The sequence below is a fragment of the Streptomyces sp. NPDC007205 genome, from assembly GCF_040634095.1.
GTDB lineage: Bacteria > Actinomycetota > Actinomycetes > Streptomycetales > Streptomycetaceae > Streptomyces.
Window position 1 is genome coordinate 1 of sequence record NZ_JBEYEW010000002.1, and the last position, 56,568, is coordinate 56,568.

Here is a 56,568-nt window from a genome sequence, read left to right on the forward strand (position 1 = left end):
TGCCCGCGGTGCGCAGCTCGAACAGCTCGCCGGGGCGGGCGCCCGTGATCAGGGCCGGGACGACCCGGGAATCGGAGCAGGTGATGAACAGCACCTGCGGGGACTGGCCTTCGGCGAGTTTGGCGAACTCCTCAGGGCGCTGTCCGAACGTACGGGCGTTGTCGATGAGGGGCTGCATAGGTGTGAGTTCCTCCTGGCGCGCCTGCACGGGCGCGTCGGACTTGAACGACTTTGTGTGTGGGGGGAGTTGCAGAGAGTGAACGCCGGTCAGCAGCGGAAGACCTGAAGCGCTGCCGGGGTGAGGACTCCGGGGATTCTCGCGGCGCGGTGGTACGGCGCGCCGGGTGCGTCCTGCGCTTCGGCGCCGGACGCACGGCCGGCTATCAGCGGAGGCTGCTGGGCCCCGCCGGAGGCGGAGCCGCGGTGCCGGTCGCGCAGGTGCGGGGTGCTCATGGGGGCGCCCGGGCGGTCCGGGGCGCGGACCGAGTCCTTCTCCTCGTGCACCAGCGGTACGGAGGACTGGATTCCGGACTCGGCCTTGGCCAGTGCCTGACCGGCCGTATGCGCGGATGTGAAGATTCCCGCCGGAGCGAAGAGCTGGAGCGCGAGCAGGAGCACGGCGAGGAGGGCGAAGCGGGTCCGGGTGGTCGTACCTCGGAACATGCGCCCCCTTCCGTCACATCGCGCGTCTAGCACAGACCAAACCTTGGTCAATGAATGGTCAAGAGGCACTGTAACCCTGCAAAGGCCTTTGCAGGGTTAACAGCGCGTTACGAACGTAAGAGAGCGTGAAAAGCGCCGGTCGCGTGGCGCGATCTGGCTCTTGACTAGGAGCCGACGAGACCCTTCGCGTCGCGGGCCAGTGCGGTGAGCCGGGAGATCGCACGGAAGTACTTCTTGCGGTAGCCGCCGTTCAGCATCTCCTCGCTGAACAGCTTGTCGAACGGCAGCCCGGAGGCCAGCACGGGGATCTCGCGGTCGTAGAGCCGGTCCGCCAGTACCACGAGCCGCAGCGCGGTCGACTGGTCCGGCACCGGCCGGACGTCGGTCAGGCACACCGCCCGCACCCCGTCGGTCAGCGCGCCGTACCGGCTCGGGTGGACCTTGGCCAGGTGCTCCAGCAGATGCGGGAAGTCGTCGAGCGAGGCGCCCGAGGTGGCGTAGGCCGCCTTCGTCACCTCTTCGTCGGTGAACGGCTTCGGCGCCTCGGGCAGACCGCGGTGACGGTAGTCCTCGCCGTCGATGCGCAGGGTGCGGAAGCGGGCGGACAGGCCCTGGATCTCGCGCAGGAAGTCGGCGGCGGCGAACCGGCCCTCGCCGAGCTTGCCCGGCAGCGTGTTGGAGGTGGCGGCCAGCGCGACGCCGGCCTCGACCAGCTTGCCGAGCAGCGTCGACACGAGGACCGTGTCGCCCGGGTCGTCCAGTTCGAACTCGTCGATGCACAGCAGGCGATGGCCGGAGAGCGTCTGCACCGTCTGCTGGAAGCCGAGGGCGCCGACCAGGTTCGTCAGCTCCACGAAGGTGCCGAAGGCCTTGAGCGCGGGTTCGGCGGGGGTGGCGTGCCACAGGGAGGCGAGCAGATGGGTCTTGCCGACGCCGTAGCCGCCGTCCAGATAGACCCCGCGCGGGCCGGCCGGCGCCTTGGGGGCCCTGGCCCTGCCGAAGCCGAGGAAGCCGCGCCGGCCGGCGCCGGAGGCGTGCGCCCCGCCGAGCCCGGCCGCGAAGCCCTCGAGCACCTGCACGGCCTCGGTCTGACTGGGCTGGTTCGGGTCCGGTATGTACGTCGAGAAGCGGACCGAGTCGAAGCGCGGCGGCGGCACCATCTCGCCGACCAGCCGGTCCGCGGGGACGTGCGGCTCGCGGGCGCACAGGGAGAGGGGGCCCGCGTCGGTCAGGGGGCTGGATCCGGGGGCGGTGGTGGAGGACGACACGGTTATCCATGCTAAGCGCCGTGTCACACTGCCGACATGCGACGCCTGTTCCCTGTGACCGACGAAACAGCAGCCCGGGCCTTCGGCGGGACCACCGAGGGCGACGGGGCGACCGGGGCCGCCGTGGCCGAGGTGCCCGGAGTGCACGCCGGCAGCGCGCACGTCGACCGCGAGTGGAGCCTCGCCGAGCTGGCCGCCGCCTATGCCTACCCGGACCCCGTGCCGGGCGCCCCGCGGCCGTGGCTGCGGGCCAACATGGTCTCCTCGCTCGACGGCGCCGCACAGCACGAAGGGCGCTCCCAGCCCATCTCCAGCGCCGCCGACATGCGCATCTTCGGCACGCTGCGGGCGCTCGCGGACGTGATCGTGGTGGGCGCGGAAACGGTACGGCAGGAGGGGTACCGCCCCGCACGCGCGCGTGCCGAGTTCGCCGGCGCCCGGAAGGCCGCCGGACAGAGCCCGGCGCCGGTGATCGCGGTCGTCAGCGCGAGCCTGGAGCTGGACTTCTCGCTCCCGCTGTTCACCTCGCCCCTGGTGCCCACGCTGATCCTGACCGGGGCCGCGGCCGCCCCCGACCGGGTCGCCGCCGCCGAGAAGGCCGGCGCCAAGGTGCTGATCGCCGGCGAGGGCACGGGCGTCGAGCCCGAGCGCGCCGTCGGCGCCCTGGCCGGCCTCGGTCACACCCGGCTGCTCACCGAGGGCGGTCCCCGGCTGCTCGGCCAGCTGATCGCCGGCGAGGTGCTGGACGAGCTGTGCCTGACCCTCTCGCCCATGCTCACCGCGGGCGACGCACAGCGCATCGCCGGGGGACCGTCGGTCGCCGTGCCGCACCGGTTCGCACTCGCGTCCCTCCTGGAGGAGGCCGGATTCCTGTTCGGTCGTTACCGTCGGTCCTGAATCGGCGGAATATACCGTTCCGGTTAGCTTCCGGCGGGCAGACTTAGTCCGGCACAATCCGTGCGATCGCGGGGCAGGATGGTTTCCGCAGGGGCCTTGCCGGGGCCCACGGAGGAGAAGAGGCGTTCGGTGTTCACAAGCGTTCTGATGATCGAGAAGGCCTTGACATCCGCCGACGTGGAGTTCGTCACCACCTTGCACGGCGACGAGCCGGTCGCGTTCCATGTGCTCCTCCAGCCGCGCGGCGACCAGGCGGACCGCCTGCTGCGGGCCATCGACGACATCGCGCTCGGCGAACTGGACGAGGCGGTGCGCGAGGGGGAGACCCCCGAGGGGGAGGACGCCAGGAGTGTCGGACAGCGGGCGCTGGACGTCTCCGTACAGGCCCTGCGGGCGGCCGGGAGCGACGCGGAGGGCCGGCTGGTCGAGGATCACCCCTTGGACGCGCTGAAGTCCCTCGTCGCCGAGGTGGACGCCGACGAGGTGATCGTACTGACCGACCCCCACTATGTGGAGGAGTTCTTCCACCGGGACTGGGCCTCGCGGGCCCGGCACAAGGTGGGGGTGCCCGTGCTGAAGCTGTTCTCGCACAGCAAAGAGCAGTGACCTCGGCTGTCGGAGAAGGCACGGGGCTCGGCATAGGCTAGACCTGCTTTCAGCCCGCACCGTGATCCTGGGGAGAACCACATGGCACCCGGCCTTCCTGCCGCCATGCACCGACCGCACTTCATCGGCATCGGCGGCGCCGGGATGTCGGGGATCGCCAAGATCCTCGCGCAGCGCGGGGCCGAGGTCGCCGGGAGCGACGCCAAGGAGTCGGCGACCGCCGAGGCACTGCGGGCGCTCGGGGTCACCGTGCACATCGGGCACGCCGCGGGGCACCTCGCCGACGACGCGAGCTGTGTCGTGGTGTCCTCGGCGATCCGCCGGGACAACCCCGAGCTGGCCCGCGCGGCCGAGCTGGGCATCCCGGCGGTGCACCGCTCCGACGCGCTCGCCGCGCTGATGGAGGGGCTGCGCCCGATCGCCGTGGCGGGGACCCACGGGAAGACGACGACCACCTCGATGCTGGCCGTCTCCCTGACCGAGCTGGGTCTGAAGCCGTCGTACGCCATCGGCGGCGACCTCGACGCACCGGGTTCCAACGCGCTCCACGGCGAGGGCGACATCTTCGTCGCCGAGGCCGACGAATCCGACCGCAGCTTCCACAAGTACGCGCCCGAGGTCGCCATCGTCCTCAACGTCGAGCTGGACCACCACGCCAACTACGCCTCGATGGACGAGATCTACGAGTCCTTCGAGACCTTCGCCGCAAAGATCGTCCCCGGCGGCACGCTGGTGATCTCCGCCGACCACGAGGGCGCGCGAGAGCTGACCCGGCGGCTGGCCGGGACGGTGCGGACGGTGACGTACGGCGAGGCCGAGGACGCCGACGTACGGGTGACCGCCGTCGTACCGCAGGGGCTGAAGAGCCGGGTCACCGTGCTGCTGGACGGGCGGGAACTGACCTTCACCGTCTCCGTGCCCGGCCGCCACTACGCCCTCAACGCCGTCGCCGCGCTCACCGCCGGCGCCGCACTCGGCATCCCGGCCGACGGACTGGCGCCCGCGCTCGCCGCCTACACCGGCGTCAAGCGCCGCCTGCAGCTCAAGGGCGAGGCCGCCGGTGTCCAGGTGATCGACTCCTACGCCCACCACCCCACCGAGATGACCGCCGACCTGGAGGCCATGCGGGCCGCCGCCGGCGACTCCCGCATCCTCGTCGTCTTCCAGCCGCACCTGTTCTCCCGCACCCAGGAGCTGGGCAAGGAGATGGGCCAGGCCCTCGCCCTCGCCGACGCCTCCGTGGTGCTGGACATCTACCCGGCCCGCGAGGACCCGATCCCGGGCGTGACCAGCGAGCTGATCATCGAGGCCGCGCGCGCCGCCGGCGCCGACGTCACCGCCGTGCCCGACAAGGCCGAGAGCCCCGCGGTGATCGCGGGAATGGCGAAGCCCGGCGATCTGGTTCTCACCATGGGCGCGGGCGACGTGACCGACCTGGGCCCGCTGATCCTGGACCGCCTGTCGCAGTAAAGGGGCTGAAGCTCATGTCGTACGACGTCGAGAAGCCGGACGAGCAGTGGCGCGCGGAGCTGAACCCCGCCGAGTACGCCGTGCTGCGGCAGGCCGCCACCGAGCCGGCCTTCACCGGGGAGTACACGGACACCACGGCCAAGGGCGTCTACTCCTGCCGCGCCTGCGGCGCCGAACTGTTCACCTCGGACACCAAGTTCGCCTCGCACTGCGGCTGGCCGTCCTTCTACGACCCGAGGGACACCGACGCGGTGGAACTGGTCGAGGACCGCTCCCACGGAATGGTCCGCACCGAGGTCCGCTGCGCCCGCTGCGGCTCCCATCTCGGGCATGTCTTCGAGGGGGAGGGGTATCCGACCCCGACCGACCAGCGGTACTGCATCAACTCCGTCTCGCTGCGGCTGACGCCCGCCGCGCCCGCCGAGGACTGACCGGCCGGGCGGCCACAGCCGGGGTTTCGGCGGTTTCGGCCGACGCGGCCTCGCCGTAGGGGTGCGGTCGTCCGGCGGCTCACGGCCCGCCGTGGGTCTCGCGCAGTTCCCCGCGCCCCTCAGGGCGCTGCCGTGACCGGCAGCCGTAGGAACGACGCCGTGCAGCGCGCGGTGCGCACGGCGGGTCCGCCGATGGCCCGGCCGGCCGGTCGCGCGCCGCCAGAACGCTGAAACACTCGCGGTCTAGACTCTCCCCGCAACGGCCTGCGCATCGACGACCGTGGGCGGAAGCGGGCGGAGATCCGCCAAACCCGAAGGGCATCCGGCGTTTTGATACGGATAGATTCAGTCACGAAGCGGTATCCGGACGGCACCGTCGCGGTCGACCGGCTGTCGCTGGAGATACCGGACCGCGCGATCACCGTCCTCGTCGGGCCCTCCGGCTGCGGCAAGACGACCACCCTGCGGATGATCAACCGGATGGTGGAGCCCACCGAGGGCAGCATTCTCCTCGACGGCACGGACATCCGGCAGCAGCCGGTCAACACCCTGCGCCGGTCGATGGGTTACGTCATCCAGAACGCCGGCCTGTTCCAGCACCGCACCATCCTCGACAACATCGCCACCGTGCCCCGCCTCCTCGGCCAGACCAGACAACAGGCCCGGCGACGGGCGGCCGAGCTGATGGAGCGGGTGGGGCTCGACACCTCACTCGCCAAGCGGTACCCGTACCAGCTCTCCGGCGGCCAGCAGCAGCGCGTCGGCGTCGCCCGGGCACTCGCCGCCGATCCGCCGGTGCTGCTGATGGACGAGCCGTTCTCCGCCGTCGACCCCGTGGTGCGCAAGGGACTTCAGGACGAACTGCTGCGCATCCAGGAGGAGCTGGGCAAGACCATCGTCTTCGTCACGCATGACATCGACGAGGCGATCAAGCTCGGCACGATGGTCGCCGTGCTGCGCACCGGCGGGCGGCTCGCCCAGTTCGCGCCGCCCGCCGAGCTGCTCAGCGCGCCCGCCGACGCCTTCGTGGAGGACTTCCTCGGTGCCGACCGCGGCATCCGCCGGCTGTCCTTCTTCCCGTCCGCCGGACTGGAGTTGCAGACCGCGCCCGTGGTGGCCGTCGACGCCGACGCCGCGCAGCTCGCCTCCCGCGCCGACGCCCCCTATCTCCTCGTCACCGACCCCGACGGCAGGCCGCTCGGCTGGAGTGAGCCGGACCGGCTCACCGCCGGCGCCGTCGACCGGGAGCAACTCCTCGACCACGGGCGGCCGTTCGTGCCCGGCACCGACTCGCTGCGCACCGCGCTCGACGGGGCGGTGCTCTCCCCGACCGGCTGGGCCGTCGCGGTGGACGGCGAGGGACGCGCCGTCGGCGTCGTGTCCCAGCAGGTCATCGGCGAGGCGATCCGTGCCGCGCACAGCCGGGTGGCGCGCGAGGCAGGGGTGAAGACCACACGATGAACGGCTTCTTCGACCTGCCGAGCGACCTCCAGCACAGCTACCTCGGACTCGTCGGCCTGCATCTGCGCGAGGCGCTGATCCCGGTACTGGCCGGCCTGATCGTCTCGCTGCCCGTCGCCCAGCTGTGCGTGCGCTTCCGCTGGATCTACCCGCCCGTCCTCGGCGTCACCACCGTCCTCTACGCCATCCCGTCCCTGGCCTTCTTCGTCGTGCTCATCGACTACTTCGGGCAGAGCGAGACGACGGTGATGATCCCGCTCGCGCTCTACAGTCTGGTGGTGCTCGTCCCCGCGATCGTGGACGGCGTCCGCTCGGTACCGCAGGAGACCCTGGCCGCCGCCGAGGCCATGGGGCTCGGTCCGGTACGCCGCTACTTCCAGGTGCAGCTGCCCATCGCCGTACCCACGATCATCGCGGGCCTCAGGGTGGCGACCGTGTCGAGCATCTCCCTCGTCAGCGTCGGCATGCTCATCGGCAACCAGGGCGCCCTCGGCAACATGCTCTACGACGCCCAGACCTACCACCGGCCCGCCCTGGCCGTGAACTCCGTCCTGACCATCGCCGTGCTCGGCATCCTCGCCGACGCCGTGCTGGTCCTGGTCCGCATCCTGCTCACCCCCTGGATGCCGCGCAAGGGAGCAGCCCGGTGAACGTCCTCGACTTCGCCCGCGCCTTCTTCAGTGACAGCGCCCACTGGCACGGCTACGACGGCATCCCCACCCGGTTCGCCGAGCACCTCAGGTTCTCCCTGGAAGCCCTGCTGATCGCCGCCGCGATCGGACTGCCCGTCGGCCTGCTCACCGGACACTACGGACGGGGCGGCAACGCCCTCGCCCTGATCGCCACGGCGGGCCGGGCCCTGCCCAGCTTCGGTCTCCTGGTCCTGATGTTCATCTGGATCGGCTTCGGTCTGCTGCCGGTGATGATCCCGCTGGTCGTGCTCGCCGTACCGCCGATCCTGGTCACCACCTACGAGGCGATCCGTTCCGTCGACCCCTCGCCCGTGGACGCCGCCCGGGGCATGGGCATGCCCGAGGCGCGGGTGCTGTTCCAGGTGGAGGTGCCGGTCGCGCTCCCGCTGATCCTCAGCGGCCTGCGCACGGCGGCCATCCAGATCGTCTCCACCGCCACCATCGCCGCCTACGTCAGCCTCGGCGGCCTCGGCCGGTACATCATCGACGGCCTCTACCAGAAGAACTACGAGAAGGTCGTCGGCGGCGCCACGCTGGTCGCCGGACTCGCCCTGGCCACCCTGGTGGTGTTCTGGGCGGCGTCGCGGCTCACGGTCTCACCGGGGGTGCGCAGGAGCGGCTGAGGGCAGGTGGCTGCCCTGTGTGCACAACTGGCCGCAGATCGAGGCCAATCGGTGATCTGCGGCCCTTGACTGACCGAGACGCGGCTGGATTGGATCGGCGCGTGACTTCCACCAACCGCATCAGCAGGTCCATCCGGAGGAACCGAGGCGCGGCGGTGGTCGCCCTCGCGGCGGCGACGGCTCTGCTGGCGGGCTGTTCCTCCCACGGCAAGTCCGGCAACCCCCTGTCGGACGACGGCAAGGCGAGCGGCGACACCGTAGTCGTCGGCTCCAACAACTTCCCCGAGAGCACCCTGCTCGCCGACATCTACGGCGAGGCCCTCAAGGCCAAGGGCGTCAAGGTCTCGTACAAGCCGAACATCGGCAGCCGCGAGACCACCTACGGGCTGATCAAGAACGGCTCCCTCTCGGTGCTGCCCGAGTACAACGGCGCGCTGCTGGCCTACCTCGACAAGAACGCGAAGCCGAAGACGGCCGAGGCCACCACGACGGCCATCGAGGCCAAGCTGGACTCCAAGCTGACCCTGCTGGAGCCCGCGGCGGCGCAGTCCAAGGACTCGGTCACGGTCAACGCGGCCACCGCGAAGAAGTACCACCTCACCGGGAAGTCGTCCATCGCCGACCTGAAGGACATCGCGAAGGACCTGGTCATCGGCGCCTCGCCGGAGTTCCAGGCCCGGCAGCAGGGCCTTGTGGGTCTGAAGTCCGTCTACGGCCTGCAGTTCAAGTCGTTCCGGGCGCTGGACGCGGGCGGCCCGCTCACCCAGGCGGCGCTGAAGAAGGACGCCGTGCAGGTCGCGGACGTCTTCACCACGGACCCGACCATCTCCAAGGAGAAGTTCGTCGTCCTGCAGGACCCGAAGAACCTCTTCGGCTTCGAGAACGTCCAGCCGCTCGTCTACAAGAGCGCCCTGCCCAAGAAGGGCGCCGACGCGCTCAACGCGGTCTCGGCCAAGCTCGACACCGCGACCCTGCTGGACCTCGACACCCAGGTTCAGGCCCAGAACAAGGACCCGCTGGACGTGGCCAAGGCCTGGCTGCGGTCCGCCGGTCTCGCCTGACGCCTGGACCTTCGTCCGCCTGTGGGATTCCTTCAGGAACGGTGGTGCTGATGGAAGAAATCCGCAAGCGCGCCGCTCCTGCTGGAGCCCGCCTCCCCTGACCTCTCACGCTGGCCCGGGGCCGGTCGCCGGTCCCGTAGCGAGCGTGAGAGGAATCCCATGATCACGGAACGCGTGGCTGCCGCCACCCCCTGCCGCCGGCGTTGGCCCGGCCTGGCCGCCCTGCTGCTCGGCGAAGCGATGAACCTGCTGGACGCGACCGTCGTCCAGGTGGCCGCACCGGCCGTCCACGCCGACCTGGGCGGCCCGGTCTCGGACGTGCAGTGGTTCGGCGCTGCCTACACCCTGCCGTTCGCCGTGCTGCTGATCACCGGCGGGCGGCTCGGGGACATCGCGGGCCGGCGGCGGATGTTCGTCCTCGGCGTCACGGTCTTCACGGCGGCGTCCGTCGCCTGCGCCCTGGCGCCGTCGCCGGGGCTGCTCATAGCCTTCCGGGCCGTACAGGGCGCCGCGGCAGCGCTGATCATCCCGCAGACCATCGGGCTGATCAAGGCGATGTTCTCGGGGGAGGAGACGGCGAAGGCGCTGGGCAGCATCGGACCGGTGATGGGCCTCGCCGCCGTCTGCGGCCCCGTCGTCGGCGGTGTGCTGACGCATGCCGACCTGTTCGGCTCGTCCTGGCGGTCCGCGTTCCTGGTGAACGTGCCGGTGGCCGCCGTGGTCCTCGCCCTCGCCCGGAACCTGCCGGAGAACCGCGCCCCGCACCGCCCGGCCCTCGACTGGCCCGGCACCGCCCTCGCGGCGCTCGGCACCGGACTCCTGGTGTACCCGCTGATCGGCGGCGACCTGCGGCAACTCCCGGTCCACGACTGGCTGTTGCTCGGCACCGGACTGCTCGTGCTCACCGGCTTCGCCCGGCACCAACGGCGCACGGGCCGCCCCCTGGTGGAGCCCAGCCTGTTCACCCACCGCGGCTTCCCGGCCGCTCTGGTCACCTCCACCGCCTTCTTCGCGGTGACCAACGGGCTGACCGTCGTGGTCGTCCTCCAGCTCCAACTCGACGCCGGCACGGGCGTCCTGGCGTCCGGGCTGAGCCTGCTGCCATGGTCCGCGGGGCTCGCCCTCGCCTCCTGGTGGGCGGGTTCGCGGCTGGTACGGCGGTACGGCCGCCGGGTCATGCCGTACGGACTCGGGGTGCTGCTGGCCGGACTGCTCGCCGCCGTGGCCGCGTACCGGACGACCACGCCGGGACACTACCCGGTCGCGCTGCTTCCCGCCCTCGCCCTCGTCGGCCTCGGTGCCGGCCTGTTCACGCCCGCCTTCTTCACCCTCGCCCTGCGCCCCCTGCGCCCGCACGAGGTCGGCTCTGCGGCCGGGCTGCTCAACGCGGTGCAGCAACTGGGGGCGACGCTGGGGGTGGCGGTGCTGGGGAGTGTGTACCTTGCGGGGAAGGGCCTTGGCGCATCGCAGGCAGCTTGCTGGGTGGCGGTGGCGCTGCTGGCCGTCGCCTGGGCGGCGAGCGGAAGGGTCGGGGCGGGGGAGGGGGCCGCAGCTACGGCGCGACGCGGACGCGGACGCGGCTGACTGCAGCTCCCCGAGGGGCGCGGAGAACTGCGCGACCAGCCACCCACGCACCCGCGGCGCGTACGGTCTCAACCGGCCCGATGGGCAGGCACCGTCCCCCGGTGTCGTAGGCGAGCCGAATCCGTCAGTACCGGACTCGCCGCCTTGAGCGTGCGCAGCACCGGGCTGGTTTCCAGCGCGTCGATCTCCCGCAGCGCGCCGAGCCGCCCCGTGAGGTAGCGGTGCAGGTCGGCCGGGTCGCGGCACAGGGCCTGGGCGACCAGGTTGGTGCGGCCGGTGGTCGCGGCCACGAAGGCCAGCTCGTCATGGCCGGCCAGGGCGAGCGCGACCTTCTCCTGGTCCGCCGGACGCACCGACAGCCACAGCAGGGCCCGGGTCCGGACGCCGAAGAGCCCCGCGTCCACCTCCACGTCGAAGAACAGCGCGCCCGCCGCGCGCAGTTCGGCCAGCCGCCGGGACACGGTCGCGGGCGACCAGCCGGTCACCCGGGCCAGCTCCCCCTGCCCCGTCCGCCCGTCCCGCTCCAGCGCCGCCAGCAACTCGCCGTCCTCCGCCCCCGGTTGCCGTACGCCCTCCGCGCTCTCCCGGTACTCCAGGGCGGCCTGCTGCTGCTCGTCCAGGGCCTGGGCGCTGCGCCGCCAGTTGGCGGGGCCGCCCAGGTAGGTGTGCAGCAGACAGTGCGCGGAGACGGCGGTGATGCCGCCGGTGCGCGGGACGTCGTGCAGCAGGAGGGAGCCGGGGGAGGCGTCCTCGGCCGGGGCGTGGATCACCGCCGTGATCTCCGTGCCCCCTGAAGTCAGCTTCACCCAGGAGGTGTCCGGCCGCCGTACCAGCGCCGCTGCGATGTCCTGCGCCGAGCGTGCCGTCGCCGTCAGCCGGACCAGCCACTGGGTGCGGCCTGCCCGGCCCGGGTCGGCGAGGCCGACCACGCGCAGCCCGGCCTCGGTGCGCAGCCGGCGGTAGCGGCGGGCCACGGTCTGCGCCGAGACCCCGAGCACCTCGGCGATCCTGCTGAACGGCGCCCGGCCGTCCAGGTGCAGGGCGTGGATGAGGGCACGGTCGAGATCGTCGAGCATGCCCCCATCCTCGCGCGTCCGGTGCCGCTCAGAGGTCGAACTCGTGCGGCGGCAGGTCCAGCGTGTAGCACGCCTCGCGCACCACGGCCTGCTCCGTCTTGTCGAAGTCGCCGTCCGCGCCGCCGATCACGATGCCGATCTGGACCACGGCCCGCGCCTCGGCCGGCTTCTTCTTCGCCTTGGCGATCTCCTGCAGCACGCTCACCTTGCCGAAGGCGAAGTCGGTCGTCAGCTTGTTCAGGTTCTCCTCGAAGCGGCGCCTGAGGTCGTCCGCCGGGAAGTTCTGCAACACCTCGTTGGTCGCGATGAGCTGGGCCACCCGCTGCCGCTCCGAGGGGTCCACGGTCCCGTCGGCGGCGGCGACGAGTGCGCACATCGCCATGCTCGCGTCGCGGAACGCGCCGCTCTTCAGGTCGTTCTTCTTCGCCACCAACTGGGTCTGCATCTGCGACGCGGACTCCTTGACGCGGTCCCACAGGGCCATGCGCACTCCTCATGTCAACAGCCGGGTGCTCCTACGGCACATCGGCGGCAACTTCTACAACACCGTAGAAACTCATGGGACGGCCGGGAAGTTCCCGCCGACCCGGACTGAGTCCCCGCACACAGAGGAAGCGAAGGAAGGCGACAGCGGTGACGGCGCCGGTACCGGCGGACCAGAACCCTTCCGCCGAGGTGCGCACCGAGGCGGCCGCCGCCTGAGGACCGCTTGCCTGGGCGCTGATCCAGGGAGCTGAAGCTCACCCCGCTGCGCACCCCCTGACGCCGGCGCTGTCCGCACGGCCCGCGTGCTCGCCGACAGGTACTTCGCCGCCGTCGGACTCGCCGTACCGCCGGGTCCGCTGGGTGCCGCGCTCGGCATGAACCGCCTTTCCCGCCGCGTACCACCTGCTGCTCGCCGCCGTTCTCGGTCTGTATGGTCGGCCCGGCGGAGCCTGCGGCGTGGTACACGGGCCGGCCGACGTATACAGCCCTCGACGTGCCTCTCACAGCGCCGGCCGCACACTGCGCCACCGTACGCCGCCGCACCGTCAGGTGACCGTGCCCTCCGCCCTCTCAGCCCCTACGCCCGTCGCCGCCTTCGCCTGCTTCCGGCGCCTGCGGCGGCTGACGCGCGGTTCCTGGTCGGGGAGCCAGCCGAAGGTGAGGCAGCTGCCGATGATGCCCAGCAGTAGGCCGACGAAGAAGCCGCCGAGGTTGGAGGTGACCCAGGTGCCGAGCGAGACCAGGACGCCGGTGAGGGAGTAGAACAGCCGCTGCGCGGGGTTGAAGAGGATCAGCAGGCCCAGCAGACCCAGCAGCGTCGGCAGCAGGTAGCCGGCCAGCCCCTGCATGCCGATGTGCATCACGACCTTCAGCGAGGCCTTCTCGGTGAGCAGGATCTCCCCGCCGGCCAGGGCGAGCAGCAGGCCGCCCCAGAACGGCCGACGGGCCCGCCAGCCACGGAAGGCGGCCCGCGCGCCCCGACGTGGACGGTCGGTCACCGCGATCAGCAACCCGAGCTGCTGAAACGCAGCTTGAGGCCGGGGAGCTTGAACACACCGGCGGTGGTCGCGTAGTTGGTCTGCCGCAGATTGCCGATGTGCACGGTGTCGGCCTGCTGGCTGAAGACGCCGATCGGACCCTTCGCGTTCGCCTTGTTCAGCGTGCTGGCGTCGTTGCCGATCTCGATGTTCCTGAACGCCGCGTTGCCGGACAGCTTCGTGGAGTCGGTGGTGAGGTCGGTCGCCTTCACCTTGTCCGCGCCGCTTCCCGCGGTGATCAGCAGGTTGGTGCCGCCGAGGTCGACGCTCTGGCACAGCTTGGTGAGCGTGGCCTTCTTGATCGCGGAGGTCACCACCAGCACCTGACCGCCGCTGTCCCCGGCGTTCGGGCTGCCGTCCGCCATGTTGTCGAGGCCGCCGAACTGCTCGAAACCGGTTCCGTCGAGTTCCGTCGCGGTGACCGTGAACGGCATGCCGGAGATCGCGAACTGCACGCCCAGCGCCCCCTGCGCGGTGAGCACCGCGAGACCGGCGGCGACGAGCGTGGCGGGCACCGCCATCACCGCGGCCCGGCGGCCCCGGACCCGGCCCCGTCTCCCGGTGACGCCGGCGGTCGTGGCCTGCGGTGCTTCGGACGGCTCGGCCTGCGGTGCTTCGGACGGTGAACCGCTTCCCGGGTTCTCGGGTGTGTTGCCGGCGGACGGGACGTCCGGGGACGAGGCCATGTCTGCTCCCATGGGCATGGATCAATGCGGGTTGGGCTTCAGCGGCGCGGTGTCCTGGCGCGGACAGCGACTGCCGCGTACGCCTCCTCGCACCCCGGCGGAGCAAGGGCTTTCTCGTTACGCGGCAGTAGCCTACGAGGAAGTTACCGCCGGTTACTTTAAAGGGTCAAGGGAGTTGTGAAAAAAGGGTGTCGGATGTGCGCGGGACGCAACCGCATCCCACAACTGCCCCTGAAAACCTTGACGTTGACGGTTGATCAGGTCTACAACTTCCCCTGTTTCACGGATCCGTGGCGCCGGATCCGCCGAGCGGCACCGGCCGCGCCCCTGGCCGCCTCAGCCGGCCGCTCACCTCAGCCCGGGGAAACCGTTCCCATCGGTGCGGCTGCGCACGGCCATATCCCCCTGGTCGCGCCCGGCCGTTCCCGGTTGTTGCCGGCTGTTCCCTGCCGGACCGGCCGAAGGCCTTCCCCCGGGCCTTCGGCCGGTGCCCGGGCTGCCGCCGTCGCCGGTCCGTCGCGTACGGAGAAGGCGCCGCGGCCCTGCGTCGGCGGCACCGCGCACACCATCCGCGCCACCCTTCACCGCGCCCATGAAAGCGGCGCCGCCCGCTACCCCCACCCACCTCACCCGGACCCCACCCAGGAAAGAGGCATCCGCATGCGCACCCGATCCCTCCTCGCCCTCGCCGGCACCGCCACCGCACTCGCCCTCGCGGTGGCCGCCCCCGCCTCCGCCGACGGCAGCGCCGTTCTCACCACCGGCAGCGCGGGCGGCACCGCCGTGGCGACGGGCGACACCCTCACCGCACCCCTGGCCTCCGGCACTTCCGCGACGCTCTATTCCAGCGCGACCGGCACCAGCGGCGTCACGTGCACGTCCTCCCAGTTCACCGCCACGGTCACCGGCAACCCGACCGCCCCCGGTACGGCCAGCGAGTCCGTCACCGGGCACACCTTCGACCCCGGCTCCTGCACCAGCAACGTCACTGGCGTCACCGGCGTCAGCAGCATCACCGTCGACAACCTGCCCTACACGGCGACCGTCGCCTCCGACGGCACCCTCACCGTGTCGCCGGCGAGCGGCTCCACCATCCAGACCACGGTCAAGCTGCGTACCCTGCTGGGCACCATCACCTGCGTCTACCAGGCGCCCAGTCTGACCGGGAAGACCGACAACGCCGACAGCAGCATCGGCTTCACCAACCAGAAGTTCACCAAGTCCTCCGGTTCGTCGCTGTGTTTCGCAAACGGTTACTTCACCGCCAAGTACGCGCCCGTGACGGACGGCGGCGCCCGGGTCTACGTCAACTGAGCCCTCCCAAACGGGGGAGTTCAACGGCGTCGTAGCCGTACCGCGGGGGTGGCGCCCCCGGTGAGCACCAGCACCGAGGCGGCGCCGCCCGCCAGTACGGGCGCGCCGCCTTCGCGCCCGCGCCCCCTGTCCCCTTCGCTTCTCTTCTCTGCGAACACCACGTCGGACACGAGTGATACGTGTCCGGCGTGCTGCTGTTCTGCCGGTCGGCGGTACAGGACCTGACACCCCGTACGCTCGGTGACCTCGGCGAAGGGCCATACCTGCAAGCGGGAACCTGCCAGCGCACAGTCCGACGTCCCGAATCACCCGCCGGTCACCGCCGTCCACCCCTGCCACGCGCGGGTTGTCCACGCCGTGAACGGAGCGCCGTTCGCCGCGACCGCCGTGGTGTTGCAGGGGGCGGTCATCCAGGTCGTCCGAGTCATCCAGGGCGTCTCCTCGGCGGCGCAGGGACGGGGTCTGTGGCGTCCAGCACGGCGGAGGCGACCCGTGCGTTCAGCCGGACCGGCGCATCGGTGATCCAGGGGCGCGAAAGCACCGACCGGTTGGGATGTTTCGCGCCTGCTTCAAGACCCCGTTGAGGAGCCGGCCATCGGCCTCGTATCGTGGCGATCATGGGTCCGGCACTCGCCGCCCTGGGCTGCCGAGGGCAGTCGGGCAACGAAGGGGGGGAACCGTTCTGGTCTCGTCCGTTCACGGACCGCCGAGGAACCGCCCGCTGCCGGATGCGCCGGTGACACGTGTCGTGCCCTCGGCCCGCTGCCCCGGACTCTCGCTGTTCATGGGTGAGTTATCGTGTGCAAGGGGTTAAAAACAAACCGCATGTCCCGTTCGTTCGAGTCGCGAGGAGGGGTTCCAGGATGGCGAGGCAGTTACGCGCCGAGCAGACCCGGGCAACGATCATCACGGCCGCCGCCGATCTGTTCGACCGGCACGGCTACGAGTCCACCAGTCTGAGCGACATCGTCGCACACGCGAAGGTCACCAAGGGCGCCCTGTACTTCCACTTCGCCGCCAAGGAGGACCTCGCCCACGCGATACTCCAACTCAACGCCAGGGCCGCGCAGAGCCTCGTCGCCGAGGTCGAGAGCCGCGGCCACTCCTCGCTGGAGGCGCTGATGCGCATCACGTTCGGGGTCGCCCGGCTCGCCGTGGAGGACCCGGTGCCGCGCGCCGCGCTGCGCCTCGCCACCGCCGACGTCGCCGTACGGCCGCCGCTGCGGCACCCGTTCACCGAATGGCTGGACTTCGCGACCCGGAAGTTCACCGCGGCGGTCAGAGAAGCCGATGTGCACAGCGATCTCGACGTCGGTGTCGTCGCGCACTCCCTCGTCGCCTTCTTCGTGGGCACCCGGGTGGCCGGCCGCTCGCTCGAACCGGCCGGACGGCTTCCGCGTCGGGTCGCCGAGATGTGGCACCTCCTGATCCGGGGCCTGGTCCCGGTGCACCGCCGCCCCCGCTACGTCACCCTCGCCACGCAGCTGGAGCGGGAGACCAGAACCGCCTGACGCCCGCGATACGGTGACGGACATGCCCGACACCCCGTTCGCTCCCGTGATCCTCGGCAACGAACCCGGCTCGTTCCCGCACAGTGTGCTGGCCGAACGGCACCCCGCGATCATCCGGCAGGTACGGGACGCCTTTCCGTACGGTCCCGGGCAGCACCGGGCGCTGGACGAGCTGCTGAAGAGCTGCACACAGGGGACGGTCGAGCCTCTGCCCGCCGATGCCCCGGACGGGGACCGGTGGCAGGAGTGGGGCCTGTCCGGCTGTGCCGGACGCTCCTGGTACGACGTGCCGTGGCTGTGGTCCGAGAGCTACTTCTACCGCCGGCTGCTCGACGCCGTCGGCTGGTTCCGCCCCGGCGCCTGGCAGGGCATCGACCCCTTCCGCCCGTTCAAGCGCGCCGAACTCGACGCACCGGAGACCGACGAGGAACTGGCCGCGCTGGACATTCTGCCCGGCCTGCCCGAGCGGGAACGGGCGCGCGCCCTGCTGCACGGCTCGCTGTGGGGCAACCGCGCCGACCTCGGCTTCCGGCTCTCCGCCGAGGGCGCCGCGGGTGCCGCGGGTGCGGAAGGCGCCGAGGGCACCGGGGCCCGGGAACCGGCCCCCGCACTGGTCGCCGACGACAGCGCGGCCCTGTGGTCACTGCTGCCGGCCGGCGGCACGGCCACGCTCGTCCTGGTCGCCGACAACGCGGGCCGCGAACTCGTCCCGGACCTGCTGCTGATCGCCCACCTCCTGGCCGAGGGCCGGGCGGCGCGGGCGGTGCTGCACGTCAAGCCGTACCCGTACTACGTCTCCGACGCCACGACCGCCGACGTCGTCGACGCGCTGCACCGGCTGCGCACCGCCTCCGGCGCGGCCGTCGAGTACGCGCGCGTGCTCTGGTCGGCGATGGCCGACGGTCGCCTCACCGTGCGCGCCCACCCGTTCTCCTGCGCTCCGCTGCCGTATGCGGAGATGCCGGACGACCTGCGCGCCGAGTTCGCCGCGGCCACGCTGACCGTCCTCAAGGGCGACCTCAACTACCGGCGCCTGGTGGGCGACCGGCTGTGGCCGCCGACCACCCCCTTCCGGGAGACCACCGCCTACTTCCCCGGTCCGGTCGCCGCGCTGCGCACCCTGAAGTCCGATGTGATCACCGGCCTGTCCGCGGCGACCGAGGCCGCGCTGGTGGCGACCGAGGGACGGCGCTGGCGCACCAGCGGTACACACGCGCTGATCCAGGCCGATGTCAGGTGACCCGCATGGGCAGTGACTTGATGCCGTTGATGAAGTTGGACACGAGCCGTCCGGCGGGTCCGGCGAGCCGCGGCTCGGGAAGTGCGCTCAGCACCTCCTCGTAGAGCAGCCGTAGTTGAAGCCGCGCGAAGTGGGCGCCCAGGCACACGTGCGGGCCGTCACCGAAGGACACGTGCGGGTTGGGTGAGCGGGTCAGGTCGAGCCGGGCGGGATCGCTGAAGACCCGCTCGTCCCGGTTGGCCGAGGCGTGGAAGACCACGACCTTGTCACCGGCCCGGATCCGTTGCCCCGCCACCACGGTGTCCTGGACGGCGGTCCGGCGGAAGGTCAGCACGGGCGGATGCCAGCGCAGCAACTCTTCCACAGCGGTGGGAAGTTCAGCCTTTCCCGCGCGCAGGGAGTGGTACGCCTCCGGGTGTTCCGCCAGAGCCAGCAGCCCGCCGGGGGCCGCGCTGCGCACGGTGTCGTTGCCGGCGACGGTGAGCAGGAAGAAGAACATCTCCAGCTCGGCGTCGGTGAGTTCGGCGTCGGCCGCGAGGGCGGTCATGACGTCGTCCGCCGGGTGGCGCCGTTTGTGTGCGGCCAGGTGACGTGCATAGCCGAACATGTCCTTCAGCATCGCCGGGGAGCGTGGGTTGACCGGCTTGCCCGCCTTGTCCAGTACCGGGGGACCGGCCTCGTCCGGGTCCTGGTAGCCGATGACCCGCTGCGTCCAGTGCAGCAGCAGCCGCCGGTCGCTCTCCGGGACGCCCAGCAGATCCGCCAGGTTGAGGAGGGCGTACTCGTCGGTCACGGAGGCCACCAGATCGACCGTGCCGTCCCCTTCCCGGGCCTGCTGCAGCGCCCCGGCGAGCAGGCTGCGCGCCCGCTCCCGGGCGAGCGCCGCGAACCGGTCGACCCGGCCCGGTGTGAACGCCCGGCTCACCAGCCGACGCAGCCGGCCGTGTCCCGGCGGATCCTGGTTGAGCATCATGCTGCGGATGAACGGCAGGTCTTCCGGGTCCGGGTCGCGGATCTGGGTCGCGCCGAGGTGGGAGGAGTACGTCGTGGCGTCCTTCAGTACCCGGACGACGTCCGCGTGCCGGGTCACCGCCCAGAACCCCGGCCCGGCCGGCCAGCCCAGCACCTGCGGCTCCTCCTGCCAGGAGACCGGATGGTGGTCGCGCAGCACGCGGTAGTCGTCATGGGGCACGCCGGCGGCGTACCGGCGCGGGTCGAACACATCGGGCACCGGCGGCACCTCACTGTGGGCTCTCGGATTCCACTTCATAGTCTCGCGGAAGACTGCGTACCGGCTGCACATGTGCAGCGATGTCGAGACTGAGCTGACCCGGATTTTGCAGCGGCCCTGAAGCCAGGCATGCCCGCCTCGGCAGATGGGAGAACACGAGGCCGACCAGGGCGAGCGGCCTGACCTGCAACACCACGGCCGAGAAAAACGAGCTCGCCCAAGTCTGCGGAAGAGCAGCGGAGTTGAGGCGGCCGAGCGGGATCCTGATAGCCGCCTCGGTGTCTTTCGCGAGCCCGCCCTCCCGCCGACGGCCGCCCTCACGTCGCTCATGGCGTCCGGACTCACAGCGCGCCACCCGAACTCACCGAACAGGCTGAGCAGGTCAGTGCAACAGGGCGGCGGTGAACGTCTCGCGGTGACTTACCAGCCACGCTTGGATGCGGTCCCAGCGCTCCCATCCCCCGCGCTCGGCCAGCGCCTGGAGATAGATGGTGTCGCCGTCGGCCACGCGGCGCGCGACGAAGGCCCGGCATACTGCGGTGGCCTGCTCGATGACGTCCGGCAGTTCGGCGCGTTCCCGCAGCGAGAGACCATAGCTGTCGGCAAGGATCCGCAGCCGCGCAGGGGCATCCAGTCCTGCAGGGTAGAGGGCGGTCGCTGATGTGGGGTCGAGCATCGGGGCCCAGTAGCGGGCGGTCATGGCGACGTCCCAGAGGGGGCGGCCAGGGGCTGCCAGGTCGAAATCGATCAGGCCGGCGGCACGGCCGTCGCGGAAGACGACGTTTTCCGGGCATACGTCGTTGTGGCACAGCAACGTCCCTCCCTCCGGGTCAGCCAGATCTAGGGGCCATGCGGCCTGGATGTCGACGGGAATGGCCGCGCTGGCCTCGTGGAGGCGCCGCAGCAGGCTGCCCACCGACGTCAGTGCGGTCCGGGTCATTGCCCAGCGTGGGAACGGCGGCAGGGCAACGTCGCCAGGAAGGAAGGTCAGCTGCTCGCGGCCGTCCTGGGTGAGGCGGATGGGGGTCGGTGCCGCGTCGAAGCCGTGTTGTCCCAATGCGAGGAGGTGGGCATGGATGGCACGCGCGGTGCGCGGCGCCGGGCGATCCACCAGCGCACCGTGACGGAAAACTGCGCCCGCGTTCACCATGCCGCCTGTCAGCACTTCACGGTTCGTCGCGTCGTCTTCAGCCGTCATGCCGATCACGCTAGCGTCAAGCCGGCTGTGTGCGGGCCCATTGTGGGACATGCCCCGCACTTGGCCGCTCACCAGGGTATTCACTGGACGCGGCCCGACTCGGAACGCACGCCTCGGCCGCGAGAGCGACGACGGTCAGTGCGCCGTCGGAGGCTGTGGGCCGGCCGGTGAGTAGCCGGTCCATGGCGGCACGGATGCGTGCGCGCTCGTCGGTGGTTTGCCACCGTGGTCCGAGCGCGGGGACACAGCAAGGGTGCCGGCCAAGGGGCGTTTCGCGGGCGGTTCACGCGATGGTGTGATCATGTCCCGCGCGGCGGATGGGTGTGGAGGACCACGGGTAGGGCCCCGGCCATGACGCAGCCGTTCGAACTCCCGCACTTCTACATGCCGTATCCCGCGCGGCTCAACCCGCACCTCGACGAGGCGCGTGCCCACTCCACCGAGTGGGCGCGCGAGATGGGCATGCTGGAAGGGTCCGGGGTCTGGGAGCAGGCCGACCTGGAGGCGCACGACTACGGACTCCTGTGTGCCTACACCCACCCCGACTGCGACGGACCGGCCCTCTCGCTGATCACCGACTGGTACGTGTGGGTGTTCTTCTTCGACGACCACTTCCTCGACATGTACAAGCGCACCCAGGACCGCGCCGCCGGAAAGGCCCACCTGGACCGCCTGCCGCTGTTCATGCCGCTCGACCCCGCAACCCCCGTGCCGGAGCCGGAGAATCCCGTCGAGGCGGGCCTGAGGGACCTGTGGGCGCGCACGGTGCCGTCGATGTCCGTGGACTGGCGCCGCCGCTTCTCCGTGGCCACCGAGAACCTGCTCAACGAGTCGATGTGGGAGCTCTCGAACATCAACGAGGGGAGGATCGCCAACCCCGTCGAGTACATCGAGATGCGCCGCAAGGTGGGCGGCGCCCCGTGGTCGGCCGGGCTCGTGGAGTACGCGACCGCGGAGGTGCCCGCCGCCGTCGCCGGCACCCGGCCGCTGCGCGTCCTGATGGAGACCTTCTCGGACGCCGTCCACCTGCGCAACGACCTCTTCTCCTACCAGCGCGAGGTCGAGGACGAGGGCGAGAACAGCAACGGCGTGCTCGTCCTGGAGACCTTCTTCGGCTGTACGACCCAGCAGGCGGCCGACACCGTCAACGACATCCTCACCTCGCGCCTGCACCAGTTCGAGCACACCGCGCTCACCGAAGTCCCCGCCGTCGCCCTGGAGAAGGGCCTCACACCGGCGCAGGCCGCCGCGATCGCCGCCTACACCAAGGGGCTCCAGGACTGGCAGTCCGGCGGGCAGGAATGGCACATGCGCTCCAGCCGCTACATGAACAAGGGCGCGCGGCCCGGCTCGCCCTGGCAGCTGCCGAGCGGCCCCGGCATCTCGGCCGCCGACGTCGGCGCGCTCCTCGCCTCGGCCGCTCAGGAACGCCTGCGCGCCTACACCCACGTGCCCTACCAGAAGGTCGGTCCCTCCCTGCTGCCCCAGTTCCACATGCCGTACCGGCTCGCACTCAGCCCGCATCTCGACGCCGCCCGCCGCCATCTCGTCGCCTGGTCGCACCGTATGGGCATCCTGGAGGAAGGTGTCTGGGACGAGGACAAGCTCGCCGCCTGCGACCTCGCGCTGTGCTCCGCAGGTCTGGACCCGGACGCCACCCCCGAGGCGCTCGACCTCAGCGCCCAGTGGCTCGCCTGGGGGACGTACGGCGACGACTACTACCCCCTGGTCCACGGCCACCGCCGCGACCTCGCCGCCGCCCGCCTGACCACGGCCCGGCTGTCGCAGTGCATGCCCGTCGAGGGTGAGCCGGCCCTCGTCCCGGCCGACGCGATGGAGCGCGGGCTCATCGACCTGTGGGCGCGTACGACGGCCGGGATGACCGCCGGCCAGCGGCGCACCCTGAAGGCCGCCGTGGACGCGATGACCGAGAGCTGGGTGTGGGAGCTGTCCAACCAGTTGCAGAACCGCGTCCCCGACCCGGTCGACTACCTGGAGATGCGGCGCGCCACCTTCGGCTCCGACCTCACCCTGAGCCTGTGCCGGATGGGCCACGGCCCCGCCGTCCCACCGGAGGTGTACCGCAGCGGCCCGGTGCGCTCACTGGAGAACGCCGCCATCGACTACGCCTGTCTCCTCAACGACATCTTCTCGTACCAGAAGGAGATCGAGTACGAGGGCGAGATCCACAACGCCGTCCTGGTGGTGCAGAACTTCTTCGGCGTCGACTATCCGGCCGCGCTCGGTGTCGTACACGACCTGACGACCCAGCGCATGCAGCAGTTCGAGCACGTCATCGCGCACGAACTGCCCGTCCTGTACGACGATTTCGAGCTGTCGGGGCAGGCGCGGGCGGCCCTGGACGGCTATGTCCTGGACCTGCAGAACTGGATGGCCGGAATCCTGAACTGGCACCGGAACGTGGACCGTTACAAGGCCGAGTGGCTGGGGCGCCGCTCGCACGGCTTCTTGCCCGGCCGCACACCCGCCGTACCGGTCCTGTCACTCGGTCCGGCCCTGTCGCTCGGCTGACGTCATAAGGTCCTGGGCCGGCGGGACGGCCCGGGGGAGACCGGCCGACGGGCTGCGGCGCGAGGGTCGTGGGGTCGCGACTCGGCGGTTCGGGGCTGACGGGGCGGGTCGGCCGACGGTCTGCGGGCCCCTGGGCCGGCGGTCCGTGGGCCGGCGGTCCGTGGGCCGGCGGTCCGTGGGGCCGTGAGGGGCGGCGGTCGCGAACGGGCGGGGCGGCCCGGGCCGCCGGTCCTGGCGCCCCACGGGTGGGCGTCCGTGGAGCCGAGGGGCGCTCGGAGCTACACCGGTCGGACGAGCTCGGACGCCGCGTGCCCGACCGCGGCGCGCGCCAGCGCCCGGACCATCGGGTGCGGACGCGAGCCGTCCCCGGCCAGCTCCGGCTGGAACAGGGAGGCCAGGAAGAAGGGGTGCCCCGGGAGTTCGGCGACCCGCACCTGGCCGTCCTCGTCATGTCCGGAGAACCGCAGCCCGTGGGCGCGGAGCGTGTCGAGATGCCGGGAGGGGCCGTAGGCGCAGAAGTACCGCTCGACCGTGCGCGTCGAGCCGATCACGGACTCCGCCAGCGAGCCCGGTTCGATCGTCACCGCCGCCTCGTGGCCCACCAGCGAGCAGGCCAGCGGCTCGATGAGCGGGTCCCTGGCGTCCGGGTCGTTCTCGGCGTGCGCGACCCCGGTCAGACCGCAGACGTTGCGGGCGAACTCCAGCAGCGCGTGCTGGAAGCCGCCGCACGTGCCGAGAAACGGAATGCCCTCCTCACGTGCGGTGCGCACGGCCGCGAGAACACCCGCCTCGCTGCGGTACGGGCTGCCCGGCAGCACCCACACGGCGTCGAACCCCCGTACGGCGCCCTCGGCCCCGGCGTCCTCGGAGGGAATCCAGTACGCGTCCAGGACCAGCCGGTCGCGTGCGGCCAGGGCGTCCAGCAGCAGGGGCACGCGCGTGTGGGAAACGACATGGGGGGAGCGGTCGCCGACGAGGGCGAGGGTGGCGGTGTGCGTCATGCCCCTCATCCTCGGCCCGCCCACGAGTTCACGTCCAACGATGATTACTGGACCACCGATAAGCAACGCTGATGAGACCATCGGCCGCATGGACCCGCATCTGCTGCGCACGTACGTCACCGTGGCCCGCCTCGCCTCCTTCTCGGAGGCCGCCCGCGAGCTGGGCTACACCCAGTCCGCCGTCTCCCAGCACATCGCCGCGCTCGAACAGGACCTGGGCGCGCCCCTGCTGACCCGGCGGCCCGTCGTGCCCACCACGGCCGGGGAGAGGCTGCTGGAGCACGCGGGTCCGTTGCTGCTGCGCCTGGACGCGGCCCGTGCCGACGTCGTCCGCATGGCCGCCGCGCCCCAGCAGGGGCTGACCCTCGCCACCACCCCGACCGCGCTCGGCGCCGGCGTCCTCGCCGCCCTGCCGCCGGCCGGCGTCACCCTGCGTGTCCTCACCCGCGCGGAGATCCCGGCCGCCGTCGCCACCGGCACCGCCGACCTCGGCCTGGTCGACGGGCTGGCCGCACCGAGCGATCCGCTGCGACTGCCGGACGTGGCGCCGCTGACCACGCAGGGCGTCGCCGAGGAACCCGTGAGCGTCCTGCTGCCCGCCGGGCACCCGCTCGCCGCCCGGACCGGCCTGCGCCTCGCCGACCTGGCCGACGCCCGGTGGCTCGACGCGCCCGACGCGGCCCTCCCGCTGGACCACCTGCGCGCCGCGACCGGCGGCGGCGCCTTCCGCCCCGCCCTGCGCTACGAGGGCACCGACCTGCGCACGCTCACCGCCCTCGCCGCCGCCGGACACGGCCTCACCCTGCTGCCCCGCCGGGTTGCCACCGCCGTACCCGGCACGGTCGCCGTCCCGCTCACCGCGCCCCGGGTGACCCACCGCACGGAACTCGTCCATGGCGGAAGTCCCCGGGGAGCGGCGGCGGAAGTGGTGCGGAAGCTGGTGGCCGCGGTGTGAGGACTGCGGGGATTCCCAGGGGTTATGGCTACCCTCCGCCACACTCCGGCCAGTCTCACTCGTTCGTGTCTCGTCGCGGCCCGCCGCCCCGGGTAGAGCACCAGCCGGAGGCGAGCGAACCATGGAACACACTGCGTTGCGTCCCAAGCCGATGCCCGGTCAGGATCCGCGGCAGGGCGACGACACCCCCGCCCCGGCCCACCGCCCGCACGCCGCCCGCCGGCGCGGACGGCGGCTGCGAACCGTGCTGTTCGGCCTGTGCACCGGCACCCTGCTGGTGCTGTCCGGCGTCGGCATCGGCACGGTCGGCGCCACCGTGATCGGCATGAGCAGGCTCGCGGAACTCCAGCGCCAGCCCCCGCCGGCCAGGCCGCCGGCCCGGCCCACGCCCGCCGCCACCCCGGCCCCCGCTCCGGCCACCGCACCCGGGGCGACCCTGGGCGTCGAGGCCGTCGACGCCGAGAAGACGGGCGCGCTGGTCGTGGGCGTGCACGTGCCCGGCCCCGGCTATGCGGCCGGCCTGATCCGCGGGGACGTCCTGCTGCGGTTCGGCTCCGCCCGCGTGGACACCGCCGCCGACCTCGCCCGGGCCGTCGCCCGTGCCCGGCCCGGCAAGCCGGTGCTCCTCACCGTGCGTCACAGCAGTGGGGGCTACCAGCATTTGACGGTCCTGCCGGGGCTGGTGATCTGAGCGGGACCGACGCCGGCGCCCGCCTCACCCTCTCTCGGTCACCCCGGGAATCTCGCTGGTCACCATCAGCACCGCGCGCCATGATGGCCCCATGCCGAGTCCCTCCTGCGCCCAGCGTGCCCCGCGCGGAGCAGCGGCGATCGGCTCGCGTGACCCTGTCCGGCCGGGCAGGATGCTGCCCGAGACGCCCTCGCCCGTTTCCCCACCCGCGCCCGGAGGCCCGGATGACCGGTAGTACGCCCGCGCCCTTCACCGCCGCCGACTACAGGGCCCGCATGGAGCGCGCCGCGCGCTCCGCGGCCGACGCCGGCCTCGCGGGGCTGCTCGTGGCACCGGGACCGGACATGGTCTGGCTCACCGGCTACACACCCACCGCCGTCACCGAACGGCTCACCGTGCTGGTCCTCGCCCCCGGCCGGGATCCCGTGCTCGTCGTGCCGACCCTGGAGGCCCCGGACGCCGAACACGCGGCCGGCGCGTCCGCGCTCACCCTGCGCGACTGGACCGACGGCAAGGATCCCTACGCCGTCACCGCCGCGCTCCTCGACGGCCACGGCCGGTTCGGCATCAGCGACAACACCTGGGCCATGCACCTGCTGGGCCTGCAGCGGGCCCTGCCCGCCACCTCCTACGCCTCTCTCACCGACGCCCTCCCCATGCTGCGCGCCGTCAAGGACGCCGCGGAACTGGAACTCCTCGCCGCCGCCGGAGCGGCTGCCGATGCAACGTTCGAGGAGATCCGCAAAGTTCCCTTCGCCGGCCGCCGCGAGTCCGAGGTCGGTCACGACCTCGCCGGCCTGCTGCGCCGCTTCGGGCACGAGCAGGTCGACTTCACCATCGTCGGCTCGGGCCCCAACGGCGCCAACCCGCACCACGAGGTCGGCGACCGCGTCATCCGGCACGGCGACATGGTCGTGCTGGACTTCGGCGGCCTGAAGGACGGCTACGGCTCCGACACCACCCGCACGGTCCACGTCGGCGAGCCCACCGAGGAGGAGCGCCGCGTGCACGACGTCGTGCGCGAGGCCCAGGAGGCGGGCTGTCAGGCCGTACGGCCCGGTGTGGCCTGCCAGGAGGTCGACCGGGCCGCCCGCGCGGTGATCACCGACGCCGGGTACGGCGCGTACTTCATCCACCGCACCGGGCACGGCATCGGCGTCACCACGCACGAGCCGCCGTACATGATCGAGGGCGAGGAACAGCCCCTGGTGCCCGGCATGTGCTTCTCCGTGGAGCCCGGCATCTACCTCCCCGGCCGTTTCGGGGTGCGCATCGAGGACATCGTCACGGTGACCGAGGACGGCGGGCGCCGCCTCAACAACACCACGCGTGACATGGTCATAGTGGACTGAAAGACCACGGAGCGAGCCAGGAGACTCACCCTCGACGACATCCAGGAACGGCGACGCGCGACCCATGACCCAGGCACCGACACCCACCGCGGACACCGTCCGCAGACTGGTCCGTTCGCTGCTCAAGGAGGGCGGCAACGGCACCGGGGGACCCGATGTGCGGCCCGTGACGGAGGGCCGTGCGCACACGTGGTGGGTCGGCACCCGCCATGTGCTGCGCCTCGCGCCCGACCGCGAGTCCTCCGCCGGCCGCCGCCGGGAACTGCGCCTGCGCGACCTGGTCCGCCCGCACATGCCCGTCGCCGTTCCCACCAGCGTCGCGCACGGCGACTGGGCGCCCGGCCTCGCCTACACCCTCGACACCAAGGTGCCCGGTGGTACGGCCGACGAGCACGACGTCTCCGCCGTCGGCGAGGCCGACCTCGCCGGGCTGCTCGCCGGGCTGCGCGCGGTGCCCGTACGGCAGGCCGAGGCGCTCGGCGTGTCGCGCACCGCCCCGCGCTCCCTGGAGGCGCTGCGCCGCATGGCCGTACACGCCGCAGAACGGCTCGCCGCCGCCGACGAGTTCGACGCAGCCCGGCTGCACCAGCTGACCCCGCCCGGCGCGGCCCAGCTCGCCGCGCAGCCCGGCACCGCCGTCCTCACCCACCACGGCCTGACCGGCGAGCACGTGGTGGTCAGCGCCGACGGGCGGGTCCGCGGCATCCTGGACTGGACCCAGGCGGCCTGGGGCGACCCGGCCGAGGACATCGCCGGGCTCGCCGTCGCCGTCGGCTCCCCGGCGGCCGTCCGCGCCGCCACCCTGGCCGGCTACGGCGCCCGCCCCTGTCTGCGCGGCCTGTGGCTCGCCCGCTGCGACACGGTCATCCGACTCGCCGACCATCTGGAAGGCCGTGCGGTGGGCTCCCTCCCCCTGCTCCGCACCCAGCTGCGGCGGGCCTGGGAGCCGATCCTTCTGGAGCGGTTGTCGGACTTCAAGGAGGACGAGCCGGAGCCGTAGCGGCCCCCCGAAGGCGCGCGGGGAACCGCGTGTCCGGCCACGACGCAGCCGCGCACGGCCTCACGCCGTCCGGCGGGCGGGCTTCCTACGGCTGCGACAGGACCACGCACGACTCCCCGGGGAGCTGGAGCAACCCGTCCGGTCCCGGAAGCCGCACCGGCTCCCAGGCCGCCAGGACCACCGCCGGGCGGGTGCCCAGCGGGATGGCCGCCGGTTCCTTGCCGAGGTTCACCGCCACGCGGACGTCACCGCGCCGGAAGGCCAGCCAGCGGGCCTGCTCGTCGTACGCCACCTTCGTGTCGGCCAGGTCGGGGTCGGTGAGGTCGGGCTGGTCGCGGCGCAGCGCGATCAGCTGCCGGTACCAGGCGAGCACGCGCGCGTGAGGCTCGCGTTGCGGCTCCGACCAGTCGAGGCAGGACCGCTCCCGGGTCGCCGGGTCCTGTGGATCCGGTACGTCCTCCTCCGCCCAGCCGTGCGCCGCGAACTCCCGCCGCCGGCCCCGCCGTACCGCCTCGGCCAGCTCGGGATCGGTGTGGTCGGTGAAGAACTGCCAGGGCGTGCCCGCCGCCCACTCCTCGCCCATGAACAGCATCGGCGTGAACGGCGAGGTCAGCGTCAGCGCCGCCGCGCAGGCCAGCAGTCCGGGGGACAGGCGGGCGGAGAGGCGGTCGCCCTGGGCGCGGTTGCCGACCTGGTCGTGGGTCTGGCTGTAGCCGAGCAGCCGGTGCCCGGCCACCCGCGCGCGGTCCAGCGGGCGGCCGTGGTGCCGGCCCCGGAACGACGAGTACGTGCCGTCGTGGAAGTAGCCGCCGGAGAGTGTCTTGGCGAGCGCGGCGAACGGAGCGCGGGCGAAGTCGGCGTAGTACCCCTGGGACTCGCCGGTCAGCGCGGTGTGCAGGGCGTGGTGGAAGTCGTCGTTCCACTGCGCGTGCAGCCCGAGGCCGTGCTCCGCGCGCGGGGTGATGAACCGCGGGTTGTTCAGGTCCGACTCGGCGATCAGGAACAGTGGCCGGCCCAGCTCCTCGGCGAGGCCGTCCACGGCCGCCGACAGCTCCTCCAGGAAATGGCACGCGCGCGTGTCGTACAACGCGTGCACCGCGTCCAGCCGCAGCCCGTCGATCCGGTAGTCCCGCAGCCACGCCAGCGCGCTGCCGACGAGGAACGCGCGCACCTCGTCCGAACCCGGCGCGTCCAGGTTCACCGCCGAGCCCCACGGGGTGTGGTGCGTGTCGGTGAAGTACGGCCCGAAAGCGGGCAGATGGTTGCCCGACGGGCCCAAGTGGTTGTGCACGACGTCCAGGACGACACCAAGACCGAGTTCGTGCGCCCGGTCGACGAAGCGTTTCAGCGCCTCGGGACCGCCGTACGGCTCGTGCACCGCCCACAGCGACACCCCCTCGTAACCCCACCCGTGCCGCCCCGGGAACGGACACAACGGCATCAACTCGACGTGAGTCACCCCCAGTTCCACCAGGTGCTCCAGCCGGGCGGCCGCCGCGTCCAGGGTGCCCTCGGGGGTGTACGTCCCCACATGCAGCTCGTACAGCACGGCACCCGGAAGACCGCGCCCCGCCCACCGGGCACGCCACGCGTGGCGCCCGTGGTCCACGACCGCGCTCAGCCCGTCCGGGCCGTCCGGCTGGCGGCGCGAGCGCGGATCGGGCCGCACCGGGCCGTCGTCCAGCGCGAACCCGTACCGGGCCCCGTCCCCGGCCTCCGCCTCCCCCGACCACCAGCCCGCGCGGCCGGGATCGCGCGTCAACGCGCGCGTGCCCCCCTCGCAATGGAGCGTCACTCGGTCTGCCTGCGGTGCCCACACCTCGAACTGCACGGACGGTTCCCCTTCGTCTGTGATGTCTCGCCTGCTCACCGTGATGTCCCGCGTCCCCATCGTGCCCGCCCGGACGATCAATCCGCTCTCGAATTCGCTCCTTCCCGGTGGGTGTCGTGGAAGTACGCGCGGACCGGCGCCGATTCCCCGTTTTCTGGACACCCGGGGTTCGCTGTCCGACAATCACCTGCGTGACGTCGTCCTTCGAGTTCTCCACCTACCCCGCGCGGCCCTCCGACGAGGAGCGCGACAAGGCGCTGCGGGTGCTGCGTGACGGCGTCGCCCTGGGCCGGCTCTCGCACGACACGTTCGTACGCCGCATGGAGCTGGCGCTGGCCGCCCGCCGGGCCGACGAACTGGCCGCCCTCGTCGCCGACCTGCCCCACGAGAACCGTTTCTCCCGCGCGGTCCTCGGCACCGTCGAGGCCGTCTCCGGGTTCACCGTACGGCTGCGCCGCGCCTGGCAGGCGGAGCGGCTGCCCAAGCTGCTGCTGCCGCGTCCCGCGCACGCCCACCCGCTGCGCATCGGCCGCGACCCCGCGTGCGGACTGCGCCTGAACCACGAGACCGTCTCCCGCGTGCACGCCGAACTCAGCCATCAGGCGGGCCTGTGGGTGCTCAGGGACCTCGGCTCCACCAACGGCACCACCGTCAACGGCCGCCGGGTGATCGGCTCGGTCGTCGTCCGCGAGGGAGACCAGGTCGCCTTCGGCCGGACGGCGTTCCGGCTCGCCACGAGCTGAGCGGCGACGCCGGCCGTGCGCGAACCGGCGCACGCTCACGCGCGCGTGCCCTCCCAATCGGGTGAGCCGGGCTGCGGAACGAGCGCCGGCGTGCCGATGCAAGGGGCATGACGTACATCACCAGAGTCACAGCGACGGCCGGCGCCCTGCTGGCGGCCGCCGGCCTGCTCGCCGCGGCCCCGGCCCAGGCGGCACCCCGCAGCACCTTCCCCCTGACCGACAACTGGCTCTACCTCACCGTCGCCCGCGGTGAGACCGTCCAGCCCGGCGACAAACACGGCACCCTGCTGCTGTGCGACCCACTGCCCCTGGGGTACGCGCGCGCGGCCGAGGCCTGTGCCGAACTCGCGGCCGTCGAGGGGGACATCGCCCGCATCCCGAAGAAGAAGGTCGTCTGCCCGATGATCTTCGCTCCCGTGACCGTGCACGCGTACGGACAGTGGAACGGACGTCCGGTCGACTACCAGGAGACCTACTCCAGCAAGTGCGTCATGGAGGCACGGACGGGAGCGGTGTTCGCCGTGGAACACTGAGCCGGGCCGGCGGGGGGCGTGACAACGGGCGGCGCGGGCGGCCTCACAGCACCCGCTCACGGGCCTGCTGCGCCGCCACGAGCACCGTCCGGGACTGGTGCTCCACCTGGTGCTCCAACGGCACCCAGCGAGCCCGGAAACGCGCCGCGAAGGCATCGCACCAGGCGGTGACGAGCTGTTCCAGCCGCGGCGCCGCCCGGTCGTCCGTCTCCCGCAGCACCCGCAGCAGCATCGCCGCCGCGCGCAGCGGCAGCCGCCGCCCGAAGGCGTCCACACTGCCGACGTACGCCATCGTGGTGCCCGCCGGCGGGGTGTGGATCCAGTCCTCGGCCAGGCCGGGGATCAGCTCCAGCGCCCAGCGTGCCGCCCGCAGCAGCGGGCCGTCCACACCGTCGAGGCGGGGCAGCGCGTCGGTGAGCACGCGCTCCACCTGCAGCGAGTCCCGCAGCAGCCGCTGGGCCAGGCGCCGCATCGCCGCCGCCGGAGCCGGGTGCGGCGCCGGATCGTCCACCAGGTCGCTCGCCCACATCGGGACCTCCACGACGGCCGTCAGACCGCCGTACCGGTGCGCGTGGTACCAGGTGCTGTGCCGGGCGTCGTCCGGCATGCTCGGGTAGGCGGCGCCCGTGTCCGGGCCGGGCATGACATGCACCCCGGGGCCGGAGGCCGGCCATCCGGCGGCGTCCGAGGCGCCCGTCTCCACCGGGATGTGCAGTTGCGCCGCCGACTTGGCGAACGGCTCGGCGAGCCCGGGCACGTCCCTGGTCAGCTGCACCCAGCTGCCGCCCAGGTCGGTGCCGTGCAGGGTCACCTGCAGGTAGGGCCGCAGCTCGTCGATCACCCCGGTCAGCGCCCGGGTCTCGGGCGGCAGCCGGTGCGGCGGCAGCACGGACGGCGACCACTCCGGCTGCTCCGCGCCCGTCGGCCGGTAGAAGCCGAGGTGGTAGTCGAGCAGGCTGCGCGGCGCCGGTGTCACATGCAGGCTCGCACCGTCCGGATCCGCGCACAACAGGAAGTGCCAGGACGTTTCCGCCCGCAGCTCCCGCTCGGCCAGCACTCGTTCGGCAAGCACCCGCAGGGTGGAGCCCCCGGTCGGCTCGTTCGCGTGGGCGCCGGCGACCACCAGCACCGCCCGCCGGGCATGCCCCACCGACAGCAGGTGCAGGGGTCTTCCCGCGCGCGAGAGGCCCACCTGCCTGAGCGAGCACAGCCCGGGTTCCTGAGCGGCCAACGCCTGTGCGGAGGCGATCAGTTCGGGAACGCTGGGGTAGCGCAGCTCCGGCAGAAGACTCACCCCCGACTTGTTCCGCCCGGCTTCGCCCTCCAAGTCCCGCACGGCCAGGGTGAACTGTCAAGCATTCGGCGGGGGAGGCTACCGGGGGCGCCCGGACTCGGGCGCGGGGGCGCGGCGCGGGCGGTGCGCGCCGCGCGCTCACTGCTGGTGCAGGCCGCGCCCCGCTAGCGTCAGGAACACCTCGCCCACCGCCTCCGACAGCGTCGGGTGCGCGTGCACGTGCCGGGCCACGTCCGAGGGCTCGGCGTCCCATCCGACGATCAGCTGGCTCTCGGCGATCATCTCCGAGACGTTCGGGCCGACCAGGTGCACACCGAGCACCTGCCCGCCGCCGGCCTCGGCGACGACCTTCACCATGCCGCCCCGGCCGTGCACCATGCCCTTGGCGACGGCGGTCAGCGGCATCGTGTCGACCTCCACCTCGCGCCCACGCGCGCGTGCCTCGATCTCACTCAGCCCCACCGAGGCGGTCTGCGGCGAGGAGTACGTCACCCGGGGTACGGCCGCGTAGTCCACCGGAGCCGACGGCAGCCCCGCCAGCGTCTCGGCGACCAGCAGGGCCTCCGCGAACGAGGCGTGGGCGAGGCCCAGGGAGGGCGGCGGGAGCAGGTCGCCGACGACATGGATGCCGGGCACGGCCGTCTCCAGCCGGTTCCAGTCCGCCGGTACGACGAACCCCCGCTCGTCCGTCGCGAGGCCGGCCGCGGCCAGGCCCAGCCCTTCGGTGACCGGCGCCCGGCCGACGGCCGTCAGCAGCCGCTCCGCCTCCACCGTGCGTGTCTCGCCGCGGGCGGTGCGCACACGCGCGCGTACGCCGTTGTCCAGCACCTCCGCGTCCAGCAGCCGGGCGCCCGCCCGCACATCGATCCCGCGCTTCTTCAGGCCGCGCGTCAGATGCCGGCTCACATCGGCGTCCTCCAGCGGCACGATCCGCTCCGCGGCCTCCACGAGAGTGACCTGAGCGCCCATGGACCGGTGGAAGGAGGCGTACTCCACGCCGATCGCGCCCCCGCCCAGCACCAGGACGGACGCCGGCAGCCCCGGCGCGAACAGCGCGTCGTCACTGGTCACCACGCGCCGCCCGTCGGGCACGAGCCCCGGGAGCAGGCGCGGGCGCGAGCCGGTGGCGAGGACGATCCCACGGCGCGCGGTGAAGTCACGCACGCCGGGCGCGGATTGCGGCTGTGCGCCGGGTGCGCGTCCGTCGTGCACGCCCTCCACGCGCACCGTGCGCGGCCCCGTCAGCCGCGCGCTGCCCCGCACCACCCGCACCCCGGCGTGGGCCAGATGCGCCTCGACCCCCTTGTGGTTGCGCGCCACGATGTCGTCCCGTGTGGCCACCAGCGCCGCCCAGTCGACCGAGTCCAGCGTGGCCTTCACACCCCACCGCTCGCGCGCCTCGGCGATGCCGTCGACCAGTTCGGCGGCGTGCAGCATCGCCTTGCTCGGTATGCAGCCGCGGTGCAGACAGGTCCCGCCGACCTTGCCGCGTTCGACGAGGACGACGTCCAGTCCCAGGGCGGCGGCGCGCAGGGCGGTGCCGTAGCCGCCCGTGCCGCCGCCGATGACGATGACATCCGGTGTGTTGACGCTCATGGCGTTCACTCTCCGTCCACCCCTTGTCATGAGTCCAAGGCAATGTTGTTGTGGATGTCATGCAGGATGTTCATGGGAGGCGGGGGAGTTGAGCCTGCGGCAGATGGAGTACTTCGTGGCGGTCGTCCAGGAGGCGTCCTTCACCCGCGCGGCGGAGGCCCTGCACGTCACGCAGCCCGCGCTCTCGCACCAGATCAAGGCCCTGGAGAAGTCGGTCGGCGGTGCCCTGCTGGAGCGCATGGCCCGCGGCGTGCGCCTCACCCCCATGGGGCGGGCGTTCCTGCCGCACGCCGAACTCGCCGTCCGCAGCGCCGCACAGGCCCGCCGCGCGGCGCGTGCCACGGCCGGCGCCGAGGGCGGCGAACTGCACATCGCCACCCTGCACTCCCTCGCCGTGGGCGTGCTGCCCGACGTCTTCGCGCGCTGGCGCACGGCCCGCCCCCGGGTCCTGCTGCGCCTGCACGAGTACGCCACCGCCGAGGCGCTGGAGGAGGCCGTGCAGCGGGGCACCGCCGACCTCGCGTTCGGGCCGGAGCCCGCCGACCCGCCCGGCACCGCCGTACCGGTCGGCGAGGAGGAACTCGTCCTGGTGGTCCCGTTCGACGACCGGCTCGCGGGCCGTACGACGGTGACATTGCCGGAACTCGCCGGCCGCGCCTGGATCCGCTGCGCCATGGAGCCCGTCGTGCACGGCGCGCGTTTCCTCGACTGGGCGTGCGGGCGGGCCGGGTTCACGCCGCTGACCGCCGTGTGGACCGAGCACACCTCGACCGCCGTGCGCATGGCCGCGGCCGGCGTCGGGGTGTGCGTCGCACCCGCCCACATCGTGCGTGGTGCCGTCGGTGAGGACTGTACGGTCCTCAGCCCCGACCCGGCCTGGAAGCGCCCCCTGGCGGTCTACGCGCGCGTGCCGCCCACCGGGGCCGCCGAGGCCTTCGTGGACCTCCTGCGCACCACCTGGGCCGCTCTCGGCGACCTGCCGCAACGGCCGTACGAGGACTGCCGGCCGCCCGCCGCGCCCGTGCGCTGAGCCGTCTCACCCCTCCGCGACCCGTTCCAGCAGCACCACCGGCAGCCGGTCGAAAAGGTCCGCCACGCGCGCGTGCCCCGTGAACTCCCGCCCCTCGGTCAGCACGTCCGCCCACCGTCCGGGAGGCATCGCCAGCCGGGTGTCCCGCCAGCCGCCCGTCTCCGCGAGCCGCAGCGACAGCCGGGTCACCGCCGTGACCGCCTCACCGGAGCGTGCGAACGCCACACAGTGCTCGGCCGCCGGGCCCTCGGCGGTCAGCGGTTCGTAGGACGCGGCCCTGCCGAAGGCGTCCGGACGCCGCGCGCGCAGCCGCAGGGCCGCCGCCGTCAGCGCGTCCTTCTCGCCGGGCGTCTCGGCCGGGAACGGCACCGGACGCCGGTTGTCCGGGTCCACCAGCGCCCGGTACTCGCCCTCCGTGCCCTGGTACACGTCCGGCACTCCCGGCATCGTCAGATGGACCAGCGCGGTGCCGAGCACATTGGCCCGGACGTGCGGGTCCAGCGCCTTGCGGAACGCGGCCACGCGCTCGCCGGGCGCCCCGCACGGCCCGGCGGCGACGAACGCGGCCACCGCCTCCTCGTACGGCGGTTCCTGCTCCGTCCAGCTGGTGTACATGCCCGCCTCGCGCACATGCTTCAGCAGTGCCCGCTGCACCCGCTCCTCCTCGGCCATCCCCAGCCCGAACACCGTCTGCCAGGCCGCCCAGGCCAGCTGCCCGTCCGGCACGCCCACGCCCTCCCGGGGCCGGTTCACCTCCGCCAGCAGCTCCGCCCACCGGCCGGGGCACTCGGTGAGCACGGCCAGCGCGGCGCGCACGTCGGCACTGCGCTTGGTGTCGTGCGTGGAGACCACCGTGCCGGTGACCGGCCAGTCGCGCTGCACGCGCGCGCAGTACGCGTGGAAGTCCTCCGGGGACACCCCCGGCCGGCCCGGATCGCCGCCCACCTCGGTCGCCGACAGCAGCGGCACATAGCGGTAGAACGCCGTGTCCTCCACCGACTTGGCGCGCAGCGCGGACGCGGTCTGGGCGAACCGGGTACGGAACTCGACCCGGTCGGCGTGGTCCGGCGCCGACGGGTCACCGGGCGGCTCGACGAGCAGCCGGCGCACGATCCCGACAGCCTCCGCCTCCTCGGGCACCACGAAGGCGAGCCGCGCCTCGTCGGCGGCCTCCTCGGTGACGACGGCCGCCGCGTCACCGGAGGCGTACGGCCGGTACACCCGCATCCGGACGAGCAGCTCCTCGACGGCCGTGCGCAGCGCCCACGGCGCCCGGTCGCGCAGCGCGAGGTCGGGCGAGGAGGCGCACAGCCGGGTGGCGACCCGGGTGAGCCGGTCGGTCTCGGCGGCCAGCTCGTGCGTGAGCACCTTGTAGGCGGCCCGCCGTACCGTCGCCTCCCAGTTGCCGCCGCGGTCCGTCTGCGGGGCCGCGAAGGCCCGGTAGCGGCCCAGCAGTTCGTACGCGCCCGTCTGGTCCGTGAACAGGCCGTCGACCTGGCGCAGTGCGTCGTAGCCGGTGGTGCCCGCGACGGGCCAGGAGGACGGCAGCCGCTCGCCGTCGGCGAGGATCTTCTCCACCACCGTCCAGCGCCCGCCGGTCGCCGTGTGCAGCCGCGCGAGATAGCCGTCGGGGTCGGCGAGCCCGTCGGGATGGTCGACGCGCAGCCCGTCGATGACGCCCTCGTGGAGCAGCTGCAGGATCTTGGCGTGGGTGGCGTCGAACACCTCCGGATCCTCCACGCGCAGCCCGATCAGCTCCGAGATGCTGAAGAACCGCCGGTAGTTCAGCTCGGTGCGGGCCAGCCGCCACCACACCGGGCGGTACCACTGGGCGTCCAGCAGCTCCGGCAGCGGCAGCTCCCCGGTGCCGGCGCGCAGCGGGAAGGCGTGCTCGTGGTAGCCCAGCACGTCGCCGTCGACGACGAGGTGCTCCAGCTGCGAGCCGACCGGACCGCCGAGCACCGGCAGCAGCACCCGGCCGCCCTGCGCCTCCCAGTCGATGTCGAACCAGCGCCCGTACGGCGAACCGGGGCCCTCGCGCAGCACCTCCCACAGGGCGTGGTTGTGGCGGGGGGCCATGGCCATGTGGTTCGGCACGATGTCCACCACCAGGCCGAGCCCCTGCTCCCGCGCGGTACGGGCCAGCGACCGCAGGCCCTCCTCGCCGCCCAGTTCCTCACGCACGCGCGCGTGGTCCACCACGTCATAGCCGTGCGGGGATCCGGGCACGGCCTCCAGGACGGGAGACAGGTGCAGGTGCGAGACGCCGAGCGACGCCAGGTACGGTACGGCCGCGGCAGCGGCGGCGAACGGGAACGCGGGCTGGAGCTGCAGCCGGTAGGTGGCCGTGGGCACCTCCGGTCCGGGGCGCGCAGAAGTCATGGGAACCTCCGTACCCAGCTTGCCGCCTTTCGTGTCATCGGCTACGCCGGCCGCTGCAGCACCGTCAGGCTGTGGTCGGGCAAGGTGATCCGGTCGCCCGCCGCGACCTTCGCACCGGACCCCGGCGGCACCCCGTCCGGCTGCGCGGTGTCGACGACCACCTGCCACTGCCGGCCGTGGTCGACCGGTACCAGGAAGTCCAGCGGCCCCGGAGAGGCGTTGAACATCAGCAGGAACGAGTCGTCGGTGATGCGCTCCCCGCGCGGACCCGGCTCGGAGATCGCGTTGCCGTTCAGGAACACCGTCAGCGCGGACGCCCGCGCCGAGTCCCAGTCCCGCTGGGTCATCTCTGCACCCTCCGGGGTGAACCAGGCGATGTCGGACAGCTCGTCATGGGTGCCCTCCACCGGACGGCCGTGGAAGAAACGGCGCCGGCGCAGGACCGGGTGGTCCCGGCGCAGCCACACCATCGCACGGACGAACTCCAGCAGGTCGCTCTCCAGGGACTCCGGCCACTGCACCCAGGAGATGTCGTTGTCCTGGCAGTAGGCGTTGTTGTTGCCGCGCTGGGTGCGGGCGAACTCGTCGCCATGGCTGATCATCGGTACGCCCTGGGACAGCATCAGCGTCGCGAGGAAGTTCCGCATCTGCCGGGCGCGCAGCCGGAGCACCTCCGGGTCGTCCGTCTCGCCCTCCGCCCCGCAGTTCCAGGAGCGGTTGTGGCTCTCGCCGTCCCGGTTGTCCTCGCCGTTGGCCGCGTTGTGCTTGTCGTCGTACGCGACGAGGTCGTGCAGTGTGAAGCCGTCATGGCAGGTGACGAAGTTGATCGAGGCCAGCGGGCGGCGGCCGTCGTGCTGGTAGAGGTCCGAGGAACCGGTCAGCCGCGAGGCGAACTCCGCGAGCGTCCTCGGCTCGCCCCGCCACAGGTCCCGTACCGTGTCCCGGTACTTGCCGTTCCACTCGGTCCACAGCGGCGGGAAGTTGCCCACCTGGTAGCCGCCCTCACCCACGTCCCACGGCTCGGCGATCAGCTTGACCTGGGAGACCACCGGGTCCTGCTGCACCAGGTCGAAGAACGACGACAGCCGGTCCACCTCGTGGAACTGCCGGGCCAGGGTCGCCGCGAGGTCGAAGCGGAAGCCGTCGACGTGCATCTCGGTGACCCAGTACCGCAGCGAGTCCATGATCAGCTGGAGCACGTGCGGGGACCGCATGAGCAGCGAGTTCCCGGTGCCCGTGGTGTCCATGTAGTGGCGGCGGTCGTCCGTCAGCCGGTAGTACGACGGGTTGTCGAGGCCCTTGAAGGACAGCGTCGGACCCAGATGGTTGCCCTCGGCGGTGTGGTTGTAGACCACGTCCAGGATGACCTCGATCCCGGCCTCGTGCAGCGCCCGGACCGCCGACTTGAACTCCAGGACCTGCTGGCCGCGGTCGCCCCAGGAGGCGTACGCGTTGTGCGGGGCGAAGAAGCCGATGGTGTTGTAGCCCCAGTAGTTGCTCAGGCCCAGGTCGACCAGCCGGTGGTCGTTCACGAACTGGTGTACGGGCATCAGCTCGAGCGCCGTCACCCCCAGCTTGGTCAGGTGGTCGATGACCGCCGGATGCGCGAGCGCCGCGTACGTGCCCCGCAGCTCCTCCGGTAGCCCCGGGTGGCGCATGGTCAGGCCCTTCACATGGGCCTCGTAGATCACCGTGTGGTGGTACTCGGTGCGCGGCGGCCGGTCGTCGCCCCAGTCGAAGTACGGATTGATCACCACCGAGGCCATGGTGTGCGGCGCCGAGTCCAGGTCGTTGCGCCTGTCGGGCGCGCCGAAGTGGTAGCCGTACACCTCCTCGCCCCAGCGGATCGCACCGCTGACCGCCTTCGCGTACGGGTCGAGCAGCAGCTTCGCGGAGTTGCAGCGCAGCCCGCGCCCGGGGTCGTACGGGCCGTGCACCCGGAACCCGTACCGCTGTCCCGGCATCACGCCCGGCATGTACGCGTGCCGCACGAACGCGTCGCTCTCGCGCAGTTCCACCGCCGTCTCCGAGCCGTCGTCGTGCAGCAGACACAGCTCTACTCGGTCCGCGGCCTCCGTGAAGACCGCGAAGTTGGTTCCGGCGCCGTCATAGGTGGCGCCGAGCGGATACGCCTCTCCAGGCCAGACCTGCATGGATACGACTCTCCCAGGTGTGTCGCCGCGCTGGGGCCGCGTTGGCCCCCGAGTCCTGCCGAAAGTGACGGAACCTCCCGTGTCTTGCGTCCCTCTTACCCACCGACCAGCGCACACGACGGCGCTCGTACCCGCCGTGTGCCGAACCAGTGGGGCAACACGTACCCCCCGTGGGACCACGGGGAGCAGGGGGACCATGTGCGTGAGACAGTGCACCGCCATCTGGGAAAGTTAGTGGCAGGAGTGGCCCTCGCGACGGTGGGGACCGCCGCGGCGGTCGCGATCACCCTGCCGGGCACGGCGGGGGCGGAAGCGTCGGGAGGAGCGCGCGGCGGCGGCACGCAGGCCGGTCAGGGCCCGGACGGGGTCCGGCCCGCCGTCGTGGAACAGGCGCCGGCGGAGGGCGGCAAGGGCACCGGCCGCGACCCGCTGACCGACGACGAGATCCGGCGGGCCGAGCGGATCGCCCTGACCGGGCAGCTGCTGCACACGGGCGAGAACGCCGCGGGGGGCCCCGGGCCGCAGCGCCTGAGCGCCGACCTCGCCGAACCCGGGGCCGGCGAGGCGGACGACCCCCGCGCGCCGCGCCGGGCCGACATCACCTTCTACGACTACCGGAACGACACCCTCGTCACCAGGACCGTCGACCTGGACACCGGCAAGGTGGAACGGACCGGTACCCGGCGCGGCGTCCAGCCGCCGCCGAGCCGGGCCGAGAACGCCGAGGCGGCCCGGCTCCTGATCGCCGCCCCGCTGGGCGCGGGCCTGAAGGCCGACTACAAGGACGCCACCGGCAGGGACCTCACCTCCCCGGACCAGCTGCTGCTCAGCGGCGGCATCTACCGGGCTGTTCCGGGCGCCCGGCCCGCGGCCCTCGACCAGTGCGGCGTACACCGGTGCGTCCGGCTGTTCAGCAAGGTCAGGAACGGGCCCTGGATCGACACCAGGGCCATGGTGATCGACCTGAGCGCGCGCAAGGTCACCGCGCTCGACCACGGCTGACCGAACGCTTCCGCAGACCTTCACCTCCTGAAAGGGAGCCCTTTCGTCATGCCCGAGTACCGATTCCGCCGTGCGCGCAGGGCCGCGGCCGTCGGACTGACCGCGGTCGCGCTGACCGCCGGCGCCACGACCGCCGGCGCCACGACCGCCGCCGGACCGGCCGCCGCCCGGCCGGGAACGGCCGCCGCCGTCCCCGCCGCCGACTGCAGCGCCGCCTACCACCTCGAACAGAAGCTCTCCACCGGCACGACCTGGCGCATGTGCTGGCGCTACGACAGCAAGGCCGGCCTCGTCCTGGAGAAGATCAGCTACCAGCCCAAGGGCGAGCCCAAGCCGATCAGGGTCCTGAACAGCGCCAGACTCGCCCAGATCCACGTCCCCTACGACGACGGCCGGCACGAGTACAGCGACCTGACGGACGAGGACTTCGCCCAGGCGCTGATGAACCTGTCGCCCGCCGAGTGCCCCGGCGGCACCATCAAAACCGTCAAGGTCCCCGACGCGATCGACCCGGCCCACCCGGACGTCAAGGGCCTGTGCGCGACCACCCGTTCCCGCGGTCACGCCTACCGCCTGCACGACACCGGCACGGACAGGGTCTACCAGGCCCAGGGCAAGGACTTCCTGGTCTACACCGTCAACCAGGTCGGCTGGTACGAGTACATCACCGAGTGGCGCTTCCAGGACGACGGCACGATCGCCATGAACGTCGGTGCGACCGGCAGTCTGTCCTGGGAGGACTACGACGCCGGTGACGGCCGTGGCTGGCCCGTCGGCAAGGGTGCCAAGGCCTACGCCACCAGCCACAGCCACAACGTCTTCTGGCGGCTGGACTTCGGCCTCGACGGCTCGTCGAAGACGAAGGTCGAACAGTACGACTCGGCCGTCAGCCCCCGCACCGGCGGGCAGTACGGGCCGACCATCAAGACCACCCGCACCGAGGTCACCAGGGAACTCGCCGGCGATCTGAAGGGCTACCGCTGGTGGCGGGTGGTCAGCGCGACCGGGAAGAACAAGGACGGGCACGCCCGTTCGTACGAGATCGTCCCCGGGCCCACCACCAAGTACCTCGGCCGCAGCTTCACCAAGCACGACCTGTACGTCACCGAGTACAACCCGTGCGAGCTGTTCGCCAGCGAAAACCCGGCGACCTGCGGCCGCGGACACCCCGCAGCGGTCGACAAGTGGATCGGCGGACAGACCCTGACCCACCCGGTGATCTGGATGAACGTCGGCTTCCACCACATCGCGCGCGACGAGGACCAGCAGCCCATGCCGGTGCACTGGCAGGGCTTCACCATCGCCCCGCGGGACGTCACGGCTATGAATCCGCTCACTCCGCGTGATCTGGCGGGGCAGAACGGCCATTGGGACTGGCGTAGTTGACGAAGGCGGACGAGAAACCGACCTGTCCATCCGGCTGCACCGCCGACCCCTCGCGGAGTACCCTTCCTTGATCGTTGAGACGGGAAAGGCCCGGGGGAGCGGAAGGCGGTGCACGGGTGGGCTCGGGAGGGCTGGAGCTGCCCCCTGGTGACGAGGGTCACGAGGGGAACTCCACAGACGTCCCGCCCGGCGCGGTGTCCCTGGCCCGCCCGATGGACGCGGGATCCATCGGGCCGGAGCTGGACTGGGACACCGACGCCTGGCGCGAGGTGCGCACCCGCGCCCAGCGGGCCGGCCGGGCCTACATCTGGCTGAACCTCGTCGAACAACGCCTGCGCGCGGTCGTGGCCGCCGTGCTGCGGCCCATCTACGAACCCGTGCACGGGGACGACTGGGTGGTCGCCGCGGCCGGCCCGGCCGGACAGGAGTGGGTACAGCGCGCGGTCGCGGTGCGGGAGGTCAGCCGCCGCAAGGGCTACCTGCTCGACCCGGCCGACGACAACGTGCTCAGCTTCCTCACCCTGCCGCAGCTGCGTGAGCTGATGGTGCAGCACTGGCCGTGCTTCGAGCCGTACTTCGACGAGCGCCGCGACCTCGAACTCGCCCTGGACGAGCTGGAGGTCACCCGCAACGTCGTCTCCCGCAACCGGGCGCTGTCCGAGGCGGTCCTGAACCAGGCCGAGCGCGCCTCGGCCCGGCTGCTGGAGATGCTCGGCGCCGGCGGTGACGTGCCCTCCGCGCGCCGGCTGCCGGTGGACGCGGTCGAGGACCTGGTCGGCGACCGGTACGCGGACGTCGTGGCCGTCCATGCGGACCGGGTGCGGCTGATGCGCCAGTTCCCGGCCGAGGACCTGTTCGGCGGCGCGCGCCGCCTCGACGCGATCGGCATCGGCCTCAACCTGCTGGTGCAGAACTTCTCCGGCCGCCGTCTGCTCCGGCTCGCCGAGTCCGGCTGCAGGGTACGGCTGCTCTTCCTCAACCCGGCCTCCAGCTCGGTCAAGCGCCGCGAGCGCGAACTCGGGATGAAGCGGGGCGAACTGAGCCGGTCCGTCGAGATGAACATCCTGCACATGCGCCGGGTCCGTTCCCGGCTGCGCGACCCGGGCGCCTTCGAGATCCAGGTCTACGACGAGACACCGCGCTTCACGGCCTACCTGGTGGACGGCGACGGCGCCGACGGCATCGCCGTGGTGCAGTCCTATCTGCGCGGGGCGCGCGGGATGGAGTCGCCGGTACTGGTGCTGCGCAATGGCAGCAAGCTGGTCAAGTCGGACGATGTGGGGGAGGTCGGTCTTTTTCCGACATATCGCGAAGAGTTCGAGCTGGCTTGGGCGGATTCACGCCCAGTGTCCTGAAGTGTCCGTGACGGCAAGCGGAACGCGATCCTCGGATTGTCAGTGCCGCGTGCGAGGGTGGAGGCCACTGGGGGAAAGCACCACCAAGAAGGGGGGCCGCCCATGGGCTGGCACCGGGAGCTGCTGATCGGCTTCGACCTGGAGACGACCGGGACCGATCCGCACGAGGCGCGCATCGTCACCGGCGCGGTGATCGAGGTCGGTGCCGGTGAGCCCATGGGGCGCCGGGAATGGCTGGCCGATCCGGGCGTGGAGATCCCGGCCGACGCGGTGGCGGTGCACGGCATCAGCAACGAGCGGGCGGCGGCCGAGGGCCACCCGGCCGACCGGGTGGCCGACTCCATCGCCGACGTCCTGGTGGGGTACTGGAAGGCGGGCGTCCCGGTCGTCGCCTACAACGCCGCGTTCGATCTCACCCTGCTCTCCGCGGAACTGCGCCGCCACGCCCTGCCGGCCCTCTCCGAGCGCCTGGGCGGCCTCGCCCCCGCCCCGGTCATCGACCCCTACACCATCGACCGCTGGGTCGACCGCTACCGCCGCGGCAAGCGGAACCTGGAAGCGGTGTGTGCCGAGTACGGCATATCCCTCGACGCGGCCCACACGGCCCCGGCCGACGCCCTCGCCGCGGCGCGGCTCGCGTCCGCGATAGCCGACCGCCACCCGAAGATCGCGTCCCTGAGTCCGGTCGAACTCCACCAACGGCAGATCGAGTGGTACGCGCAGTGGGCGGCGGACTTCCAGGCGTTCCTGCGCCGCAAGGGCGAGCCGGACGCGGTGATCGACGGCACGTGGCCGCTACGGGAGCTGACGGAGAGCCGGCCCGTGTAGCTGCGTTTCCGCCTGCGGCTGAGCGGGGTGGCTGATCGCGCAGTTCCCAGCGCCCCGCAACTCGGTCAGAACGGGTACCAGCGCACCGTCTCGTCCCCGTCCCGCAACGACCTCACCCGCCGCCGAAACTCCTCCCGCGCCTTCGGACTGGCCGGCGCATGCTGGGCCACCCAGGCGCAGCTGGCGGTCTCCCGGGCGCCGCGCAGCACCGCACAGCCCTCCCACTCCCGCACATCCCACCCGTAGACCTCGACGAACGACGCGTACGCCTCCGCCGGCAGGCCATACCGGTCGTGGGAGAGCGCCATGACCACCAGATCGTGCTCGCGCAGATCCGCGGAGAAGGTCTCCAGGTCCACCAGGACCGGGCCGTCCGGCCCGATGTGCACATTGCGCGGCAGCGCGTCGCCATGGATCGGCCCCGGCGGCAGACGGGGCGTCAGCGCGGCGGCGGCCGCCGCGAAACCGTCCCGGCGCGCCCGCAGGTACGCCGCGTCCTCGGCGTCGATCGCGTCGCCCGCCAGCCGCAGCCACCGCTCCACACCGCCCAGCAACTCGCGGGGCGGCAACGCGAAAGGAGGAGAGGGAAGTGCGTGCACGATCCGCAGCAGCCGCGCCAGATCGCCCGGCTCGGCGGGGCGTACGGGCTCGGGGAGCCGGTGCCACACGGTCACCGGATGGCCCTCGACCAGGCGCGGTTCCGGCTGCGCCGCCCGTACCGCCGGCACGTCCGCCTCGGCCAGCCAGCGGGCGATGTCCAGCTCGCGCCGGGCCCGCGGCAGGAGCTCGGCGTCGCGGCCCACCTTCACCACCAGGCCGCCGGCGGCGAACACCGCGTTCTCACCGAGGGCGAGGAGAGCCGCGTCCCGGGCCGGGCCCGGCAGCACCCCCGCCGTGGCCAGTACGTCCCGTGCCCGTGCCTCGTCCATCGTGCCCCCTCCGTGCCGTCCCGCCGTGGTGCGTGTGCCGTACCCGGCCAGTCTTGCATTCGTCCAGGTCGACGGGTGTGCGCGGTCCCTTGACGAGGTATCGGGCCTTCACGACCATGAACACGCCAATCACGGCAGGCAAAGGGGCTGATTCCGTGACATCAGTGGCCGACGTGCGACGGCCGGCCGGTCGCCGTGCAGCCGGGCAGGGCACCTGGTTCCTCGTCCTGCCCGCCCTGATCCCGATCCTCCTGTTCAGCGTGGGCCCGCTGCTCTACGGCGTCCTGCTGGCGTTCACCGACGCCCAGTCCGGCCGCACCCAGGCCACCCGGTGGACCGGCGCACTCAACTTCCAGGACCTGCTGCACGACACGCTCTTCTGGGAGTCGTTCCGCATCGGCCTGGTCTGGGCGGCCGGCGTCACCGTGCCCCAGTTCCTGCTGGCGCTCGGCCTCGCCCTGCTGCTCAGGGAGGACTTACGGCTGCGATGGCTGGCCCGCGCGCTCGCCATCGTGCCGTGGGCGATGCCCGAGGTCGTCGTCGGCATCATGTGGCGGCTCGTCTACAACCCGGACGCCGGCATCCTCGACGAGACCCTGCGCGACCTGGGCCTCGGCGGCGGCCACGACTGGCTCGGCGGCCTGGCCACCGCCCTGCCCGCGGTGATCGTCGTCGGCGTCGGGGCCGGTCTGCCGCAGACCACGGTCGCCCTGCTCGCCGGAGTGCAGAACGTCCCGCGTGAACTCCACGAGGCCGCCGCGGTCGACGGCGCCGGTGCCTGGCGCCGCTTCCGCGCGGTCACCTGGCCCGCGCTCAGACCGGTGGCCCTCGCCATCACCGCGCTCAACCTCATCTGGAACCTCAACTCCTTCGCCCTGGTCTACGTCCTCACCAGCGGCGGCCCCGGCGGCGCGACCCGGCTGCCCTCGTTGTTCGCCTACGAAGAGGCCTTCCGCTACGGCCAGTTCGGCTACGCGGCGGCCATGGGCTGCGTGCTCGTCGCCGTCGTGTCGATCCTGCTCGCGGTGTTCCTGGCCGGCCGGCTGCGCGGAGGTGCGGACGCATGAAAGCCCGCCGCACGGCACGTGCCGGACAGTACGCCGCCCTGCTCTGCTATCTGCTCTTCCTGGCCTTCCCGCTCCTGTGGCTGCTGTCCACCGCCCTGAAGTCCCCGCGTGAGCTCGGGAGTCTGCACCCCACGTGGATCCCGCGCCATCCGACCCTGGCGGGCGTCCGGCAGGCCTTCCGGGAACAGCCGCTCGGACCCGCCGCCCTCAACTCCCTGCTGGTGGCGCTCGCGACGGCCGTCGTCGCCGTCCTGCTCGCGACGCCGATGGCGTACGTCATGGCCCGGCACCGCAGCACCCGGCTCGCCCGGGCCGCCACCGGGTGGGTGGTGGTCAGCCAGACGTTCCCCTTTGTGCTGGTGATCATCCCGCTGTTCCTGGTGCTGAAGAGTCTGCGCCTCGTCGACTCCCTGGCGGGGCTGGTGGTGGTGTACGTCGTGTGGGCGCTGCCGTTCGCGCTGTGGATGCTCGTCGGTCATGTACGGGCGGTGCCCGCCGAACTGGAGGAGGCGGCGGCCGTCGACGGCGCCGGGCGGCTGCGCACCCTCGTGTCGGTGACGGCGCCGCTGCTCGCGCCCGGCATCGCGGCGACGGGGCTGTTCGCGTTCGTCACCGCGTGGAACGAGTTCTTCTTCGCGCTGGTGCTGCTCAAGAGCCCCGGGAAACAGACCCTGCCGGTCGTCCTCACCCATTTCATCGGGGCGGAGGGCGTGGCCGACCTGGGCCCGCTGGCCGCCGCCGCGTTCCTCGCCACGCTTCCCTCCCTGGCCGTCTTCGCCCTGGTCCAGCGGCGGATCACGGCCGGCCTGCTCGCCGGGGCGGTGAAGAGCTGATGAGGAGCCGCATGACCCGCATCCCCCGTATGACCGTCGCACTCCTCGGTGTCCTGCTGCTGCTCGCGGGCTGCTCGTCACCGGACCACCGCGACGGCGGCCCGATCACCCTGCGCTTCCAGTCCCTCGCCTGGCAACAGGAGTCCGTCACCGCCAACAAGGCCCTGGTGAAGGAGTGGAACGCGACACATCCCGGGGTCAAAGTCGAGTACATTCAGGGCAGTTGGGACAGCGTCCACGACCAGCTGCTCACCTCCTTCGAGGGCGGCGAGGCACCGGACATCGTCCACGACGCCTCCGACGACCTGGCCGACTTCGCCTACGGCGGCTACCTCGCCGACCTGACCGATCTGCTGCCGGCCCGCCTCAAGTCCGGAATAGGGCAGGCCAGTTGGGACACGACCACCTTCGCGCACGGCATCTACGGCGTGCCCTTCCTCCAGGAACCCCGAGTGCTGATCGCCAACACCACCCGGCTGCGCTCGGCGAAGGTGCGCATCCCGACACCCGCACACCCCTGGACCTGGGCGGAGTTCCGGCAGGTGGCCAGAAAGCTCAGCGGGCCCGGCGCATACGGCGTGGCCTGGCCGCTGAAGGAACCCGTCTCCGCCACGCTGAACCTCTCCCTGTCGGCAGGCGGCAGGCTCTTCCACCGGGACGTGGACGGCAGGGTGACCGTGCGCTTCGCCTCCGGCGACGCGGTCGTGCCCAGCACGGTCCACGACCAGGTCGCCGTCGACCACAGCGCCCCCGCCTCGACGCTGGGCAGCGGCGGCTCGGACACCCTGCCCGGCTTCTTCGCCGGCCGGTACGCGATGGTCCCGCTGGGCTTCTCCTACCGCCAGCAGATCGTGCAGCAGGCGCCGAAGGGCTTCCGCTGGGAGGTGCTGCCTGCTCCCGCGGGCGCCGCCGGGCTCACCCAGGGCGTCAGTCCGCAGACCCTGTCCGTCTCCGCGGACTGCCCGCACAAGAAGGAAGCCGCCGCGTTCATCGACTTCCTGCTGCGGCCGAGGAACATGGTCCGTCTCGCGCTCGGCGACTGGATGCTGCCCACCGGCACCCAGGCGCTGAAGGACCCCGCCCTGCACACCGCGGAGAACGGCTGGGCGACCGGCACGGCCCTGGCGGGCCACCTGCGTCCGGCGCCCGCCCAGTCCTTCCGCGGCTACCCCGAGTGGAAGGACAAGGTGGCCACTCCGGCCTTCCAGGAGTACTACAGCGGCGCGATCGGCCTCTCCGAGCTGCGCAGACGCCTCGTCGAGGACGGCAACGCGGTCCTGGCCCGCTATCAGCGCTGAACACGCTGAACACACTGAACACGCTGAACACGCTGAACATGTCTGAACGCGGGAGATCACCGAGCGGGAAATTGCTTTGAACGAGACGTCTCGTCTCGTCTACGGTGTGCGTCATGACCGCTCCCGCACACATCGCCATGTTCTCCATCGCCGCGCACGGCCACGTGAACCCCAGCCTGGAGGTGATCCGCGAACTCGTCGCCCGGGGCCGCCGGGTCACGTACGCCATCCCGCCGGTGTTCGCCGAGAAGGTGGCCGCCACCGGGGCCCGGCCCGTGCCGTACACCTCGACGCTGCCCGGACCCGACGCGGGCCCGGAGGCCTGGGGGACCACACTGCTGGACAACGTGGAGCCGTTCCTGGCCGACGCGATCCAGGCGCTCCCGCAGCTCATCGAGGCCTACGCCGGCGACGAGCCCGACCTCGTCCTGCACGACATCGCCTCCTACCCGGCCCGCGTCCTGGCCCACCGCTGGGGCGTCCCGGCGGTCTCCCTCTCGCCGAACCTCGTCGCCTGGGAGGGATACGAGGAGGAGGTGGCCGAGCCGATGTGGGCCGAGCCGAGGAAGACGCCGCGCGGGCAGGCGTACTACGCCCGGTTCGAGGCGTGGCTGCGGGAGAACGGGATCACCCAGCACCCGGACCCGTTCGCCGGTCGCCCGGCCCGGTCGATCGTCCTCATCCCGAAGGCGCTGCAGCCGCACGCCGACCGGGTCGACGAGCGCGTCCACAGCTTCGTCGGCGCCTGCCAGGGTGACCGTACCGACCAGGGGGACTGGCAGCGGCCGGCCGGCGCCGAGAAGGTCGTGCTGGTGTCGCTGGGCTCGGCCTTCACCAGGCAGCCCGCGTTCTACCGGGAGTGCGTGCGTGCCTTCGGCGACCTGCCCGGCTGGCACCTCGTCCTCCAGGTCGGCCGGCATGTGCGCCGCGACGAGCTGGGCGACGTACCGGACAACGTGGAAGTGCACAGCTGGGTACCGCAGTTGGCGATCCTCCGGCAGGCCGACCTGTTCGTCACGCACGCGGGCGCGGGCGGCAGCCAGGAGGGGCTGGTCACCGCCACGCCGATGATCGCCGTCCCGCAGGCCGTCGACCAGTTCGGCAACGCCGACGTGCTGCAGGGGCTCGGTGTCGCCCGGCGGCTGGACACCGAGGACGCCACCGGTGAGCGTCTCCGAGAGGCCGCGCTCGCCCTGGTGGACGATCCGGAGGTGGCCCGCCGTCTGAAGGGGATCCAGGCGGAGACGGCCGAGGAGGGCGGCACGCTTCGCGCGGCGGACCTCATCGAGGCGGAACTGCCGCGGCGGCCCGGGGAGTAGCTCGTCCGCCCCGCGTCTCATCAGCGCTGAACCCCGGAAGGGGCGCGGGGAACTGCGCGACCAGCCCCCCCACGCCCCGCACCCGCGCACGCTCTCAACGACCCCACCCCGTGGGCGCCGATCCGGGCCCCAGGGTCAGACCGGCAGGCGCTCGGCCTCCTCGCGGGCCGTCGGCACGGCAGCCGCCGACGGGGCCTCGTCATGGGTGAGGTCCGGCAAGCGGCGCAGCCACGCCGGCAGATACCAGTTGCGCTCGCCGAGCAGCGCCATCACCGCAGGCAGCAGCACCCCGCGGATGACCGTCGCGTCGATGAGGACCGCCGCGGCCAGGCCCACACCCATCTGCTTCATGGACTGCATCGACAGCGTGCCGAAGATCGCGAACACGGCGACCATGATGACCGCGGCACTGGTGACGACACCGGCCGTGGTGACCACGCCGTGCCGGATCGCGTCCGTCGTGCTCCGGCCGCGCATCCGGGCCTCGCGGATCCGGGAGACGACGAACACGTGGTAGTCCATCGACAGCCCGAACAGGATCACGAAGAGGAACAGCGGCAGCCAGGTCACGATCGCGCCGACCCCCTCCGCGCCCACCAGCGAGGCACCCCAGCCGTGCTGGAAGACGGCGACGAGGATGCCGTACGCGGCGCCCACCGACAGCAGGTTGAGCACGATCGACGTGAGCGCGACGGTCAGCGAGCGGAACGACAGCAGCATCAGCAGGAAGGCGAAGACGACGACGAACGCGAAGACCGGGACGACGGAGCCGAGCAGCTGGTCGTTGAAGTCGTGGTTGCCGGCGACCTGCCCGGTGATCGGCGCCTGCACGCCGTCGACCCTGCCGAGCGTGGCGGGCCGTACCTCGTCGCGCAGCTTGTCCAGGCTCTCGACCGCCCGGTCCATGTCCGAGCCGCCGACCAGCGGCACGGAGACCAGGGCCACGTTCTGTGCGTCGTGCAGCCTGATGTCGACCGGGCCGCGCGAGGCGCCCGAGGCGATGGCCCGCTTCTTGAAGTCGGCCAGCGCCCGCCGTACGCCGGGGGCGTTGATGTCCCTGGCCTTGACGACGACCTGGGCCGGCTCGCTGCCGCCCGGGAAGGCGTCGTTGATGCGGTCGTACGTCTGCACGATCGGCAACGACTTGCCGAACTCCTGGTCCAGCGTCAGCTGTTGCGTCTTCATGCCGAGCGCGGGCGCCGCGATCGCCAGCAGCACGCCGCCCGCCACGACGACGGAGACCAGCGGCTTGGCCAGCACACCGCGCAGGACGGCCGTCCAGAACCGGCTGCCCTCGTCCGCGGCCCGCCTGCCGCGCCGGCGGGCGAGGAACGGGAGACGCCCCTTCTCGACCCGCTCGCCGAGCAGCGACAGCAGCGCCGGCAGCACCGTCACCGAGCCGACCATGGCGACCGCGACCACCATCAGCGAGGCCAGGCCCATCGCCTCGAACGTGGCGAGCCCCGTGAACAGCATGCCCGCCATCGCCACGCACACCGTGACCCCGGAGACGATGATCGCCCGGCCGCTGGTGGCGGCGGCGATCCTCAGGGCGGTGCCCGCGTCCCGCCCGGCCTGCCGCTCCTCACGCTCGCGGCGCAGGTAGAACAGGCAGTAGTCGACGCCGACGGCCATACCGACCAGCAGCATCACGGAGTTGGCGGTGTCGCTCATCGGCTGCAGATGGCTGACGAGGCCCATCAGACCCATCGTCGCCATGATCGCGGTGATCGCGAGGGCCACCGGCAGCAGAGCCGCCACCAGCGCGCCGAAAGCGATCAGCAGGATACCGAGCGCCACCGGCACCGCCGAGTACTCGGCCTGCTGGAAGTCGTCCCCGAAGGCGTCCTTGTACTGCTTCTGCATGCTGGCGCCGCCGATCTCCTCGATCCGCAGCGCCTCGTGCGCCTTCTGCACCCCGGCGACGGCGTTCAGCACCGGCTCGACCCGGTCGACGGCCGTCTTGGCGTCGCCGCGCATGTCGAACTGCACCAGCGCGCTGCGGCCGTCCCGGGAGACGGTGCGGGTGTCGTAGGGCGAGGTCACGGCCGTGACCTTCCCGGTGCCCTCGACGGCCTCGACCACATCGGCGACGGCGGCCCGGAACTCACCCGAAGTCGCCGTCAGGGCACCGTCCTTGGCCTGAACCAGCACGGTCTCCCCGGCCGGCTGCTTGATCCCCGCGTCGTCGATGATCTCGGCGGCGGTGTGCGTCTCGCCCTTGAGCTGGTCGGCCTCGTCCACGTCGACGCGGCCCGCCGCCGAGCCGAGTCCCATCGCCAGCACGACGAACAGCACCCATATGCCGACGGCCGCCCAGCGGTGCCGGGCACTCCAGCCACCGGCGCGGGCGGCCAGCCCCCGCACCCGCACATCCCTGTTCCCCATCGCGGGCCTCTTCCCCCTCGTGTGCGGTGGCGGCCCCCTGCCGCCCCCTCTGTGCTTGTTCCTGTTCGACCGTATGGGCCGGACGAACGCCCCTCGTCGTGCTGCCCGGTGAAGTCGGCGGGCCGCCGCTCACCGCTGGGGAGGACAGCGGCCCCTTACACCTGTGCGCACTTCTCGGGGATGCGTCTCGGGGTTCGCGCCCCGGGGCGGCGCATGGAGGACACGGGCTGTGCGGGTGGAGGACATGGGCTGTCCGTTCCGCCGTCAGCGCGGCGGTTTGTCATTACGAAACTTTGTTGAACAAGTCACAGGCGCGTGTAGAGGTTGATCCGGCACCCGCTGATCGGCGAGAGTTTCGCGCAGCCCCGCCCTGCGCGGGCCCGGCCGTCGTGCCCACCCCCACGGGGCACGACGGCCGCTCTAGGGTGGCCGGATGACGACCTACGCGGCGCTGTTGCGCGGAATCAACGTCGGTGGCAGCAAGAAGCTGCCCATGGCCGACCTCCGTACGCTGCTGACCGGCCTCGGCCACACCGGCGTACGGACCCATCTGCAGAGCGGCCAGGCGGTGTTCACCACCGGGCACGGCGACGAGGAGTCGCTCGCGGCGGAGTTGAGCCGGGCGATCGAGGAACGGTTCGGCTTCCCGGTCGACGTGCTCGTGCGCGACCACACCTACCTGAAGGCGGTCGCCGAGGCCTGCCCCTTCCCGGCCGCCCGCCTGGAGCCCAGGCAGCTGCACGTCACCTACTTCTCCGCACCGGTCACCCCGGACCGCTACGCGGACATCGACACCGCCGCGTACCTGCCCGAGGAGTTCCGCCTCGGCGACCGCTGCCTGTACCTGTACGCCCCCGAGGGCCTCGGCCGCTCCCGGCTCGCCGAGGCCCTGTCCCGCCCGCGCCTGGCCAAGGGCCTGATCGCCACGAGCCGGAACTGGAACACCGTGCTCAAACTGGTCGAGCTGACGGCTCCGGGAGCGTGACGGTCCGGGACGCTGTGGGCCACCGGATCCAGCCCGCGCAGTCCCGGCAGGTGCCGACGAAGCGCTGGTCGTACGGCCGTTCCTCGGGAATGGCGTACCAACCGCTCACCTTCCAGCCGGTGCAGAACCCCCATGCCTCCCTGAGGCAAGTGTGCGAGGCTCTGGGCCCATGCGCTACATCATCATCGGGGCGGGAGCGGTCGGCGGGACCGTCGGAGGGCGGCTGGCCCAGGCCGGGCGTGAGGTCGTCCTCGTGGCACGCGGCAAGCATCTGGCGGCACTGCACGAACACGGACTGCGACTGCGCGTGCCCGAGGGGGAGTTGACGTACCGGCTGCCCGCCGTCGAGGAGCCCGGCCCGCTCGGCGAACTGCGCGCCGACGACGTCCTCGTCCTCGCCGTGAAGACGCAGGACACCGTCGCCGCCCTGGACGGCTGGGCCGGGGCGCCCGTCGCGGGCGGCGGCACGGCGGCCGAACGGCTGCCGCTCGTGTGCCTGCAGAACGGCGTGGAGAGCGGACGGCTGGCCCTGCGCCGCTTCCGGCAGGTGTACGGCGTCTGCGTCTGGCTGCCCTCGGCCCTCGACGAGCCAGGCGTCGTCTCCGCCGCCGGCAGCCCGCTCACCGGCATCCTGCACCTCGGCCGCCTTCCGCACGGCACCGACGACACCGCCCGCCGGATCGCCGCCGACCTGGCGGACGCCCGCTTCGAGGCACCGGTCGTGCCCGACGTGGCCCGCTGGCAGTACGGCAAATTGCTCGCGAACCTCGGCAACGCCGTCGAGGCGCTGACCGGAACCCGCGACACCGAGTCCGCCCGGGCGCTGTACGCGCGCGTGCGGGCCGAGGGCGCTGCGGTCCTCGACGCCGCCGGGATCGCGTACACGGACGCCGGGGAGGAACGCGCGGCCCGCGGCGACAAGGTCACCCTCGTGCCACTGGACTGGGCGCCACGCGGCGGCGGTTCCTCCTGGCAGTCCCTCGCCCGGGGCACCGGCACCATCGAGGCCGACTACCTCAACGGGGAGATCGCCCTGCTGGGCCGGCTGCACGGCGTACCGGCCCCGCTGAACGAACTCCTCCAGCGGCTCGCCAACCGGTTCGCACGGGAGCGCCGGGCCGCCGGCTCGATGCCGCTCGCGGACCTGGTCCGCCTGGCGGACGAGGCGGGGGGACCGGGGTCGCCCCACTGACCCCTCGGAGGCCGGTGGCTCCGAGGAATTGGACCACTGATCGAAGGGGTGATTGGGCCGGGACACTACGCCAATGGGGGACTAGCGTCGCCACCATGACGTACCGCGCCACCGCTACCGCGACCGAGTCCGCCACCGCCACCGAGCCGGCCACCGCCACCGAACCCGCCACCGAGTCCGCCACCGAGTCCGCGCCGACCCGGATCGACTTCTTCTTCGACCCGGCCTGCCCCTTCGCCTGGATCACCTCCCGCTGGCTGCTGGAGGTCGAGCGCCTGCGTCCGCTCGACCTCCGGTTCCGGGTGATGAGCCTGTACCTGCACAACACGGGCAACGAACTGCCCGACTGGTACCGGGACTTGGTGGACCGCTCCGTCGGCCCGGTGCGGGTCGCCGTGGCCGCCGCCGAACGGCACGGCGCGAAGGTGCTGCGCGACCTGTACACCGCGTTCGGCACCCGGATCCACGAACGCGGCACCCAGGACTTCGACCAGGTGATCAACGAGGCGCTCGACGAACTCGGGCTGCCCGCCGAGCTGTCGGCCGCCGCCCACGACCCGTCGTACGACGACGCGGTGCGCCGCAGTCACACGGCCGGCGCCGAGCCGGACTCGGGCGGCTACGTGGGGACGCCGACCCTCCACATCGACGGAACGGTGTGGTTCGGGCCCGTGCTGCGTGCCGTGCCGCGCGGAGCCGCGGCGGCCGAACTCTTCGACAGCTTCCGGGTGCTGGCCCGCCACCCCGACCTCTTCGAACTCAAGCGCACCCGCACCGGTGCCCTCCGCTTCGACTGACCGGGAAGCACAGTGGCCGATAAACGCCCCTCGCGCCCGACGAGTTCGCCGACCGTGTGACACAGGGGCCGCGACCGGCGCAGTACGAAGAGCCGTCGCGGTCCGACGTCACAGGGGAGCGCCGGACCCGGCGGCCTCTACCACGCCCACCGCCCCCAGGGCCGGTGCTCGCCGAACCTCGCGACAAACCCGCCGGGTTGTCCCTAGGGTGAAGCGCGCTGACAGCCGGAGGGGGCGTATGAGCGTGACGGGCCGACCATGGGCGGTGCTGCCGTGGTACCGCGGGGACGGAGCGCCCCGGCGTCCGGGAACCCGGTCAACGAACACCGGTCACCCGGAAGGGTGGCGATTTTCGGACGTCATCGACCCGGACACCCGCGTGTCACGCCACCTGGAGGGCGTCTGCGGACCGCGGGGGCCGCGGATGAGGAACCGGCTCCCCTTCCCCCGCAGTACGCGGACCCACGACATCGGTAACGTCAGCGGTTCCGGCAACTTCGGCCGTCCAGGGCCAACGCCCCACCTGCGAGGGCCCGTTCGGGCCACGAACGAGGACAGGACATGAGCACCTACAACTTCGGAAACCTCAACGGCCCGGCCAGCTTCGGCGACTACGGCCGCATCGACACCAATTACGGCACACCCGACCTGGAGACCCTCATGGCCGTCGCCGAGCGGCTCACCGAGGCACTGCGCGCCGAGTACCCGGCGCTGGCGCGGTGCGGGGAGAGCATCCAGGCCGAGCTGGCGCTGTCCGCCGAGGACGGCCTGCCGCCCAACCGGGGGCGGATCCGCACCGCGTTGGAGACCGTCGCCGTCGCGGCGGGGGCCGGCACCGGCAGCCTCACCTTCACCCGGCAGCTCACGCACGCGCTCGGCCTGTGACCGGCCGCAGCCCCGCCGCCGGGGCCGCCCGCGTCGGACCGGACCGCGACGGCACCGTATGACGCGTCGGCCGGCGAGCACGCCGTAGGCGGCCACGAGCGGGCTCGGCGGCGGCCCCGGCAGGGCCCCGGGCGGCCGGCAGGAGTCTGCCGGGGCGGCCGGAACGGTCAGGCGCCCAGTGCCGCCAGCGCCGGCCGGCATGCCGCGTCGTAGCGTTCCAGCAGTACCCGCGCCACCTCGGGCGCCGGGCCCAGCACGTCGGCCAGCACGTCGGCCCCGGCCGCGCCCCGCGCGATACGGTCCGGCAGGAAACCGGGGGCCAGGACGTACGGCGCGACGGCGACCCGCCCGCAGCCGAGGGCGCGCAGCTCGGCCACGGCGTCCTCGGTGCGGGGGAACCCCGCGGCAGAACCGGCGGAGGCGAACGCGGGCCGCACGGCGCACCAACCGGTGTGCCACCACTCCCGCGCGATGTCGGCGACCACGGCGATCGCCTCCGGGTCGGAGGACCCCGCCGAGGCCAGCACGACCCCGGTCGAGGACTTGTCGGCGGGTGTCAGCCCCGCCTCGTACAGCCGCCGTTCCAGCGCCGACAGGAGCAGCGGGGAGGGGCCGAGCACGTCCGCCTGGCGGATCCGCAGCCGTGGCGGCGCGGCCCGCAGTACGGCCGGAATGT

50 protein-coding genes and 1 pseudogene (1 of these 51 only partly in view) are annotated in these 56,568 nt (G+C 72.3%); 32 read left to right on the forward strand and 19 right to left on the reverse strand.

All coding sequences use genetic code 11. From position 1 onward, the window contains the following. From ABZ624_RS03545 to zapE, 3 genes are all read right to left on the reverse strand, one after another. Window positions 1-178 (reverse strand): carbonic anhydrase (locus ABZ624_RS03545; protein ID WP_360083167.1); only part of this gene is annotated, 178 nt, incomplete at its 3' end. 89 nt (window positions 179-267) lie between these two features. Beyond that, entirely contained in the window at window positions 268-663 is a 396-nt protein-coding gene (locus tag ABZ624_RS03550) for a hypothetical protein (protein WP_360082182.1), read from the reverse strand. Between the two features lie 164 nt (window positions 664-827). Beyond that, window positions 828-1,931, reverse strand: coding sequence for a cell division protein ZapE (zapE, locus tag ABZ624_RS03555; RefSeq protein WP_360082184.1), 1,104 nt, complete (start codon window positions 1,929-1,931; stop codon window positions 828-830). A 36-nt stretch (window positions 1,932-1,967) separates the two neighbouring features. Here zapE and ABZ624_RS03560 point away from each other — a divergent pair, with 36 nt between their 5' ends. The 9 genes from ABZ624_RS03560 to ABZ624_RS03600 all read left to right on the forward strand — a co-directional run bounded on the left by ABZ624_RS03560 (window position 1,968) and on the right by ABZ624_RS03600 (window position 10,756). Continuing rightward, entirely contained in the window at window positions 1,968-2,828 is an 861-nt protein-coding gene (locus ABZ624_RS03560; RefSeq protein ID WP_360082186.1) for a pyrimidine reductase family protein, read from the forward strand. Between the two features lie 129 nt (window positions 2,829-2,957). After that, on the forward strand, window positions 2,958-3,434 hold the full coding sequence (locus tag ABZ624_RS03565) for an indole-3-glycerol phosphate synthase (protein WP_360082188.1): 477 nt from the start codon (window positions 2,958-2,960) through the stop codon (window positions 3,432-3,434). Window positions 3,435-3,515: 81 nt separating this feature from the next. Further along, complete coding sequence (gene murC, locus ABZ624_RS03570; protein WP_360082190.1) at window positions 3,516-4,904, forward strand: UDP-N-acetylmuramate--L-alanine ligase; 1,389 nt, start codon at window positions 3,516-3,518, stop codon at window positions 4,902-4,904. A 14-nt stretch (window positions 4,905-4,918) separates the two neighbouring features. Next, a complete protein-coding gene (msrB, locus tag ABZ624_RS03575; RefSeq protein ID WP_360082192.1) occupies window positions 4,919-5,335 on the forward strand; it encodes a peptide-methionine (R)-S-oxide reductase MsrB in 417 nt (138 codons plus the stop codon). Between the two features lie 330 nt (window positions 5,336-5,665). Continuing rightward, entirely contained in the window at window positions 5,666-6,796 is a 1,131-nt protein-coding gene (locus ABZ624_RS03580; RefSeq protein ID WP_360082194.1) for an ABC transporter ATP-binding protein, read from the forward strand. Continuing rightward, on the forward strand, window positions 6,793-7,446 hold the full coding sequence (locus ABZ624_RS03585; RefSeq protein WP_360082196.1) for an ABC transporter permease subunit: 654 nt from the start codon (window positions 6,793-6,795) through the stop codon (window positions 7,444-7,446). The genes ABZ624_RS03580 and ABZ624_RS03585 overlap by 4 nt, the downstream gene beginning before the upstream one ends. Continuing rightward, on the forward strand, window positions 7,443-8,111 hold the full coding sequence (locus tag ABZ624_RS03590; RefSeq protein ID WP_360082198.1) for an ABC transporter permease: 669 nt from the start codon (window positions 7,443-7,445) through the stop codon (window positions 8,109-8,111). Before ABZ624_RS03585 ends, ABZ624_RS03590 begins: the two co-directional genes overlap by 4 nt. A gap of 101 nt (window positions 8,112-8,212) precedes the next feature. After that, window positions 8,213-9,172, forward strand: a complete 960-nt coding sequence (locus ABZ624_RS03595) for an ABC transporter substrate-binding protein (RefSeq protein ID WP_360082200.1) — start codon at window positions 8,213-8,215, stop codon at window positions 9,170-9,172. Between the two features lie 159 nt (window positions 9,173-9,331). Next, complete coding sequence (locus tag ABZ624_RS03600; RefSeq protein ID WP_360082202.1) at window positions 9,332-10,756, forward strand: MFS transporter; 1,425 nt, start codon at window positions 9,332-9,334, stop codon at window positions 10,754-10,756. A 68-nt stretch (window positions 10,757-10,824) separates the two neighbouring features. Here ABZ624_RS03600 and ABZ624_RS03605 read toward each other — a convergent pair whose 3' ends face one another. The 4 genes from ABZ624_RS03605 to ABZ624_RS03620 all read right to left on the reverse strand — a co-directional run bounded on the left by ABZ624_RS03605 (window position 10,825) and on the right by ABZ624_RS03620 (window position 14,041). Next, window positions 10,825-11,832, reverse strand: a complete 1,008-nt coding sequence (locus ABZ624_RS03605) for an Lrp/AsnC family transcriptional regulator (RefSeq protein WP_360082204.1) — start codon at window positions 11,830-11,832, stop codon at window positions 10,825-10,827. 28 nt (window positions 11,833-11,860) lie between these two features. After that, window positions 11,861-12,316: a TerB family tellurite resistance protein gene (locus tag ABZ624_RS03610; RefSeq protein WP_067124402.1), complete on the reverse strand. Its 456-nt coding sequence runs from the start codon at window positions 12,314-12,316 to the stop codon at window positions 11,861-11,863. A 547-nt stretch (window positions 12,317-12,863) separates the two neighbouring features. Beyond that, window positions 12,864-13,316, reverse strand: a complete 453-nt coding sequence (locus ABZ624_RS03615; RefSeq protein WP_360082206.1) for a DUF6114 domain-containing protein — start codon at window positions 13,314-13,316, stop codon at window positions 12,864-12,866. Between the two features lie 5 nt (window positions 13,317-13,321). Beyond that, window positions 13,322-14,041 (reverse strand): DUF6230 family protein, encoded by a 720-nt coding sequence (locus tag ABZ624_RS03620; RefSeq protein WP_360083169.1) that lies wholly within the window; start codon window positions 14,039-14,041, stop codon window positions 13,322-13,324. 660 nt (window positions 14,042-14,701) lie between these two features. Between ABZ624_RS03620 and ABZ624_RS03625 the strand changes: the two genes are divergently transcribed. Then, window positions 14,702-15,355, forward strand: a complete 654-nt coding sequence (locus ABZ624_RS03625; protein WP_360082207.1) for a Tat pathway signal sequence domain protein — start codon at window positions 14,702-14,704, stop codon at window positions 15,353-15,355. A gap of 305 nt (window positions 15,356-15,660) precedes the next feature. Here the strand turns inward: ABZ624_RS03625 and ABZ624_RS03630 are convergent, their stop codons facing one another. After that, the gene (locus tag ABZ624_RS03630; RefSeq protein WP_360082208.1) at window positions 15,661-15,783 is read right to left on the reverse strand and encodes a hypothetical protein; all 123 of its coding nucleotides are present in this window, start codon (window positions 15,781-15,783) and stop codon (window positions 15,661-15,663) included. A gap of 435 nt (window positions 15,784-16,218) precedes the next feature. Between ABZ624_RS03630 and ABZ624_RS03635 the strand changes: the two genes are divergently transcribed. Further along, window positions 16,219-16,866 carry a ScbR family autoregulator-binding transcription factor gene (locus tag ABZ624_RS03635; protein WP_360082210.1) on the forward strand — a complete coding sequence of 216 codons (648 nt, stop codon included), beginning with the start codon at window positions 16,219-16,221 and terminating at the stop codon, window positions 16,864-16,866. Between the two features lie 22 nt (window positions 16,867-16,888). Next, window positions 16,889-18,106, forward strand: coding sequence for a damage-control phosphatase ARMT1 family protein (locus ABZ624_RS03640; protein WP_360082212.1), 1,218 nt, complete (start codon window positions 16,889-16,891; stop codon window positions 18,104-18,106). On the opposite strand, the gene ABZ624_RS03645 is transcribed toward ABZ624_RS03640, so the two are convergent. Further along, window positions 18,099-19,376: a cytochrome P450 gene (locus ABZ624_RS03645; protein WP_360082214.1), complete on the reverse strand. Its 1,278-nt coding sequence runs from the start codon at window positions 19,374-19,376 to the stop codon at window positions 18,099-18,101. The two genes, ABZ624_RS03640 and ABZ624_RS03645, sit on opposite strands and share 8 nt — an antisense overlap. A gap of 343 nt (window positions 19,377-19,719) precedes the next feature. Further along, on the reverse strand, window positions 19,720-20,535 hold the full coding sequence (locus ABZ624_RS03650) for a phosphotransferase (RefSeq protein ID WP_360082216.1): 816 nt from the start codon (window positions 20,533-20,535) through the stop codon (window positions 19,720-19,722). 351 nt (window positions 20,536-20,886) lie between these two features. Between ABZ624_RS03650 and cyc2 the strand changes: the two genes are divergently transcribed. Then, a complete protein-coding gene (cyc2, locus tag ABZ624_RS03655; RefSeq protein ID WP_360082218.1) occupies window positions 20,887-23,067 on the forward strand; it encodes a germacradienol/geosmin synthase Cyc2 in 2,181 nt (726 codons plus the stop codon). 278 nt (window positions 23,068-23,345) lie between these two features. Here cyc2 and ABZ624_RS03660 read toward each other — a convergent pair whose 3' ends face one another. Next, window positions 23,346-24,068 (reverse strand): hypothetical protein, encoded by a 723-nt coding sequence (locus ABZ624_RS03660; RefSeq protein WP_360082220.1) that lies wholly within the window; start codon window positions 24,066-24,068, stop codon window positions 23,346-23,348. An 88-nt stretch (window positions 24,069-24,156) separates the two neighbouring features. On the opposite strand from ABZ624_RS03660, the gene ABZ624_RS03665 reads away from it, so the two are divergent. The 4 genes from ABZ624_RS03665 to ABZ624_RS03680 all read left to right on the forward strand — a co-directional run bounded on the left by ABZ624_RS03665 (window position 24,157) and on the right by ABZ624_RS03680 (window position 28,066). Further along, window positions 24,157-25,023: a LysR family transcriptional regulator gene (locus ABZ624_RS03665; RefSeq protein WP_360082222.1), complete on the forward strand. Its 867-nt coding sequence runs from the start codon at window positions 24,157-24,159 to the stop codon at window positions 25,021-25,023. Window positions 25,024-25,144: 121 nt separating this feature from the next. Continuing rightward, window positions 25,145-25,714: a PDZ domain-containing protein gene (locus ABZ624_RS03670; protein WP_360082224.1), complete on the forward strand. Its 570-nt coding sequence runs from the start codon at window positions 25,145-25,147 to the stop codon at window positions 25,712-25,714. A gap of 224 nt (window positions 25,715-25,938) precedes the next feature. Further along, on the forward strand, window positions 25,939-27,066 hold the full coding sequence (locus tag ABZ624_RS03675) for an aminopeptidase P family protein (protein ID WP_360082226.1): 1,128 nt from the start codon (window positions 25,939-25,941) through the stop codon (window positions 27,064-27,066). 64 nt (window positions 27,067-27,130) lie between these two features. Beyond that, entirely contained in the window at window positions 27,131-28,066 is a 936-nt protein-coding gene (locus ABZ624_RS03680) for an aminoglycoside phosphotransferase family protein (RefSeq protein WP_360082228.1), read from the forward strand. A gap of 85 nt (window positions 28,067-28,151) precedes the next feature. Here ABZ624_RS03680 and treZ read toward each other — a convergent pair whose 3' ends face one another. Further along, window positions 28,152-29,897 (reverse strand): malto-oligosyltrehalose trehalohydrolase, encoded by a 1,746-nt coding sequence (treZ, locus tag ABZ624_RS03685; protein WP_360082230.1) that lies wholly within the window; start codon window positions 29,895-29,897, stop codon window positions 28,152-28,154. Between the two features lie 191 nt (window positions 29,898-30,088). Between treZ and ABZ624_RS03690 the strand changes: the two genes are divergently transcribed. Together ABZ624_RS03690 and ABZ624_RS03695 are read left to right on the forward strand one after the other, a co-directional pair. After that, window positions 30,089-30,640, forward strand: coding sequence for a DUF1707 and FHA domain-containing protein (locus ABZ624_RS03690; protein WP_360082232.1), 552 nt, complete (start codon window positions 30,089-30,091; stop codon window positions 30,638-30,640). 107 nt (window positions 30,641-30,747) lie between these two features. Continuing rightward, the gene (locus tag ABZ624_RS03695; protein WP_360082234.1) at window positions 30,748-31,173 is read left to right on the forward strand and encodes an SSI family serine proteinase inhibitor; all 426 of its coding nucleotides are present in this window, start codon (window positions 30,748-30,750) and stop codon (window positions 31,171-31,173) included. A 43-nt stretch (window positions 31,174-31,216) separates the two neighbouring features. Here the strand turns inward: ABZ624_RS03695 and ABZ624_RS03700 are convergent, their stop codons facing one another. Then, entirely contained in the window at window positions 31,217-32,467 is a 1,251-nt protein-coding gene (locus ABZ624_RS03700) for a M14 family zinc carboxypeptidase (protein WP_360082236.1), read from the reverse strand. 138 nt (window positions 32,468-32,605) lie between these two features. Continuing rightward, window positions 32,606-34,063 (reverse strand): dihydrolipoyl dehydrogenase, encoded by a 1,458-nt coding sequence (gene lpdA / locus ABZ624_RS03705; RefSeq protein WP_360082238.1) that lies wholly within the window; start codon window positions 34,061-34,063, stop codon window positions 32,606-32,608. 88 nt (window positions 34,064-34,151) lie between these two features. Here lpdA and ABZ624_RS03710 point away from each other — a divergent pair, with 88 nt between their 5' ends. Beyond that, window positions 34,152-35,093: a LysR family transcriptional regulator gene (locus ABZ624_RS03710; protein WP_360082240.1), complete on the forward strand. Its 942-nt coding sequence runs from the start codon at window positions 34,152-34,154 to the stop codon at window positions 35,091-35,093. Between the two features lie 6 nt (window positions 35,094-35,099). Here the strand turns inward: ABZ624_RS03710 and treY are convergent, their stop codons facing one another. Together treY and glgX are read right to left on the reverse strand one after the other, a co-directional pair. Then, window positions 35,100-37,475: a malto-oligosyltrehalose synthase gene (gene treY / locus ABZ624_RS03715; RefSeq protein WP_360082242.1), complete on the reverse strand. Its 2,376-nt coding sequence runs from the start codon at window positions 37,473-37,475 to the stop codon at window positions 35,100-35,102. 41 nt (window positions 37,476-37,516) lie between these two features. Further along, the gene (glgX, locus tag ABZ624_RS03720; protein WP_360082244.1) at window positions 37,517-39,628 is read right to left on the reverse strand and encodes a glycogen debranching protein GlgX; all 2,112 of its coding nucleotides are present in this window, start codon (window positions 39,626-39,628) and stop codon (window positions 37,517-37,519) included. A 198-nt stretch (window positions 39,629-39,826) separates the two neighbouring features. Here glgX and ABZ624_RS03725 point away from each other — a divergent pair, with 198 nt between their 5' ends. The 4 genes from ABZ624_RS03725 (at window position 39,827) to ABZ624_RS03740 (ending at window position 44,199) form a co-directional block, all read left to right on the forward strand. After that, entirely contained in the window at window positions 39,827-40,630 is an 804-nt protein-coding gene (locus tag ABZ624_RS03725; RefSeq protein WP_360082246.1) for a Tat pathway signal sequence domain protein, read from the forward strand. A gap of 48 nt (window positions 40,631-40,678) precedes the next feature. After that, window positions 40,679-42,016 (forward strand): copper amine oxidase, encoded by a 1,338-nt coding sequence (locus ABZ624_RS03730; RefSeq protein WP_360082248.1) that lies wholly within the window; start codon window positions 40,679-40,681, stop codon window positions 42,014-42,016. Window positions 42,017-42,132: 116 nt separating this feature from the next. Beyond that, a complete protein-coding gene (locus ABZ624_RS03735; RefSeq protein WP_360082250.1) occupies window positions 42,133-43,371 on the forward strand; it encodes an SAV2148 family HEPN domain-containing protein in 1,239 nt (412 codons plus the stop codon). 102 nt (window positions 43,372-43,473) lie between these two features. Then, window positions 43,474-44,199 carry a 3'-5' exonuclease gene (locus ABZ624_RS03740; protein ID WP_360082252.1) on the forward strand — a complete coding sequence of 242 codons (726 nt, stop codon included), beginning with the start codon at window positions 43,474-43,476 and terminating at the stop codon, window positions 44,197-44,199. Between the two features lie 65 nt (window positions 44,200-44,264). Here ABZ624_RS03740 and ABZ624_RS03745 read toward each other — a convergent pair whose 3' ends face one another. Then, a complete protein-coding gene (locus tag ABZ624_RS03745) occupies window positions 44,265-45,128 on the reverse strand; it encodes an aminoglycoside phosphotransferase family protein (RefSeq protein ID WP_360082254.1) in 864 nt (287 codons plus the stop codon). Between the two features lie 155 nt (window positions 45,129-45,283). On the opposite strand from ABZ624_RS03745, the gene ABZ624_RS03750 reads away from it, so the two are divergent. The 4 genes and pseudogenes from ABZ624_RS03750 (at window position 45,284) to mgt (ending at window position 49,645) form a co-directional block, all read left to right on the forward strand. Next, a complete protein-coding gene (locus ABZ624_RS03750) occupies window positions 45,284-46,195 on the forward strand; it encodes a sugar ABC transporter permease (RefSeq protein WP_360082256.1) in 912 nt (303 codons plus the stop codon). After that, window positions 46,192-47,028: a carbohydrate ABC transporter permease gene (locus ABZ624_RS03755; protein WP_360082258.1), complete on the forward strand. Its 837-nt coding sequence runs from the start codon at window positions 46,192-46,194 to the stop codon at window positions 47,026-47,028. The genes ABZ624_RS03750 and ABZ624_RS03755 overlap by 4 nt, the downstream gene beginning before the upstream one ends. An 11-nt stretch (window positions 47,029-47,039) precedes the next feature. After that, window positions 47,040-48,326, forward strand: coding sequence for a sugar ABC transporter substrate-binding protein (locus ABZ624_RS03760; protein ID WP_360082260.1), 1,287 nt, complete (start codon window positions 47,040-47,042; stop codon window positions 48,324-48,326). A 70-nt stretch (window positions 48,327-48,396) separates the two neighbouring features. Further along, a pseudogene (gene mgt, locus ABZ624_RS03765) lies at window positions 48,397-49,645 on the forward strand (macrolide-inactivating glycosyltransferase). Between the two features lie 135 nt (window positions 49,646-49,780). Here the strand turns inward: mgt and ABZ624_RS03770 are convergent. Next, window positions 49,781-52,033 (reverse strand): MMPL family transporter, encoded by a 2,253-nt coding sequence (locus ABZ624_RS03770; RefSeq protein ID WP_360082262.1) that lies wholly within the window; start codon window positions 52,031-52,033, stop codon window positions 49,781-49,783. 433 nt (window positions 52,034-52,466) lie between these two features. Between ABZ624_RS03770 and ABZ624_RS03775 the strand changes: the two genes are divergently transcribed. The 4 genes from ABZ624_RS03775 to ABZ624_RS03790 all read left to right on the forward strand — a co-directional run bounded on the left by ABZ624_RS03775 (window position 52,467) and on the right by ABZ624_RS03790 (window position 55,892). After that, window positions 52,467-53,018 (forward strand): DUF1697 domain-containing protein, encoded by a 552-nt coding sequence (locus tag ABZ624_RS03775; protein ID WP_360082264.1) that lies wholly within the window; start codon window positions 52,467-52,469, stop codon window positions 53,016-53,018. A gap of 169 nt (window positions 53,019-53,187) precedes the next feature. Beyond that, window positions 53,188-54,210, forward strand: coding sequence for a 2-dehydropantoate 2-reductase N-terminal domain-containing protein (locus tag ABZ624_RS03780; RefSeq protein WP_360082266.1), 1,023 nt, complete (start codon window positions 53,188-53,190; stop codon window positions 54,208-54,210). A gap of 95 nt (window positions 54,211-54,305) precedes the next feature. Further along, window positions 54,306-55,007, forward strand: a complete 702-nt coding sequence (locus tag ABZ624_RS03785) for a DsbA family protein (RefSeq protein ID WP_360082268.1) — start codon at window positions 54,306-54,308, stop codon at window positions 55,005-55,007. Window positions 55,008-55,568: 561 nt separating this feature from the next. Beyond that, a complete protein-coding gene (locus ABZ624_RS03790) occupies window positions 55,569-55,892 on the forward strand; it encodes a hypothetical protein (protein WP_360082270.1) in 324 nt (107 codons plus the stop codon). Between the two features lie 167 nt (window positions 55,893-56,059). Here the strand turns inward: ABZ624_RS03790 and ABZ624_RS03795 are convergent, their stop codons facing one another. Beyond that, window positions 56,060-56,568: the 3' portion of a sirohydrochlorin chelatase gene (locus ABZ624_RS03795; RefSeq protein WP_360082272.1), read on the reverse strand. The gene runs 298 nt beyond the window's last position; the window shows 509 of its 807 coding nt (coding positions 299-807); its start codon lies beyond the right edge, outside the window; it ends in the stop codon at window positions 56,060-56,062.

What these genes read in the sequence shown, in the direction of transcription:
- ABZ624_RS03550 (WP_360082182.1), bottom strand. Translation starts at nt 663, where the DNA reads ATGTTCCGAGGTACGACCACCCGGACCCGCTTCGCCCTCCTCGCCGTG.
- ABZ624_RS03560 (WP_360082186.1), top strand. Translation starts at nt 1,968, where the DNA reads ATGCGACGCCTGTTCCCTGTGACCGACGAAACAGCAGCCCGGGCCTTC.
- murC (WP_360082190.1), top strand. Translation starts at nt 3,516, where the DNA reads ATGGCACCCGGCCTTCCTGCCGCCATGCACCGACCGCACTTCATCGGC.
- msrB (WP_360082192.1), top strand. Translation starts at nt 4,919, where the DNA reads ATGTCGTACGACGTCGAGAAGCCGGACGAGCAGTGGCGCGCGGAGCTG.
- ABZ624_RS03585 (WP_360082196.1), top strand. Translation starts at nt 6,793, where the DNA reads ATGAACGGCTTCTTCGACCTGCCGAGCGACCTCCAGCACAGCTACCTC.
- ABZ624_RS03600 (WP_360082202.1), top strand. Translation starts at nt 9,332, where the DNA reads ATGATCACGGAACGCGTGGCTGCCGCCACCCCCTGCCGCCGGCGTTGG.
- ABZ624_RS03605 (WP_360082204.1), bottom strand. Translation starts at nt 11,832, where the DNA reads ATGCTCGACGATCTCGACCGTGCCCTCATCCACGCCCTGCACCTGGAC.
- ABZ624_RS03610 (WP_067124402.1), bottom strand. Translation starts at nt 12,316, where the DNA reads ATGGCCCTGTGGGACCGCGTCAAGGAGTCCGCGTCGCAGATGCAGACC.
- ABZ624_RS03620 (WP_360083169.1), bottom strand. Translation starts at nt 14,041, where the DNA reads ATGGCCTCGTCCCCGGACGTCCCGTCCGCCGGCAACACACCCGAGAAC.
- ABZ624_RS03625 (WP_360082207.1), top strand. Translation starts at nt 14,702, where the DNA reads ATGCGCACCCGATCCCTCCTCGCCCTCGCCGGCACCGCCACCGCACTC.
- ABZ624_RS03630 (WP_360082208.1), bottom strand. Translation starts at nt 15,783, where the DNA reads ATGACTCGGACGACCTGGATGACCGCCCCCTGCAACACCACGGCGGTC.
- ABZ624_RS03635 (WP_360082210.1), top strand. Translation starts at nt 16,219, where the DNA reads ATGGCGAGGCAGTTACGCGCCGAGCAGACCCGGGCAACGATCATCACG.
- ABZ624_RS03640 (WP_360082212.1), top strand. Translation starts at nt 16,889, where the DNA reads ATGCCCGACACCCCGTTCGCTCCCGTGATCCTCGGCAACGAACCCGGC.
- ABZ624_RS03645 (WP_360082214.1), bottom strand. Translation starts at nt 19,376, where the DNA reads ATGAAGTGGAATCCGAGAGCCCACAGTGAGGTGCCGCCGGTGCCCGAT.
- ABZ624_RS03650 (WP_360082216.1), bottom strand. Translation starts at nt 20,535, where the DNA reads ATGACGGCTGAAGACGACGCGACGAACCGTGAAGTGCTGACAGGCGGC.
- cyc2 (WP_360082218.1), top strand. Translation starts at nt 20,887, where the DNA reads ATGACGCAGCCGTTCGAACTCCCGCACTTCTACATGCCGTATCCCGCG.
- ABZ624_RS03660 (WP_360082220.1), bottom strand. Translation starts at nt 24,068, where the DNA reads ATGACGCACACCGCCACCCTCGCCCTCGTCGGCGACCGCTCCCCCCAT.
- ABZ624_RS03665 (WP_360082222.1), top strand. Translation starts at nt 24,157, where the DNA reads ATGGACCCGCATCTGCTGCGCACGTACGTCACCGTGGCCCGCCTCGCC.
- ABZ624_RS03670 (WP_360082224.1), top strand. Translation starts at nt 25,145, where the DNA reads ATGGAACACACTGCGTTGCGTCCCAAGCCGATGCCCGGTCAGGATCCG.
- ABZ624_RS03675 (WP_360082226.1), top strand. Translation starts at nt 25,939, where the DNA reads ATGACCGGTAGTACGCCCGCGCCCTTCACCGCCGCCGACTACAGGGCC.
- ABZ624_RS03680 (WP_360082228.1), top strand. Translation starts at nt 27,131, where the DNA reads ATGACCCAGGCACCGACACCCACCGCGGACACCGTCCGCAGACTGGTC.
- ABZ624_RS03695 (WP_360082234.1), top strand. Translation starts at nt 30,748, where the DNA reads ATGACGTACATCACCAGAGTCACAGCGACGGCCGGCGCCCTGCTGGCG.
- lpdA (WP_360082238.1), bottom strand. Translation starts at nt 34,063, where the DNA reads ATGAGCGTCAACACACCGGATGTCATCGTCATCGGCGGCGGCACGGGC.
- treY (WP_360082242.1), bottom strand. Translation starts at nt 37,475, where the DNA reads ATGACTTCTGCGCGCCCCGGACCGGAGGTGCCCACGGCCACCTACCGG.
- glgX (WP_360082244.1), bottom strand. Translation starts at nt 39,628, where the DNA reads ATGCAGGTCTGGCCTGGAGAGGCGTATCCGCTCGGCGCCACCTATGAC.
- ABZ624_RS03730 (WP_360082248.1), top strand. Translation starts at nt 40,679, where the DNA reads ATGCCCGAGTACCGATTCCGCCGTGCGCGCAGGGCCGCGGCCGTCGGA.
- ABZ624_RS03740 (WP_360082252.1), top strand. Translation starts at nt 43,474, where the DNA reads ATGGGCTGGCACCGGGAGCTGCTGATCGGCTTCGACCTGGAGACGACC.
- ABZ624_RS03745 (WP_360082254.1), bottom strand. Translation starts at nt 45,128, where the DNA reads ATGGACGAGGCACGGGCACGGGACGTACTGGCCACGGCGGGGGTGCTG.
- ABZ624_RS03755 (WP_360082258.1), top strand. Translation starts at nt 46,192, where the DNA reads ATGAAAGCCCGCCGCACGGCACGTGCCGGACAGTACGCCGCCCTGCTC.
- ABZ624_RS03760 (WP_360082260.1), top strand. Translation starts at nt 47,040, where the DNA reads ATGACCCGCATCCCCCGTATGACCGTCGCACTCCTCGGTGTCCTGCTG.
- ABZ624_RS03770 (WP_360082262.1), bottom strand. Translation starts at nt 52,033, where the DNA reads ATGGGGAACAGGGATGTGCGGGTGCGGGGGCTGGCCGCCCGCGCCGGT.
- ABZ624_RS03775 (WP_360082264.1), top strand. Translation starts at nt 52,467, where the DNA reads ATGACGACCTACGCGGCGCTGTTGCGCGGAATCAACGTCGGTGGCAGC.
- ABZ624_RS03780 (WP_360082266.1), top strand. Translation starts at nt 53,188, where the DNA reads ATGCGCTACATCATCATCGGGGCGGGAGCGGTCGGCGGGACCGTCGGA.
- ABZ624_RS03785 (WP_360082268.1), top strand. Translation starts at nt 54,306, where the DNA reads ATGACGTACCGCGCCACCGCTACCGCGACCGAGTCCGCCACCGCCACC.
- ABZ624_RS03790 (WP_360082270.1), top strand. Translation starts at nt 55,569, where the DNA reads ATGAGCACCTACAACTTCGGAAACCTCAACGGCCCGGCCAGCTTCGGC.